The following is a 57,671-nucleotide window of genomic DNA, read 5'->3' as shown; positions in this document are numbered from 1 at the left end:
TTTTAAATCGTGATTAACTTCTTCTAAAATTTGAGGAATCAATAAACGACCTAATTTTTTACGCTCGTGATAAATATCTGGATCTGAACCTCTAGAGAAATAAATTCGCTCAAATGAACATGACTTTTGTTCTAATTGCTCTATGAATTGGACTTCATCCACTGCCCCTTCCTGATCGATGATCAAGGCATGGCCTGGTGTTACTTCTTTTATCTCGTCATACGCACAATTAAAACTCGTTTTAATGGCCTGTTTTTCAGAGGCTACAACCACGACCTCCTCATCTACATAATAAAATGCGGGACGAATACCAGCAGGATCTCTCGCAACAAAAGAGGCACCATAACCCGTCATACCCACCATGGCATATCCACCATCAAAATCTTTGCATGAACGCTCCAAAACACGTTTAAGGTTAATTTTACTGGCTAATACATCCGATAATTCTGGATTGGTATATTGATCTTTGTATTTTAAAAATTGTCTTTGATTTTCTTCATCCAAAAAGTGTCCGATCTTTTCCATTACGGTAACGGTATCTACTTTCTCCTTTGGATGCTGACCCAATGAAACTAATTTATCAAATAAATCATCCACATTGGTCATATTGAAATTACCCGCCATCACTAAATTTCTACTTCTCCAATTATTCTGACGCAACATTGGATGACAGTTTTCTATCTCATTTTGCCCATGTGTGCCATATCTCAAGTGACCCAACAAAACCTCACCTGTAAAAGCAAAATTGTCTTGCCACCAAGAAGCATCCATGGAAGGATCTACACCCGTTTCCTTTTTATGATCTTTGGCCAACTTTTGAGCTTTACGAAATTTCTTGTTGATTTTCCCGAAGATATCGGCCACAGCTTGTGGTTCTACTGATCTGTAGCGACTAATATACCTGCTACCTGGCTTGACATTGATTTTGATATTAGCAACCCCAGCTCCATCTTGGCCCCGATTCACTTGTTTCTCCATCATTAAATACAACTTTTTGAGGCCGTAACTTGGAGTTTTATATTTGTCAAGATAATACTGGAATGGCTTTCTTAATCGAATTAATGCAATTCCGCATTCATGCTTAATAGAATCAGACATTTTCTGGTTGTTTCTCTAGGATTGTAGTTCAAATGAAATGGGAATCAAAATTAATAAATAAAATGACCTAAAAACGGAAAAGTTCAATTTTTTTCGCCACTTATTTCCAAATTGTTAAAAACATATTTGGCAAAATAAACATCAAGATAATTATGCCACTCAAGATAGCATAAAGCCATAAATACGATCCATTTTCTGATGCTGATTGAATATTATTTTCTTCTGATTTTTTAAAATAAATCCGATATGGAATCTTTAAATAATAAAATATAGAAACTGCTGTAGTAAAAACAGAAACTAGTAATAAAATCATGACCAAACGTATTCCACTATCTTGGTACTTTTGCCATAACAAAGTAAAATAAGTCAATTTTGCTAGAAAAGTTCCTGCCGGAGGTAAACCCACCAAAGAAACAAATCCAATCAACACGAATAAAGCCCAAAATGGTTTCGATTGAGAAAGTCCACTCCATCGACTCAAATCATCTTTTTGATACTTAATTTCCTCTCGTTCATCCAAAGCATAAAAGACTAAAATCGTACTTAATCCATAAATCAATGAATAAAACCACAAAGCTTGCATTGCTTCAGCAATAGGAAATATCCACACCATTGCCATAAAACCACCATGCGCTATACTCGAATAGGCCAATAACCTTTTCGTATTCGTTTGTAGAAGCGCTCCAAAATTACCTACTAACAAAGTGATGATGGCTAAAAGACTAATTGCCTCCACCATAGAAATGGGTACAACCTGAATCAAACGTAAACCCAACCAAGCAATGGCCATTTTAGGAGCTGTGGAAATCCAAACCATCCATGAAGCGGGTAATGTTTCGAGTACGTCTGGACTCCAAGGTTGAAAAGGCGCCCATGACATTTTGAATAAAAATCCAGCACCAACCATAGAAAGTGCTGTAATGACTAAAAAGGGATTTGCCTCACTTAACCCTCTCGTAAATGTAGCATCCGATAATGACAATGTTCCAGTTAGTCCGTAAACCAATGAAATTCCATACAATAAAATGGCTGAAGTGGCTAAGCCAAAAAGTACATAAGGGATAGATGCTCTCGTACCTTCTACATCTTTACGAATTCCAACTAGTAAATATGTCCCTAAAGACATCAATTCGATACTTAAATAGATAGATAACCAATGTGCGCTAATACAAGTAAACAATGCACCACTAAGTATTGAAAAAAAGCCTATTTTCTCTTCCAATTGAAAGCGTTTTTGTTGCAGCTGATTAATGAATAAAATCAAAAATGCAAAAAACAAAATCAAGGTATTCATGGCATTAGAGCCTGAATTAATGGAAAATAAACGGAAAGAAGCCCACGCATTCACTCCTAATTCCATTCGCTGAATAGACAGAACAAAGGCCAATAATATCCCGATTTGAGCAACAAAATAACGCCAAGAAGTAGCAAATTTTTCCGATTTACCATGCAAAAACAGCTCAGCAAATAGACATACTACCATCCAAAAACAGATGAGTAGTTCCGGAATCATGGCATTTAACCCATCAGTGATTAGATGAAGCTTTGAATCTAAAGAAGCGAGAATTTCGGAAGAAAACATCTACAAACTTAAGGGTTTTTAACAATTAATTTTTCTTTCAAGTAATCGGCAGTAAAATTATCTTTCAATTTTACCATTTCTTCTGGCGTTCCCTCAAAAGTTATATAACCTCCATTCTCTCCACCTTCGGGCCCCAAATCAATGATATGATCTGCACATTTGATAACCTCCATATTATGCTCAATGATGACAACGCTATCGCCCTGCTCTACCAAATCATTCATGGCCTTCAATAATTTTTTAATATCATGAAAGTGCAATCCCGTTGTTGGTTCATCAAATATAAAAAGCGTTTTACCTTTATTGGGATTCCCCTTACCTAAGAAACTGGCTAATTTGACACGCTGAGCTTCTCCTCCAGAAAGTGAATTAGATGATTGCCCTAATTTGATATAGCCTAATCCCACCTGAAACAAAGGGTCAATTTTGTCTGCAATTCTAGGATGTTTTTGTCTGAAAAATTCAACAGACTCCTCTACGGTCATATCTAAAATTTCAGAAATGTTTTTTTCTTGGAATTTAACATCCAATATTTCTTGTTTAAATCGACTTCCACCACATGATTCACAGGTTAATCGAATATCCGCCATAAACTGCATTTCGATCGTTGTTTCTCCTTCTCCTTGGCAGGTTTCACAACGCCCACCCTCTACATTAAATGAAAAATGAGCCGGTTTATATCCCCTTGCTTTGGCAACAGGCAATTCAGAGTAAAGCAATCGAATGGCATCGTAGGCTTTGATATAAGTCACAGGATTAGAACGAGAAGATTTTCCAATGGGTTGCTGGTCCACCATCTCTATACCCGCAATTTTATTTAAACTTCCTCCTAATTCCCTAAATCGGCCCGTTTCTTCTGTACCTAATTGTAAATTTCTTAATACAGCAGGATATAAAATTTTGCGTATCAACGTTGATTTTCCTGAACCACTAACACCTGTTACAACACTCAAAACGCCCAATGGAATTTGAGCATTTACATTTTTCAAATTATTTTCAGCAGCGCCCTTGATTTCAATATATGCCAAAGGTTTTCTACGAAATTTAGGTACTTCAATTTGATCTTCGCCACTCAAAAAACGTAAAGTATGGCTTGTTTTATTTTTTTCTATTAATGCTTGCTTCAAACTTCCTTGGAACATCAAATTACCTCCCAATCTTCCTGCCTCTGGTCCAATATCGATGATTTGATCCGCAGCGCGCATAATTTCCTCCTCATGTTCTACCACAATCACCGTATTTCCCATGGCTTTTAGCATGAGTAATACAGAAATCAAACGAGTCGTATCTCTAGGATGTAATCCAATACTAGGTTCATCCAAAATATACATGGAACCAACCAAGGCGCTACCCAAAGATGTTGCCAATTTTATCCGTTGAAATTCTCCACCTGATAACGTGGAGCTTAAACGATTAAGTGTCAAATAACCTAATCCAACTCGATCCATGTATTCCAAACGATTGTTAATCTCAATTAAAATACGTTTGGATAAAGCTTGATCGTGAACATCTAGCTGTAAATTTTCAAAGAAGCTTTTCACTTTAGTAAGTGGCCAAAGAACTAAATCGATGATAGAAACTCCACCAATTTTGACATAAGCTGCATCTTTTCTTAACCGCGAACCCTTGCATTCTGGGCAATCTGTTTTGCCTCTATACCTAGACAATAATACTCTGTATTGAATTTTATAAGTCTCTTTTTCTAAATGATCAAAAAATTGATTTAATCCAGCAAAATATTTATTGCCTTTCCATAATAACTCCTTTTCCTTTTCTGTCAAATCTTTATAAGGCCGATGAATTGGAAAATCGAAATTGACACCATTTCTTAACAATGGATAAAGCCATTCACTCATTCTTTCGCTTCTCCATGGAGCAATGGCTCCTTCATAAACAGATAATTCATGATCTGGAATAACCAAATTTGGATCTAAGCCCAACACTTTACCATAACCTTCACAGTTACGACAAGCACCATAAGGATTATTAAATGAAAATAAATTCAAACTAGGCTCCTCAAAAACGATGGAATCTAATTCAAACTTGTTGGAAAACACTCTCCGCTCTTCCCCTTCGACTTCTATCCAACACACACCATCACCCTCAAAATAAGCCGTTTGAACAGAATCCCCTAGTCGGAATAAAGTTTCTTCATCATCTGCCTTACTAAGCAAACGATCAATTAAAATCGCAACAGAATCTGATTTTTTTTGAAATTGGGCTAATTGTTCTTTATCCTCAAGCAATTCTTCCAAGTCCAATGTTTTACCTTCAAACATTAATCGAGAATAGCCTTTTTGAACCAGCAATTGACATTCATACTCGAAGCTTCGATCATCATGACGTAAAAATGGAGCTAATATCAAAACTCTTTTTTGATCGTATGTTAAAATCCAGTCAACAATCACAGAAACTGAATCTTTCTTAACTTCTTCACCTGAAATAGGTGAATAGGTTTTACCAATTCGGGCAAAAAGTAGCTTTAAATAATCGTAGATTTCAGTTGTAGTTCCTACAGTAGAACGTGGATTTTTCGTATTTACTTTTTGTTCAATAGCTATCGCCGGCGAAACCCCTCGAATATAATCCACCGCAGGCTTTTCCATTCGTCCCAAAAACTGCCTTGCATAGCTATTTAAACTTTCCACATACATTCTTTGCCCCTCGGCAAACAAAGTGTCAAAAGCTAAAGAGGATTTGCCTGAACCAGACAAACCTGTTATCACAACCAATTGATTTCGGGGTATCGCAACATCTATATTTTTCAAATTATGGACGCGCGCGCCTTTGATAATTATATGCGACTTAGGATCTAAATTTTCAATCCCCGAATTTGTAACAGAACTAGAAACAACATCATTCATAAAACAAAATTATCCTTTAATTTTGTTAATCTTGCGGGACAAATCATAAACCTTCAAAAAAAACGTTGATTGCTTACATAAATTGAAAAAAAAATGAAAAAACTACTACTTATCATTGGACTACTAAGTTTTGGTAGTTCGCTATCCACTTTCGCACAAGATGCAGTTGTCATCAAAGAAGAGGGAGCAGAAGGCGACTTAGATGTAGAAAAAGATGTAAGTGAATTAAGTTTCAAAGAAAGAGTCCATTTTGGTGGCGGTATTTCGGGATTAAGTTTTGGAAATCCAACAAGTATTGGCCTCTCTCCCATGGCTGGATATCAATTGACTAACAATACGGTGATTGGCCTTGGAGTAACCTATCAATATTATTCCATTAATTATGGAGGTTCCATTGGTAAATTAACTTCAAATTTATTAGGTGAAAGAATTTTTGCAAGGCATTATGTCCCTGCTTTATCTCAAATTGTTGGGCAAAGTTATCTAACAGCCCAAGTTGAAAACTATTCAAATCTTTCAGGTAACACTGGGCTCAGTTATTCCAATCCAGTTTTAGTCGGTATCGGAATAGGTTCCAAAATTGGACTCAATTTGACTTTGATGTATGACCTAAATTATTCATCGGGATATGGTGCCAAAAGCTCACCGTATGGGTCAGCATTTGTGGTTCAAGTAGGAGGATTTTTCTTTTAAATTTCATAAAACAAATTGACCTAACGGTGAGTTTATTTATTTGAAATTTAATTGACCATTGCCTCTTAAATTAGTTTTAAAATTATTAAATTCGAATTCAATTTTTCTAAATACATGTCAAAAGCACTTTTATCGGAACCCTTATTAGTTGAAGATCCTAACAGATTCGTTTTATTCCCCATTAAACATGATGATATTTGGCAGTTTTACAAAAAAGCAGAAGCTTCTTTTTGGACAGCCGAAGAAATTGATTTGTCGCAAGACATCAATGACTGGAAAAAAATGAACGACGGTGAACGTCATTTCATCTCCCATGTCTTAGCATTTTTTGCTGCTTCAGATGGCATTGTGAATGAAAACTTAGCGAACAACTTTTTAAGAGAAGTGCAATATGCGGAGGCCAAATGCTTTTATGGTTTTCAAGTAATGATGGAAAATATCCATTCGGAAACCTATTCTCTTTTAATTGATTCTTATATACAAGAACCTAAAGAAAAGGATCGTTTATTGCGTGCCATTGAAACCATCGATTGTGTTAAGAAAAAAGCCGATTGGGCATTAAAATGGATTGAGAGTGACAACTTCGTAGAGCGATTAATTTCATTTGCAGCGGTAGAAGGTATTTTCTTTTCAGGATCATTCTGTTCAATATTTTGGTTAAAGAAAAGAGGCTTGATGCCAGGCTTGTCCTTCTCTAATGAGTTAATTTCTAGAGATGAAGGATTGCACTGCGATTTCGCTTGTTTATTGTATTCTGATCATATAAAAAATAAACTATCTCAAGATCGAGTATATGAAATCATTTTAAATGCCGTTGAAATTGAGAAAGAATTCGTTACAGTTGCTTTGCCAGTTTCATTGATTGGAATGAATGCGGAATTAATGTGCCAATACATCGAATTCGTAGCTGACCGATTGTTAGTTTCATTAAATTGTAAAAAATACTACAATGCAACTAATCCATTTGATTTCATGGAGATGATTTCTTTGCAAGGAAAAACCAATTTCTTTGAGAAAAGAGTTGCAGAGTATCAAAAATCAGGAGTTATGTCCGATAAAGAATCGATGGGATTCTCCTTAGATGAGGATTTTTAAAATAGATTTATCGTATTATCAAAAAAAGGAGGCTAATTAAATTAGCCTCCTTTTTTTTATTTTAATCGAAAGATTTGATCCAATACACGTAAACCTTCAGGTGTTATGGTATAATTCACGAATCTCTTGTCATGTTCTGAAGAAATTCTTCCAATAGCTTCTGGCACTTGAAATTCAATTTCAATCCAAAGATTCAAAGTAGAAATAAATTTGGATCGAATTTGCCTTTGATTTTCGATGGATTTATCACTACAATTTAATATAGCATTCAATTCTTCAGTGGAACAAATATGATTTTCTCGGTCAAACATAAATCTTAAAAACTCTTGACTATACTCAGGAAATTCTATGGATTTCACTAAACCTTGATGGAAGCTTTGAATCAATTTATTTTTACGAATTTTGAAAAATTGAATGATTAATATAAAAACCAAAAACACAATTCCAACTAAATAATAATTGATACCATCTAAAAAAGAAACTGGTTGGTAAAAAGTACCTAATACAGCGCTATCCTTCAACAAGGATTTTACAGAAATGGAATCAACTAATATTTTATCTTGGTTTTTATTGTTCAATTGTAAAAATGAATACAAATAGGCTCCTTTTGATTCTAAGTGGACAGACAATGAGAAAAAGGACTTTTTATTGCCCATGTATTTGTAGTGCTTATTTGCCACAGGATCAATAAAATGAGGTGAGGTAAAATCATGTGAGAAAAAGAATTGCCCCGTCCAAAGTAAATCTAAATGATCGTATTGCATATAGGAAGTGGGCAAAGATTTAATAGTCCCTAATTTCAACCAAATCCTTTTTTTGAAATCAAATTGAAAAAATGGAATTGGTAATAATTCTTTTTCCGAATAAGGATCTTTTATTTCTGCCGCAAAAATTTTGTCTTCCATTGGATGATATCCACCAAATTTTGAAACAATACGTTCGGGGGCATCGTCTGTGAATTTATGTTGAAGTAATTCCCATTCATTCAGTTTTTTATCATAATAAGTCAAAATATTATTGATATGCCAAAATCCATAACCACCCATTGAATAAATTGAATCCTTTCTTGCTATTGGAATTGCGAAAAAATTATATCCACGATAAAAAGTTTTATCTAGTCTTTTAAAAAGATGATTACTAGGATTGAAGGTGTAAATTTGCCCCGTTCCAGCGATTGAAAGATAAAACTCACCGGCAGATTTATTCAAACAATTTACATGAATATTTTGATCGATATCCTCTATTTTGACATTTTCGAAATTCAATTTAAAAGGTCCAATTCTGGTGTCTTGATTCATCACATAAAATATCTGATGTTCCAGATCAATGTTAAAAATCGACTTTGAAGCTAAATCATAAATAACAAACTTTCTTCTTTCTAAAACTTCTTGAGAATATGTAACGATGCCTATAAACTGAAAAAAAATAAGCAATAGGTAGAAATATTTTCTTTGAAACATAAGATCGAAAAAGATTTTTGGAAAATCCATGAAACCAACAAATATCAACCACAAACGGAAGAATTAATAAATTCAAATTGTAAATGCTTATATATGTTGATTGTAGAAAAAGAGTCTGATAAAACTTAAAATCAAAATTAACAGATTTCAAGAATTTAGAAATGTATTTGAAACTTAATATCCCCTAAATTTATTTAACGGTACTATTACTTTCAAATAATTATGCACACTTGCCTAAATATGAAAATTGAAATTAAAATTGACAGAAAACTATTTCATAAATTTTTCCTTAATTGCATAAAATAAACCTATCAAACAATGACAATTTCAGAAAATCAATTAAATCCATCTAGTTCAAAAAGACTCTATTCGCTTGATGCCCTTAGAGGTTTCGACATGTTTTGGATTATGGGAGGTGAGGAAGTAATTCATTTATTAGCCAAAGCATCAGGCTCAACATTTTGGGAAACAGCAGCCTATCAATTGAGTCACCCTGAATGGCATGGTTTCAGAATGTATGACCTAATTTTCCCTATGTTTTTATTCATGGCAGGTGTTTCTACTCCTTATGCCTTAGGCCGACAATTAGAACAAGGAAAAACGAGAGAGCAATTACTCATCAAAGTAATCAAACGAGGATTAATTTTAGTTGCCCTAGGCATTATCTACAACAATGGACTTGAATTCAAACCCATAGAAGAAATAAGATTTGGTAGCGTATTAGGCAGAATTGGATTGGGCTATTTATTTGCGAATATCATCTTCTTGTACACCAAAAAGAATGTTTTTCAAATTTTATGGTTCGGAGGAATCTTGATTTTCTATTACGCTCTATTAAAATTCAATGCAGCACCTGGTTTTCCGATAGGCGACTTAACACAAGAAGGTAATTTTGCATCCTATTTGGATAGAATTTTAATGCCAGGTCGTCTATACAAAGGCAATCACGACCCTGAAGGATTAACTTCTACAATTCCAGCAATCGCAACAGGTTTACTAGGTATTATCACAGGAAATTTCTTAAAAAACAACGAAAAAAGTGGAAAAGAAAAAAGCCTTTATTTATTAATTGCAGGCATTTCATCGATCATTTTGGCACAAATTTGGAATTTAGACTTCCCAATCAATAAAAATATCTGGTCAAGTTCTTTTGTCTTACAAGCAGGAGGTATCAGTTTAGTTTTCTTATCAATTTTTTACTACGTCATTGATGTTTTAGAGTATAGAAAATGGGCCTTCTTTTTCAAAGTCATAGGAATGAATTCTATTTTAATCTACTTATCCAACGCATTTATCGATTGGGAATTCACTGCTGATCGATTGTTTCATTGGTTAGGACAATTATTTACTGAATCTTATAGCGCAGTGGTAATAGCCATCTGTTATTTAGGAATCAAATGGGCATTTTTATATTTCTGTTATCAGAAAAAAATGTTTTTTAGTGTGTAGGGATAAGAGGTAAGAGGTAAGAGGTAAGAGGTAAGAGGTGTTTTCTCTTTTCTCTTTTCTCTTTTCTCTTTTCTCTTTTCTCTTTTCTCTAATTCCTATTTCCAGATATTTTTTGCAAATACTTTCCTATAATATCAAACTCTAAATTAACACGATCACCAATTTTTAATTGATGAAATATGGTGTTTTCGTAGGTATAAGGGATAATCGCCACAGAAAATGAATGATCCCCTGATTGTACCACAGTTAGGCTTGTTCCATTTACACAAATGGACCCTTTTTCAACCGTTATTTGACCACTCGCTGCAGGGTATTCAAAAAAATATTCCCAAGAACCATCTTTCACTTGAATGTCGGTGCAAATTCCCGTTAAATCGACATGTCCTTGAACAATATGACCGTCGAAGCGCGCATTGGCTAGCATACAACGCTCTAAATTGACTTTTTGTCCAAGAGTCAAATCACCTAAATTTGTTTTTTTAAGTGTTTCGTCAATAGCCGTTACTCTGTATTGGTTATTTTTAATTTCAACGACTGTTAAACAGACTCCATTGTGAGCTAGTGATTGATCAATCTTTAATTGATCTGTAAAAGGACAAGAAAACCAAAAATCATAATTACTACCTTTTATTTCTTTTTTTTCCAAAAGCCCCATGGCCTCAACTATTCCTGTAAACATCCGCAATATTTTTTATTTTTGTAAATACCTTTCAAAATTACATCCAATCCTATGAAATTCAAGCCTTGGTTTTTAATTATCTTTTCTCTAATCGCTTTCATTATTTATATCAGTATTCCCGATAATTCAAAAGTGGAAAAGCTAAAAAGCAATCAAGACTCCATTGCCACCATTAATTCAAGAGCTCAGAAAGTTGAATCATTTCGAACCTTGGACGATTCTCCGATAAAGGATAAGGCGAATTTTAAAGGGTTAACATACTATCCTTATCAATCTGCCTGGAAACTTGATTTTCAAATAAAAAAATTAGACGAAATAAAGGAGATTGAAGTTAAAATGACAGATGGTAGTGTTGAGAAAATGGTGTTATTCGCTGTCATAAGTACCGAAAAGAACGGAAAGCAACTTTCATTGGATTTATATCAGCACAGTAATGGAAATTTCTTTTTAGCTTTCAAAGATTTAACAGCACCCATCGAAACCTATGGCGGGGGACGTTACATTGACATCCCAGCTGATCAATTGAATGGAAATAAAATCACCGTCGATTTTAATCAAGCATATTTTCCTTATTGCGCCTATAATGAAACCTATGCTTGTCCAGTACCACCCCAAAGAAACTCCATACCTCTAAAAATTCAAGCGGGAGAAAGGAGGTAAGAGGTAAGAGGTAAGAGGTAAGAGGTAAGAGGTAAGAGGTAAGAGCATCAGTCATTTACTCGAACCACCGAAGAAGCCCCAGAGACATCCTTACTCACATTTGGACTCCCTTTGTAACTTACTTTTGAGGCTCCAGAGGCATTTACTCGCAAGGTTTTTTGAACTTGAACCAAGGCATGGGAAGCGCCAGATAATTCAAGATCCACATCTCGAATAAATGTTTCTGCGGCATCCAATTTACTAGCACCTGAACAGTCAAGATTTAATTTAATGATATGGCCTGTTAATTTAACATGACCAGCGCCTGAGATTTCTAAAGACAATTTATCTGCATTAAAATCCATTAAATTCAACTTTGAAGCCCCAGAAACAGTCATATTACAATTTTCCTCATCGGTAAATCCTCTCACTTCCACTTTCGTAGCTCCTGAAAAATCGGCTGAAGTGATTTTTGGCATTGAAATTTGCAAGACAATTTTTTTTCTATTTTTCCCCCAATTCCACGAGAACCAATTAGAATTTTCTTTGAAATGGACTTCCAAGGTATTACCATTAATATCCACCTCTAAGGCATTCACATCCTCAGGATGACCTGTTGCTACTAAGGAAAAAGTAGATGATTGTTTTACTTGTACTTCGAAGGCACTTCCAATTTCTAAAGCAGAAAAACCAGCAACCTTAAACGCTTTTCTAATCGTTTCATTATCGGCCAAAAGAGATTGACTAATGAACAAAAAAGCCAATAAAAGAATGGGTTTTTGAAGATGTAATTTCATAAGATAAAATTTAAATATGAAAAGAAGATGCTCTTAGCTGACATTAAGTTGCATGGAGTATATCAATTATTTTTTCTTTTGATTCAATAGTACTTTTAAAGATTTTTGAGCTGGATAATTAATCACAGCACTTTCTTCCTTCTTTCCTTTAATAGACTCACTTACATTTAATTCCATTTTAGACTCATTTTGGGCAAATACTAAAGCATTTTTGGTCGTCCAATTATTAGCGATTAATTCCGATTGATCAAAAGTCGAAGCTATTAATTTATCAGAAGATCCATTTAAAGTAAGGCTATGTTCATTTTTTAATATAAGCTCTAAATTAGTCAACTTAAAGCCGCTTAATTCAGTCCGCGCACTTCCACTTAATTCCAATTTCTTCAAATTTGGCGTTTGAATCACCACTTCTATCCCCGATTGAATTTGATCAAATTTTAAAACTCCTGCATTTACTTTTGCATCAGAATCAAAATCAGAAGAAGCGAAATCACCCTTAAAGGAAACTTTGTATTCTTTTCCCTGCTCAATTTTAATCAAAGAAGCATCTGAATTATTCACTTCAATGGTTGAAAAAGGCTCATAAGTTTTAGAGATCGAAAATTGGCTTTGTTCTGATTCACCATCTTGAGAAGAATTATTCCCAAAATTGGAACCAAACTCGATTGGCTCACGATTATTACAAACCAAATTATCTACTGAAGTAAAAGTCCATAAAGAACCCGCGAACAAATCTCCTTTTTCCTCATTGAAATACCCACCATCAATCACATTATCTACATAGCTTGCAAAATCGCGACTCATACTAAATTCCATTCCATAAGGAATTAATATTTTTACACGAGCCCTTTGATTTCTAAATTTTTGATTTAAAATACCAAAATGCGTATCAAAAAGCAGTTTTTCGCCTACTTGACTGAATCCATAATTGATACTTTTTGCATTTTTTTCAGCATCTGAACGGTCAAATCCATTCGATTTAGAAAATTGTATGATTTGTACATTCTTACCTGAATATCCTTCTAAACTAATTCTCACTCGACTAAATCCTCCATTATTGTATTCATGAATATCTTCGTCTTCTACAAATTCATCCACCAAAGCTTTATTCCCCAACATTTTTTCAAAAATCGATTCTTGTGATTCTTTTTTCACATCTAAAAGGTAAGGTGCTTTATTGATTGGTAAATCTTTTACTTGATTAACAGATGCTGTTCTCGCAAAATTCTTACCTAGGGTAGATGCTGCAAAAAATAGTGCGATCCAACCTATTAAAATGACTGCAAATGACACATAGGAAAACATTTTATTAAATACTTTTCGATTGATCAAAAGTGACACTCCGGTCATACAGATGGAAACAATGATAGGTAAAAAAGCAGCCAAAAATGCCCAAAAAGTCCATGAGGGCAAATCTTTAGCTAATAAAAAGATTGGTAATTGTGCCTCGCCTAATGAAATATTTAATAAGCCATGATCAAAACCTGAGGCACCTGACACCGCAAAAACAAACAAGACAACTAAAAGCGCTAATCCCAAAACTGTCAGAACAAATCCCGCGGCAATTTGAAAAAACCAACGTATCCCAATCAATACTCCACTTAAAGATTTGAAAACTATGGCTAATGCTCTAAAAGGGAACAATAAAATTTTTGACAAAGTGCTTTCTGGGCCATTTTCATTATCAATGGATTTTTTAATGTTATTTTCAATGTTTTCCAAAGTAATCGGCTCACCTTGCATCTCCATTTTATCCGTCAATGTTTTTGCTTGTGGAGAAATCGCCATGATAACGATGTAGGTTAAAATACCAGCACCAAAAAATAAAGCTGAAATCACTGCCAAAACTCTTAATAAACCTAAATCCCAACCCGTATAGGCGGCAATACCCGCCATCACTCCACCAATTACTTTCTTTTCAGGGTCTCTATAAAACTTTCTATATTGACGATCATCTTCCGTGTAATTCTCTCCTGGGATAGCAATCCAACAAAGGATATAAGCCCAAAAAATCACATTCCCAACGTGTAACAAAGGGATTAAACCAAAAAATCCCACCAACAAGATAATTCTAACCCAAATTGGATCAATATCGAAATATCGACCTAAACCTGCAGCAACTCCACCCAATTGTTTTCTTAAAATATCTCTTCTAAAAATCTTGGCATTTTTTGGTGTAGAATCTGTTTTTGTTTGACCTGAATTGGTCGCTTCTTTACGGTATTCCTCATTTTCAATCTCTTGAAAATCAGCAACAGTACCAAGCGCAGCAATTAGATTATTCACATGCTCTAAGGAGATGGCTTCGGTTTTTTCCTCTTCCCGAATAGTCCAAAATTTTTCAGCAATTCGCCCCTCAATATCGGCTATGATTTCCTTTGAACCTTCAAAATTTTCAAAATATGCTTGAATCGATGATAAGTAAGCATCTAATATTCCGAATGCATCCTCTTCTATATGGAATACAACTCCGGCGATGTTGATTGATAAAGTCTTTTTCATTTTTTATGAATTTGAAGATGATGGATCGATGATTTGATGAACTGAATTTTCCAAATCAGTCCAAGTTTCTTTTAATTCGGCCAAAAAGGTTTGGCCCATTTCTGTTAACACATAATATTTGCGAGGTGGACCTGAACTAGATTCAACCCATTTGTAATCCAATAACCCAGCATTTTTTAAACGAGTCAGCAAAGGATACAATGTCCCCTCCACTACCATGATTTTTGCAGAAGTTAATTCTTGCAACATCGTCGAAGCATAAACTTCTCCTCTTGAAATAATTTGCAGAATACAGAATTCTAAAATCCCTTTTCGCATCTGCACCTTGGTATTCTCAATATCCATTGGTTTGTGTTTTAAATTAACAATGCAAATATAGGCAAGGTACTTTGCAATACATAGTACCTTAGAAACTTTTTTTTTGATTTGTGGATAAACGGTAGGTAATTTGTGATGAATGTAAGATTTTCATAGTTGAAAATAATTCTATGTTGAGAGATTTATCAATACCATTAGCATTTTACAACCGAGACACTTGGTTAAAAGTGGCGTTTATAGCTGTTTGTATAGTCATGGCTAGCTTTTCGCTTTATTTTACAGACGGGTTAGTCTCTAAACTGGAAGAAAGGGAAAAGCAGCAGATTGAGTTATACGCCGAAACGATTCGCTATGTAATGACAAGTGATGAAAATGCGGATATCAATTTCTTTTTCGAAAGAATTAAGAAAATCAATGAAAACAATACAATTCCTGTTATTTGGAAAGATGGAAGTGGTCATTTAAACTCGATCAATATTCCCATGTCAGACCAATTATCCACAGAAGCAAAGCAAACTTTATTAAAAACAAAATTGGCAGAAATACTTTTGGAAAATAACAAACCCATCGAGATGGACATGGGATTTCAAAAGGAATATATTTACTATGGAAATTCGCAGTTACTAAAATTATTGAGATATTATCCATTGTCTCAATTGGTTGTTGTTCTAATTCTAGTAGGTCTAGGCTACATCTTTTTCTCTTATTCGAGAAGAGCGGAACAAAACAGGGTTTGGGTAGGACTTGCCAAAGAAACGGCACATCAATTGGGCACTCCCCTATCCTCTTTAACAGCGTGGGTAGAGATTCTCAGAAATGAACCCCACATTAATCCAGAAATTGTAGAGGAATTGACCAAAGATATTCAACGATTAGACACCATCACCACTCGGTTTTCAAATATTGGCTCATTACCCATATTAAAAGAAGAAGATATCGAAGAATTAATTTCAAGTTTTTTGAAATACTTGAAAATTCGAATTTCTTCCAAAGTAACCGTAGATATTCAATCGCATTTAAATCCCAATCAAACGGCTAATGTGAACCGCTATTTATTCGAATGGGTAATAGAAAATATTTGTAAAAATGCAGTAGATGCGATGAGTGGTACGGGTTTAATTAGTATTATTTTGACGGAAGGAAAAAACAATGTTATCAACATTGATATCACAGATACAGGCAAAGGAATATCTCCAAAAAATACAGGAAAAGTATTTTCACCCGGATTTAGTACCAAAAAACGTGGTTGGGGCTTAGGACTAACTTTAGCAAAACGAATCGTAGAGAATTACCACAAAGGAAAATTAATCCTAAAATCGACAGAATTAAACAAGGGGACAACTTTTAGAATTATTCTTCCGATGCCGGATTGAATAATAGGTAAAAGGTAATAGGTAAGTAGTCTTAATGACTCTTAATTTCTTAATGTTAAAAAAACAAAAAGATGATAAAAGATAACAGGCATTTAGTTAAATAATTCTTTAAGGTTAATAGTTTTCAACAAAACGCTTACCGCTGAGACGAATATTCCAAAGAAGAGAAAACCTATAGTAATTAAAGCTCTTTTAGGGCTATTTTTCTTAATAGGCACTTGAGCTGGCTCTAATACCTTAATGACAGGTGTTTCTCTATGTGTTTTGATTTGAGCATCAGCCAGTTGATTATTTAAACTTGAATAAAGATTATAGGCTAAATCAACTTCATATTGTAATTTCTTTTCTTGATCCTTGGCAACATTTAGAAAAAGGTTTCTATTTTGATCTCTGTAATTGGACAAAGTATGTAAAGCTTGGTCATATCTATCTTTAGCTTCTTGTTGGCGCTTCTTTAAGAATATCACTTCTTTGACAGATTTTTCAGTACGATATTTAGTTACATAATCAGTCAAATATTGTTGTGCAAAATAACTCACACTTGCCGCAGCAACAGGATCCGGTAATTTAACTGAAATGGTAATTACCCCCGTTTTTTTATCTATTTCAGCTGTAATTCTATTTTTCAAATTCAACAAAATTGCACTACTTTTCTTATCTAAATTGACTAATCCATTAGCCAAAGCACCTTGAGGAATGATGAATTGATCCCCCTCTTCCATCTGTTCTTCCTCTTCATCATCTGACAATGAAAGAGGAGCTTTTATTCTTTCTTTCGAAAGAAGATCTCTAAGAATAATCCACTTTCGTTTCTTAGATACATAGATTTTTTTATCCAAAATAGATTGTAAAAAAGGTGTACTCTGCAAAATATTTGGATATAAATCAGGACGTATAGCCTCAGTGCTTGTTGTTGAATTTAAATCAATCCCAGCCAATCCAGCTAAAGATCGTAATCCACCCATTCCTCCAACAGATTTGGAATCAATTTCAGGCAATAATTTTACAGTAGAAACATACTCATTGGGGCTTGTCAAAGAGTACAATGCACCTAGAATCGCAAAGACAAAGGCAAATATTAATATCCTCCATTTATGAGCAATTAAATTATGAAACAATTGAAGTAAATCAATTGAAATTTCATCTTTTCCTGATGCAGGTAATTCATTATTATTTTTTATAGAAGAAGACATATCTGTTAATTCAAAAGTCTGATTAAAGTGATTAGTGCAATAGTAACCGAAGCGAGAGAACTACTCAATCCAATTACCTCAGCAGATGTCAACCCTTTTTGTTTATCAGCAGGATAAGATGGAATGATAATTTCTGAACCAATTTCAACTCTAGGATAAATATTCCAAAGGATGAATCTTTTAGTTCTTGTTGAAATTCCATTCAACCGTTTCACATAAATATGTCTTTTAATCGCCGCATCTGTCAAACCTCCTGCTTCTGAAATATAATCTCTCACTCTGAATTTATTTTTATAACTCAAAGCAATGGGGTTTTGAACTGCACCTGAGATTTTAACAGTTTCAACAATTCTGGGTATATCGATACGATCACCTGACATTAACAATAAATTTTGAGCTGAATTTTTATTTGAGATGACGGATTTAATGTCAACCCCTACAATGGTACTATCTCGGTACAATTTTGCACCCTCAATAAAGCCTTCTTGCTTTAAACCGCCAGCTAAATCAATTAAATCGGAAAGTTTATATTCATTCTTCTTAAGTGCATAACCACCTGGATAATTTACCTGTCCAGTAATACTAACCATTCTTTGACTCTCATAATTGGGAGCTGACCGGATTGAAATTATGTCAAATGGCTCTAAAAGAAATTGACTGGCCTCATTATCTAACTTCAAACTGCCATCAAGATCAAAAGATTTTATGATAACACTTTGATCAGATTTATTAACACCATGATCAATTACTCTTCTGGCTAATTCTAATTTCGAGAAACTAGCAGACTCCTTAAAGCCATTGGCTAATAAGATCAAATCCCCTAATTTCATACTTTCATAGAAGGAAAATTGTCCTGTTTTATTTACTTCACCATTAATTGTAACATATCTCAACTCCTTTAAATCACTTTGAGAGAAAATTGCTAAACTATCTTCTCTTTTTAATGGAATATCACTTATTTCACCTTTCAATAATTTGGATAAATCAAAAGACAAAAGTTCAGATTCTAATTGATCATTTTTTCGACTCAACAATGCTCTATTTAAAAAGGCATTTTCTCTTAGACCTTCCGCTTTTTTAATCAATTCTTTTACAGTAGCTACTCCGTTTTCTAAAGCATAAATTCCAGGCCTAAATACAGCACCTCCTATTCGTACTCGATTCTCATAGCGATTTAAAATTTCCCCCACTTGAAATCTATCTCCGTTTTGAGGCAAAAATGCATTGACTTCATCTTGGGTAATGTTCAACAATTTCAATTCTCTAGATGTATTTCTTGTCAGGCTAATCGTGTAAGTATATGCCTTTTCTGTAAACCCACCTGCAAAACGCAACACATCTTTCAAGGTTTCATTTTTTTGAACCTCAAAAATCATTGGACGCTTTACTTCTCCCATTAAAATAACTCTATTTTCATAATCCGCTACACGAATAATATCTTGGTCTTGCAAATGGATATTATCGCTCTGATCAGCTTTCAAAAGAAAATCATATAAGTCGAGTACACGAACCACTTTATTACCTCTTATGACACGTATATTACGATAAGAACCATATTGACTTGGTCCACCAGAGGAATATAAAGCATTAAATACAGTAGCTAATGAAGAAACAGTGTATGTACCCGGCGACTTAACTTCACCGGTAATTGTCACTTTGATACTGCGAACATTTCCTAAAGTAACCTGCCCAGAAACTCCACTACCGGGGCGGTTGATGCCTTGGTACAATTGACGTAATCTACTCATGATACGTTCAGAAGCTGCATCAATCGTTAAGCCATTAATGTATATAGGACTTAGATTTAATATTTTAATCGTTCCTTCAGGACTCACTTTTACTTTGAAATTGTCCAATACTTCTCCAAAAATATCAATGTTAAGTTCATCATCAGGTCCTAATTGATAATTTTTAGGAGTTGCAATCCTTAAATCAGGCTCAAATGATAACTTAGCATTAGAAAACAAAGATTCTCCAAAAAGTAAGCTATTGGAAGTTGTACTATTTTTCATCCCAGTTTCTGAAGAAGAAGGCAATAAAGTTTTTCGACTATTATCGCTAACAGTCAAGCTTGAGGAGCTCATTGATGAATTTGAGACAAGTTGGGCAATTCTTTCTCTAACTTTGGCAATATCAGCGGGGGTATAACCTTGAGATAAGGCTGCTTTTTCAATTTGCACTTCAGACATACCACTACTCTGAGCTTTTCTATAAAAAGCTGTGATTTGATCGTCGCTGACTTCATCAATATTCTTTTTGGTTGATTGAGAATAAGAAACAAAAGTGAATCCTATTAAAAATATCGAAAAAACAATTCGAAATAATGAATTATTCGAAAAAGATGAAAGCATATAATTGGAGGTATGAATAAATTTAAAACGAATTTAAGAATTTTTTTGCATGAAAAGCTACATAGCTAATCATAAATGCTCCTGCTATCCTTCAAAAAAAATTCGATGATGAAATAAACATCAAAAGCCTAACTGCATCACTCTTTCAAATATCATTGGCAAACAAAGTCCAATAATCATCCCTGAAACAACTAAAACTAAACTTTTATGTTTAATTTTTAAAACATTTACAACAATGGAGGAAACAAGTAATATGAAAGATAGAGCTACAATTTGCCCAATTTCAAGACCAACATTAAAAGAAAATAACGCTTTAAATATAGACTGTTCTTGACCCAATAAACTTTGCAAATAATTAGAAAAACCTAATCCATGAATGAGTCCAAAAAATGTGATACTCACATATTTGAACAAAGACAATTTCTCTTTAGAAGGAGCTACTTTTTCAAAAGAGAAATTCGCCAGAGCTGACAAAAGAATGGTACAAGGGATCAAAAATTCAATCCAGTTTTGGGATAAATTCACCAATTTAAAAGTTGCCAAAGCCAAGGTGATGGAATGACCTAAGGTAAATGCAGTTACTAGATAAAAAGTATGTTTTAAATTGGCAAAGGTATAAACACAAACAAATGATAAAATAAATAATAAATGGTCCACGGCCATTATATTTAAAATATGCTGCAATCCAAGTAAAAAATAAGTATATAATTCTTGCATATAGTGATATATTTTTCAGTAAAAATATAGAAATTTATTAAAATTATACAAAATACTCATTAAGCTATTTCAATATGCAATTTGATTACATCATTGTGGGCGCTGGTACTGCGGGTTGTGTTTTAGCCAATCGCTTAAGTGAAAATCCTCAAAATCAAATACTAATCATAGAAGCGGGGATGGATAATAGAGATCCAAGGATTGAAATGCCTTCTGCTTATTCAACCTTAAATCATTCTTACTTAAATTGGAATTTTTATACCGAACCACAAAAGCATGTCAATCATAGAAGGCTGTATCAGCCTAGAGGTAAGGCAATTGGAGGAAGCGGAATGATCAATTGCATGGCTTATATCCGAGGGAATAAAGAAGATTATAATCATTGGGCAAAAATGGGTTGCGATGGGTGGGATTATGAAAATATGTTACCCTATTTCATTAAATCAGAAAACAATCAAACTTGGAATAACAAATACCATGGCCAAAATGGTCCCATGACAATTTCTCATTCTCAAAATGAAAGCCTATTTGGGAATGCCTTTTTAGCGGCTTGTGTAGAAAATGGAATACCTCTTAATGAAGATTTCAATGGCGAAAAACAAAATGGTGCAGGTTTTTTCCAATTCAATATAGAAAATGGCGTCCGTTGTTCTACGGCCAAAGCATTTATTCAACCCATTTTAAACCGTAAAAATTTACATATTTTAACCCAATTTCATGTATCAAAAATAAATTTCAATAACAACCAAGCTATTGGTATTGATGGGTTTAAACATGGTAGCAAGGTGGTTCAATCTTTTGAATGTGAAAAAGAAATCATTCTGAGCGCAGGAGCATTTCAAAGTCCACAATTATTACTACTATCAGGTATTGGTGATAAAAATTATTTGAAAGGGCTTTCAATCGATTCTCGAATAGATTTACCAGGTGTTGGACAAAACTTATCAGATCATGTATTTGTCAATATGAATACAGAGGCTTCTACGAAAGGGTTATCCTATAATACGGTCATAAATGCACCTAATTTCATTGAATATCTATTCAAAAAATCAGGAATATTAGCTTCTAGTCCATTGGAAGGATGCGCATTTTTAGATACTTTAAACCATTCTGATGAACCTGATATTCAATTCCATTTCTCGTCCGCGTGGGCACAAGACATACATCATTTTAACAAACGACCTTTGAGTGATGGCTACACCATCTTGCCTACCTTACTAAAACCAAAAAGTAGAGGCTCAGTCGGATTGAAAAGTTCAAATTATTTCGATTCACCAATAATTGATCCGCAATATTTATCTGATGCAAAAGACGAAGATTTAGCTACCTTAATTCGTGGGGTAAGAAAAGCACAAGAGGTATTAAATGCACATGCATTTGATCCTTATCGAAAAAGGAAAAATTATCCTTCCAAAGAATTAGTATCAGATGATGAAATTGCGGAACACATCAGAGAATCATTGGAATGTGTTTATCACCCAGTAGGTACTTGCCAAATGGGAATAGGTAAAGATGCAGTCACAGACCCCAAAACCTTAAAAGTTTATGGAACGGAGGGCTTACGCGTGGCGGACGCTTCCATCATGCCCGATTTAACCTCAGGCAATATCAATGCGACAGTAGTTGCTATTGCGGAGAAACTAGCGGATGAGGTGAGAGGTAAAAGGTAAGAGGTAAGAGGTAAGAGGTAAGAGGTAAGAGGTAAAAGGTAAGAGGTAAGAGGTAAGAGGTAAGAGGTAAGAGGTAGAGGTAAGAGGTGGCTGAGGTTCTCGAAGCCACGATGTTTCTCTCTTCTCTTTTCTCTCCTCCAATACGAGTATATTCAACAACAATTTGTATTTAATAAGAAAAATCAAAAACTATGAAAAAAATCATTTCAACATTCATCATTTGTTTAACCTCCTTTTTAGCTATGGCTCAAGAAAAATCAGCTGCATCCTTGAAAGAAGCAGATTTAAATCGATTTAAAATCATGATTGCCCAAGACCAAGCTGGTCTAGAGAAAGTATTACACAATGATTTGGTGTATATCCATTCATCAGGAACAAAGGATAATAAAGCAAGTTATATTCAATCCATTGTTTCGAAGAAAACGATTTATCACAAAATAGATGTGGTAGAAATTTCTCAAAGAATTTATGGAAATATTGGAATTAATAATGGCGTAGCGCATATTACCAACTTAAAAGATGGAGTTGAGCTGCCAGTTAATAAATTAACATTTACAGACGTCTTTATTTTCGAAAATGGCCGTTGGCAAATGATTTCTTGGCAATCGACAAAGTTGCCTAATTAAGAAGAGAGAAGAGAGGAAAGAGAAGAGAGGAAAGAGAAGAGAGGAAAGAGAAGAGAGGAAAGAGAAGAGAGGAAAGAGAAAAATCTTAATGATTCTTAATGACTTAATGTTTAAAAGAAAAGAGAAAAGACCGTGACCTTGGTGTTATCAACACAAAGATCACGGTCTTTTTTAATCAAAAATTTCTTTCTCCAGCTTCTCTTTTACCTAACATGACAGCTCCTACCATTGCTACGAAAAACAAGATAGAGACTAATTCAAAAGGCAATAAATATTCCGAATATAAGACTTTTCCTAAGTTCTCCACCATTCCATTTTGAGAGGAATAGGTTTGTACATTGGGTGAAGGAATATTTGTATTACGATAAACAGCGATTAAAATAACCAATAAACTACCAGCCACTACTGATCCTGCCAATTTAGTCAAAGGTGTCTTTGATTCAGGTTTGTTTTTTCGCAAATCAAACATCATGATTACAAATAAAAATAATACCATGATGGCTCCTGCGTATACAATGATATTCACTGCCATTAAAAATTGTGCATTCAATAAAACATAATGCCCAGAAATACAGAAAAACGTGAAGACAAGATAAAGTACACTATGTATAGGATTTTTAGCCAAAACCACCATCAATGCACTTAATAAAGTCAATCCTGAAAGAAAATACCAAATATTAGAAATTTCCATGTTATTATTATTTCCAACCCTCGCGTAAATAGCGCTGATCCATTTTTTCAACTAATTTATCTTTTCCGTAAATAACTTCATCTCTACTGTTAAATACGGGAACCATTTTATCGTGACGTAAATAAATGGCTTGTTTTGGACAAGCTTCTTCACATAATCCACAAAAAATACAACGAAGCATATTAATTTCATATACTTTGGCATATTTCTCTTCTCGATACAATTTCTCTTCTCCTGGTTTTCTTTCCTCAGCTACCATAGAAATTGCCTCCGCTGGACAAGCTACTGCACAAAGTCCACAAGCAGTACAACGCTCCGCTCCTTCCTCATCCTTTTTAAGGATATGGTGCCCACGATAAATTGGCCCCAAATATCTTTGTTGCTCAGGATAACGAATCGTTACAGGTTTTGAAAAAAAGTGTTTTAAAGTCGTAGCCATACCTCCTACAATTGCAGGAAGATACATACGCTCTGCCAAGGTCATTTCACCTTGTTCTAATACTTTTGTTTTATTGCTTAATTTCATCATTAGGCTATTTTTTTCTTAACTAACAATTGATCATATACAACCAATCCAACAATCAACAACACAACGCCGGCAATACCCGTTAAAATCGGTTGATCTAATAAAATACCCAAGCCTGTTACCACTACATTGAAAATGGAAATTGGAATTAATCCGGTCCATCCCAAACCCATCAACTGATCATAACGGAAACGAGGTAAAGTCCAGCGAACCCACATAAATAAAAATACGAATCCCAATGCCTTGCCTATCAATGCTCCAGCACCTAACAAAGTCGCTACCGTTGAACCAAATTGATCCGTGATAAACCCAACTCCTGGATAATCGTACCCACCAAAAAACAATGTAGCCATTACAGCACCAGAAATAAACATATTGATGTATTCAGCAAACAAATAAAATCCCAATTTCATGGAAGAATATTCCGTATGGTAACCACCAATTAATTCCGTTTCACATTCGGGTAAATCGAAAGGGGTTCTATTACATTCTGCGAAAGCACAAATCAAGAACACAATAAATCCAATAGGTTGATACAAGATATTCCAATGCCCTGCTTGTTGTGCTTCTACGATGGCCTTGGTTGATAATGAACCTGTAAACATCAAAATTGCGATAATAGATAATCCCATCGCTAATTCATAAGAAATGTTTTGAGAAGCAGCACGAATAGCACCCAACAAAGCAAACTTATTATTAGATGCCCAACCCCCAATTAAGATACCATATACGCCTAAGGATACAATTCCAAAAACCCATAAAATACCAATATTTACATCTATACCTTGTAAATCAAACGTTACTCCGGCAATGGTAACTGTGTCCCCAAAAGGAATAACTGCTGATGTCATCAAAGCCGTAAACATGGAAATACAAGGGCCTAAAATAAACAACCATTTGTTCGATTTAGCAGGAATAAAATCCTCTTTCATGAACATTTTGACAGCATCTGCCAAAGGCTGTAAAATTCCGAAAGGGCCCGCACGATCAGGACCAATTCTATCTTGCATAAAAGCAGCAATTTTTCTTTCAAAATAGGTTGAATAAGCAGCCACACCTAAAGTAATAGCAAAGACAATACCTACAAAAATGGCCTTTGCTGTAAAAAGAGCATTGAATATGTCCATTATTTTTTCTCGTTTAATAAGTTAGCTGAATTCGTTAAAAAACTACGATCACGATCATCATCAATCAATTTATAATCACGTGCAGCTTGTTTTATAGGGAAAGCCGGTTTAATTAAATTCGCGCCATATTTGTTGGCAGAAATAACGGAATGTCGAGCAACCTTCGTCGGTCCCTCTATCGTCCAATCAGATGTTTTTTTCTTATCGAAGCGACAAGTATTACAAATAAAATCAGTTACCTCACCCCATTCATTTTTTCTACCTGTTACACGAATAACCTCTTCACCTTTGTACCAAAGCGTCACTTTTCCGGAACATTTCTCACATTCACAATGCGCATCAAACGGTTTTGAGAACCAAACTCTACTTTTAAAACGATAAGTTTTATCAGTTAAAGCTCCTACTGGACAAACATCTATCACGTTTCCTGAAAAATCATTGTCAATTGCTTTTTCAATATAGGTACTGATTTCAGCATGATCTCCACGGTGCATTACACCATGAACACGTCCGTCTGTGATTTGATCAGCTGTGTAAACACAACGATAACATAATACACAGCGATTCATATTCAATTGAATATTCGGGCCTAAATCAGTTGGTTCAAAGGTATTTCTTTCTTCTACTGTACGTGTAGATGAAACTCCATGCTCAAATGAGAAATCTTGTAAATGGCATTCTCCCGCTTGATCACAAACAGGGCAATCCAAAGGGTGATTCAACAATAAAAACTCAACAATCCCTTTTCTTGTTTCCAAGACTTGTTCGCTTACCGTATTTTCTACTACCATTCCATCTTGAACGGCCGTAATACAAGCAGGCACTAATTTAGGCATTGGTCGAGGATCTTTTTCAGAGCCTTGAGTTACTTTTACTAAACAGGCACGACATTTTCCTCCAGAACCTTTTAAAGGTTCATAGTAACACATCGCAGGAGGTGCTATTTCAGGACCAATTTGTCGCGCTGCCTGCATGATAGTGGTGCCAGGTTCCACATCAAGTGTGATATTGTCAATCGTTACTTTCATTTTCTTTATTTTAAGAAATCAAAATCAATTAAAAGAAGCATTTAAGCTACTCCATCTATCAATAAAAGCCATTGGAAAATAGTTCAATGCTCTTCTTTTCATTTCCTCTTTAACTTGTTGTAAACTTTCAAAATCTTTATTTAACCAATATATTATAAGTTGACTCATTTGATTTTCATCTAAATAATCAGCTAACATTTTATTTAACCCTTTATTAAAATCACTAACTCCACCGCACTTTTTGAACCCTAAAACAGGTAATCCCATAAAAGCTGCTTCAATCATCACCAAAGGAAATGGATCCTCTCTGGATGATAAGAAAAACAAATCCGACGACATATAAAAGGACGATGGATCTTCAACAACTGGAATAAAATGAACTTGACTTTCCAAATTCAGCTCTTTTCGTTTTGTTAAAAGCTCATTCCCAAATTCATTTTCTTGAAAACCAAGCCAAATAAAATGCACATTCGGAATATTTTTTAAAACTAAACTCGCAACATTTAAAAACAAATCAGTTCCTTTTCTCCATTCACTTAATCCACAGCTCAAAATAACTTTGGCATCTTCAGGAATCAATAATTGACGTCTCAAGTCAGATACACTATTCCCTATTTTCGATTCAGGAACATAAGTAACTGGTGGAAGTAAATAAATTCGTTCTTTGGGAATATCAAATTTTTCTTCCAACATAGAACAAACTTCTTCTGAAACTCCAATAACTCTATCTACTTTTTCTTTCAAAAAAGATCTTTCCTTCGGACTTGAATACATTTCCATGGAATAATTTAATTCATGGATATATATACCTAGTTTGATCTTCAATTCAGTTAATTTTTGCATTAAACTTATACTTGCAATGGTATTCCCAAGTATAAAATCAAATTGATGAAATGACAAAATCTTCAACAATTTGAAAATCCCAAACTTTCCAGGCTCTGCGACTTTATTATTTTTCTCTCTTTTGAAAAAAAATTTTCGATTTAAAAGTGAATGATATTCTATTTTAGGTTTCTTCCAAACCCAAACTTTCGATACTTTTTTATACTCTTCTAGTAAAACTCCTCCTTCCTCTAGCAATAAAAAATTTTCTATACCATTTCTTTTGTTTTCTCTCAACCAATGCAATAATACAAGTTGGGCTCCAGCCCTATTTGCATCATGTCCTAGGAAAAGAATTTTACTCGCCATTCTACAAAGTCCAACTAGCACCAGGGCGCATAAACACAGCTCCTTCTTTTGTTGCCTCCTCAGGATGCTCAATATGCCACTCAAATTCATCTCTAAAATGACGAATAGCAGCTGCCACTGGCCATGAAGCGGCATCACCTAATGGACAAATGGTATTTCCTTCAATTTTCTTAGCAACATCTACCAATAAATCGATATCCTCTTTTCTACCTTGTCCATGCTCTATGCGCTTCAATACTTTATCCATCCAGCCTGTTCCTTCTCTACAAGGTGAACATTGTCCACAAGATTCATGATGATAAAAACGAGCAAATGTTAAAGTATTATGAACTATACAAGCCGTTTCATCCATTACCACAAATCCTCCAGAACCTAACATAGTTCCTGTAGCAAACCCACCATCAGAAAGCGATTCATAAGTCATCAAACGCTTTTCTCCGGCTGCAGTTGTTAATATTAATTCAGCTGGCAAAATAGGAACAGAAGAACCTCCGGCAACTACTGCCTTCAACTTATGTCCATCACGAATTCCTCCACACCATTCATCCGAATAGATAAAATCTTCTACTGTAATTCCCAAAGGAATCTCGTAAACACCTGGTTTACGTATATGACCTGAAGCTGAAATCAATTTAGTTCCCGTACTTCTGCCTACCCCTATGGCCGCATAAGCATCTCCTCCATTATTCACAATCCATGAAGTTGCAGAGATCGACTCGACATTATTTACAACGGTTGGACATTGCCATAAACCTTTTACTGCTGGAAAGGGAGGTTTGTTACGAGGGTTTCCTCTTTTTCCTTCCAATGATTCCAACAAAGCTGTTTCTTCTCCACAAATATAGGCTCCACCACCTGGCTGAACGAACAGATCCAAATCGTAACCTGAACCCAATATATTTTTACCTAAATACCCTTTATCATAAGCCTCTTGAATGGCTTTTTCTAAGATTTGAATGACATACATCAATTCCCCTCTCACATAGATATAAGAAGTATTGGCACCTAAAGCAAAACTGGAAACAATCATACCTTCAATCAAAGTATGTGGCGATTTCCACATCAAATAATGATCTTTGAAGGTACCAGGCTCAGATTCATCTGCATTACAAACCAAATAACGAGGGACACCCTCAGGTTTAGCTAAAAATGACCATTTCATACCTACAGGAAATCCTGCGCCTCCTCTTCCTCTCAATCCCGACTTTTTTACCTCTTCGGTTACTTCGTCCGGAGTCATTTTTTTCAAGGCCTTTTCTACCGCTTTATATCCACCATTTTTGATAAAAACATCTATGGTTTCAATTCCTGGTACGTCAATATGTTCGGTTAATATTTTCATCCTCGCTTATTTTCCAAGTTCATCAATAATTTGATCAACTTTTTCCTTCGTTAAATTCATGTAATATTTTTCTCTGATTTGAAACACAGGGCCCCATCCACAAGCAGCCAAACACTCGACTTCTTTGATCGTAAATTTACCATCTTTGGTTGTTTCACCAGTTTCAATTCCTAGGCGCTTCTTTAAGTGGTCGTAAACTTCTACCCCACCCATCAAACAACATGGACCTGTTCTGCAATATTCGATCACATGATCACCTACGGGTTCCAAATGAAACATGGTGTAAAAAGTGGCTACTTCATAAACCTCAATTGGTGAGATTGACAATAAAGAAGCTACATAATCCATCACTTCAGGACTGCACCATTTAAACTCAGCTTGTGCTAAATGAAGAATAGGCAATAATGCCGATTTCTGTTTTCCTTCTGGATAACGTGCAATAATTCTTTTAACCAATTCCAACGTTTCAGCTGGGAATACTATGTTATTCTTAACTTCCATGTAAGTCTTTAATATTATGTATCTAACTCGCCTGCTATCACGTTCATTGATGACATCGTCACAATAGCATCGGATAGATTGGAACCTTTAATCATTTCAGGGAATGCCTGGTAATAAATAAATCCAGGACGTCTAAATTTCAAACGGTAAGGAGTTCTTCCTCCATCTGAAACTAAGTAAAAACCTAACTCGCCATTTCCACCTTCTACAGAGTGATAAACTTCGCCTACTGGAGCATCAATTTCTCCCATCACAATTTTAAAATGGTAAATTAAGGCTTCCATGTTTTGGTAAACATCTTTTTTATCTGGCAAATAATAATGAGGTGCATCAGCATGATAAGCTCCCTCTGGCAAATTCTCCAAAGCTTGCTTAATGATTCTCATACTTTGCCACATCTCCTCCTCACGTACTAAGAAACGATCATACGTATCTCCTTTTGTTCCTACAGGCACATCAAATTCAAAATCTTCATAAGAAGAATAAGGATTCAAAGCACGAACATCATAATCAACTCCAGTTGCTCTTAAATTGGGACCCGTAAATCCGTAATTCAAGGCTCTTTCAGCAGAAATAGCTCCCACATTTTGAGTACGATCCATAAAAATCCTGTTACGCATCACAAGACCTTCAAATTCTTTCAAAGCTTTGGGTAAACCTTCTAATAAAATGTTGATTTTTTCAATAGCCACTGGAGTGAAATCTCTTTCCATGCCACCAAATCGACCCATATTTGTCGTCAAACGAGCACCGCACAATTCTTCGTATATTTCGTAAATATGCTCTCTCCATTGATAAACGTACAAAAAGCCCGTTAAAGCTCCTGTGTCTACCGCAAGAACTGAATTACAAACAATATGGTCGGCCAAACGAGCTAATTCCATCATGATCACACGCATGTACTGCGCGCGCTTCGGAACTTCAATGCCCAATAGTTTTTCAACCGTCATGTGCCATCCCATATTATTGATTGGGGATGAACAATAGTTCATACGATCCGTTAAGGTCGTTATTTGATAAAAAGGTCTTCTTTCAGCAATTTTTTCAAAGGCACGGTGAATGTAACCTACTGTTTGTTCAGCATCTACAATCGTTTCTCCATCCATGGTCAGAATATTCTGGAAAATTCCATGGGTAGCAGGGTGCGTGGGACCTAAATTCAACGTGGACAAATCATTCACATAAGGACCTCCTTTTTGCGATTTATCTAATCCGACGTTAGGGTTTGTTACTAAGGCTACTTCAGACATATTAGCTATTTTCAAGTAGTTTATCTACCAAATAATTCATCAATTTTATCATGACGCGTGGCGTCTTCCAAAGGATATTCTTTACGCATTGGATGATAATCCATATCATCTACGTTCAAAATTCTTGTCAAATTAGGATGACCTTCAAAAATAATTCCATAAAAATCAAAGGCCTCTCTTTCCATCCAATTAGCTGTCGCATAGAGCCCAGTAATCGTTGGGAAATTGGGATTTTCTATCGGCGCATAGGCCTTTATCCACAATCGAACATTATTTTCTAAACTATGCAAATGATAGATAACTCCCAATTCTTGACCTTTCGCATCGGGAAAATGTATCCCAGCCAAATCTGTCAAAAATTGAAATTTCAATACCGGATGTTGATATAAAAAATGCAACATAGGAACAATTAAATCCACTGAAGTAGTTAATTGTAAGGTTCCATGTGATTCTCCTAATCCATAAATCGAATCTTCCCCAAACTGAGTTTGAAGTGCATCGATGATTTGTTGATTATTCACTTTTTCCATGCTTCTATTACTTATTCTATCCCGTATGATGCCAACAAAGCTTTGTATTCAGGCTCATTTCTACGGCGTATTGATTCTGTTTTTGCCAATTCTTGAATTTGCATAAAACCATCTAAAATTTGCTCGGGTCTTGGCGGACAACCTGGTACATAAACATCAACAGGAATAATGCGATCAATACCTTGTAAAACTGAATAAGTATCAAAAATACCTCCTGAACAAGCACATGCTCCTACCGAAATCACCCATCTTGGTTCAGCCATTTGTAAATAAACTTGTTTTACAACGGGAGCCATTTTTTTAGCGATTGTACCCATCACCATCAAAACATCTGCTTGACGAGCCGAAAAACTTAATCGCTCAGCTCCAAAACGACCAATGTCATAATGAGATGCCATCGTCGACATAAATTCAATACCACAGCATGAAGTTGCAAAGGGCAAAGGCCAAAGCGAGTTAGCTCTTGCCATTCCCACCAATGAATCTAAGCTAGTAGCAAAGAATCCTTGTCCTTCTATCCCTGCGGGAGCTTCCACAATATTGACAGTTGAATTGCTCATATTTTATTTTTTCTGAAGTATATAGATAAAAAAAAGTGGAAGAGATTACTTCTCCCACTTTAATATTCCTTTTTTGATTACGTAAATAAATCCTACCAATAATAAACCCATAAACACAAGCATATCCCAAAAACCAGTCCAAGACAATGCCTTAAAATTTACGGCCCAAGGGTACATAAACACAATTTCAATATCAAATAGCACAAACAAAATGGCTACTAAAAAATATTTAATTGAAATAGGTGTTCTTGCGTCACCAACAGATTCAATTCCGCACTCAAAAGAATCGTCTTTCTTTTCAGAGTGTCGCTTTGGTCCCAATGCGTGAGTCACGACCATGGTCAAAACGATGAATGCTAAAGCTGCTGCTATTTGCACAAAAATGGGTAAGAAATCTTGAGGCTGGTAATTCATATTATTAGGCATGAAAAATTAAGCCGCAATTTACTCACTAAAATCTAAATTTGAAGCGTTTTTCTTAAAAATACTTTGTTTTTCCTGGGACTGCCACTGGATACAATCCATTCTCATCTGGATTCAATGGCATTTCCGCATCCCAAGCAAAGTTTTTAGGCGCTATGCTTAGTCCAGAATTAATCGCTTTATCCCATTCAATCACTTGTCCAGAATATGTAGCCATTCGCCCTAAAATAGACGTCATGGTCGAATATGCCCCATTTTCTGCATCTGCAAACTTATAATTTCCTGCAGCTACTTCAGCCCACAATTCATCATGCTCTGTTTGATATGGATTATTTTCTAGGGTCTTTTTATCATAGCCAAATTTCACATTGCCCTTGTAATCAGAAATTTTTGCTGCATCAAATTCTACCTTTCCTTTGGTTCCCACTAATAACTCATCCACTTTGGTCCAAGTTCCTGGAATGTGACGACATTGACTGTTCAAAATAGTACCATCTGCATACTCAAATTCAACAATATGGTGATCAAAAATCTCTCCATAATTTTTCCCTTTCCTCACTTCTCTACCACCTGTTCCTCTGGCTTTTACTGGATATCCATTTTTAGCCCAGTTAATTACATCAATATTATGAATATGTTGCTCTGTAATATGGTCTCCGCAAATCCAATTGAAATAATACCAGTTTCTTAATTGGTATTCCATTTCTGTTTGTCCTGCCGTTCTTGGTTTTACCCAAACCCCATCATTATTCCACCAACATGAAGCTGAAACGATATCACCAATTTGGCCATCTTGAACTCGCTTCATCAATTCTCTGTATGAATTTTGATAATGACGCTGTAAACCTACTACGACATTTAACTTCTTTTGCTTAGCAATTTTTGCTGCAGCCAATACACGTTGAATTCCAGCCGGATCAGTTGCAACAGGCTTCTCCATAAAAATTTGCTTACCCTGATTTACTGCCTCCTCAAAATGATAAGGTCTAAATCCTGGAGGAGTAGTCAAAATAACAACATCAGCCAATTCCATAGCTTTTTTGTATGCATCAAAACCCACAAATTTATGATCTTCAGGTACATTTACCTTTTGACTAACTGGTGTAGCTTTCAATGATTTATCCTTTTCTCTGGAATTCATAATGCTTTTGTAGCAACCATCCAATCGGTCTCTAAAAACATCTGCCATCGCAACCAATTGAATATTTTCTTTGGTTGAAAGTGCTTGAACGATAGCCCCTGTACCTCTACCTCCACATCCAATTAATGCTACTTTAATCGTATCATTCACATTACTTTGCGAAAAGCTTACGTTGGATAACCAAGGAGCCAAGGTTAAGCCTCCCGTAATTAATCCTGATTTTTTAACAAATTCTCTTCTTGAATTTTTCATAATTATATTAAAAAGGTTTAAAATTATTCATCTAAATATTTGGCAAAAAATGCCCTAACTTCTGTTTCAGAAGGCTGTTTGGAAGGCCTGACAATTCGAAATCCCACAAAAGGAGCATCCGCATTCCACCATTTACTCTTAGGTATTTGAGGATCTCTTCGATTCCATATTGGATCAGCAGGGATACGATATGCCCACGTTAAATCTTTTTTCTCTGAATGAAAATTACCTCCTTTAACCACTGCATCAGCATATTTATCAATAAATACCGCCTCATTAGGTTTTAAATTGCTTCGCTTTTCTTGATAATGATCAAGCACCCATTCCGATACATTTCCCAACATATCGTAGATACCCAAAGCATTAGGCTTTTTCAAAGCAACTTTCGCATATTTCTTGCCAGAATTCTCCGCATACCATGCCACTTCCTCCAAATTTGTCATTGATGCATTTTTAGCACCTAACTGAAAAGCATACTCCCATTCTGCCTCTGTTGGCAATCGATAAAATACGTTCGTTTTGGCATATAACCATTTGCAATACATCAATGCAGCAAACTGTTGCATGGAATTGGCAGGAAATCCACCTACCTTTCCCATTCCTAAGGTAAAATCGATGTATGGTGGACTAGGTCGTGTGACAGCATCAGGCCCTTCCACAGGTGGTTTAGGGGCAGGATCTCTCTCCTCCTCAAAAAACAATTGATACTCGTCATAAGTCACTTCTGTTTTTCCAATCCAAAATCCTTCAATGGCTTGACGATTCATTTCTCCTGCTGGAATGGCAACCATATCGAATTTAACGTCCGTTTTGGGTATTTCCTGTGTATATGAGCTCAATTTTTGCGCCAACAAGGAAGTCGCAAAAAGCATAAAACTGATCAAAAAAAAGATTTTTTTTATTTTACAATTCATTGTTTATAAAATTCATAGTTAAAAATAATTTCCAATTTACCTGATTTGTTTTGCCAAACCAAAATTTTCACATCTTTAAAATAACTTATTATTTCTTTTAAATTTTCTATTTCTAAAATGGTGGCAGCCGTAGCTAACCAATCTGAAAGAGCACCGTTTTGGGTAATTACTGTAGCCGATCGAGCGTGTGTCAATGCCCACCCAGTAGTAGGATTCAGCACATGCGAATATTCTTTTCCATTCACCTCCACAAATTGGTAGGTTTTACCAGAAGTTGCTAAAGAGGTATTTTTCACTTTCAAATAATCTGTAGCCAATTCTTTACTCTGAGGCAATTCCAATCCCACTTTCCAATCGTCTCCTTTTTCATTGACTTGCGTACAAACAATTTTGCCACCAGCATCGACCAAAACATATGTTAAACCTTTTTGAACTAAAAAATCCAAGACTTTTTGCGCAACAAAACCTTTCCCGATCGAACCAAAATCCAATTGACACATAGCATTTGTCAAATAAATAGCAGTGCTATCTTTTGAAAACACGACGCATTCACCCGAAATGGCTTTACTAATGGTTTGTAAAAGCAATGAATCAGGTAAAATTTTGGTTGAACGAGTCCTCCGCCATTCTTTGACCATTTGTCCAGCAAAAACATTAAGTGCACCATGGGTTATTTTTTTAGCGCGTATAGACTCCAAAAGAATTTCTTTAAATTCTGGTTGAATGAAAAAAAAAACACCTTTTCCAGCTAATCGATTCACTTGACTAACATCTGAATTTGCCCGATAATCACTTAATTGATTTTCCAAATCCTCAGCGCGTTCAAAAGCCTTTTTAATGATTTGACTTAATCCAGTACTATCTTGGGTGGATACAATAATCCGAAATGGCGACCCCATTTTACCTGTTTCGAAGGTATATTTCTGGGATTGAGCCTGCACCGTATAAAAATGCAAAAGAAGAATGCCAAATAGAATTGTATAATTTTTCAACATATTCGAAATATTACATTTTTTTTTCGTAATTTTGTCCGGCAAATAAGGGTATGATTCCCTGACATCAACATTGATCCTATTACCCATTCAAATTATTTGCCATGCTAGATTCCAACAAATTCCTTTTTGAAGCTCTGACATACGATGATGTATTGTTACTTCCAGCCTATTCTGAGGTTTTACCAAGAGAAGTAAGTACTAAATCACGACTCACAAAAAACATTACATTGAATATCCCAATTGTATCAGCAGCGATGGATACAGTTACAGAAGCTGACTTGGCAATTGCTTTGGCACAAGAAGGTGCTATCGGAATCATTCATAAAAACATGAGCATCGAGCAACAAGCTGCTCAAGTGAGAAAAGTGAAACGTTCAGAGTCAGGCATGATCATTGACCCTGTTACTTTGTTGGATCATCAAACTTTAGGCGATGCACAAAGAATCATGCGTGAGTTTAAAATTGGAGGCATTCCTGTTATAGATGGCGAGGGAAAGTTAGTTGGCATTTTAACCAATAGAGATCTTCGTTTCCAAAAACAAACGACTCGTCCAGTTGCGGAGATAATGACTAAATCCAACTTGATTACTGCCAAAGAAGGAATCAGCATGGAAGAAGCAGAAAGTATCTTGCAGGAACATAAAATTGAAAAACTTCCTATTATTGATAAAAACGGGAAATTAATTGGATTAATTACCTACAAAGATATTTTAAAAAGAAAAAGTCACCCAAATGCTTCTAAAGATCCATTAGGACGCTTACGCGTTGGGGCGGCGGTTGGAGTTACTCCAGATTTATTAGACCGAGTAGCTGCTTTGGTAAAAGTAGGTGTAGATGTGGTAAGTATTGATACTGCCCATGGACACTCGAAAGGAGTAATCGATGCATTAAAATCAGTCAAAAAATCTTTCCCGAATTTAGATGTGATTGTTGGTAACATCGCCACAGGTGAAGCAGCAAAGGCATTGGCTGAAGCGGGTGCAGATGCGGTTAAAGTCGGTGTTGGACCAGGTAGTATTTGTACTACCCGAATCATTGCAGGTGTTGGTATGCCACAATTGACCGCTGTTTACGAAGCTGCCAAAGCTTTGGAAGGTTATGATGTACCAGTTATTGCCGATGGTGGAATTCGTTTTTCAGGCGATATTGCTAAAGCCATTGCTGGTGGAGCTAGTACAGTGATGATTGGTTCTTTATTAGCTGGAACGGATGAGGCACCTGGTGAAATGATTATTTTAGAAGGAAGAAAATTCAAATCTTACCGCGGTATGGGTTCATTAGAAGCCATGGAAGATGGTTCCAAAGACCGTTATTTCCAAGATGCGGAAGATGATATCAAAAAATTAGTCCCAGAAGGAATCGTAGGTCGTGTACCATTCAAAGGATCTGTTACCGAAATCATTTATCAAATGGTGGGTGGTTTAAAAGCTGGTATGGGCTATTGCGGTGCTGCTAGCATTGAGATGATGCAACAAGCCAAATTTGTAAAAATAACTTCCGCTGGTGTAAAAGAAAGTCACCCTCACGATGTAAGTATTTCTAAAGAAGCTCCGAATTATAGCGTTAAATAAGTTGTTAGTGTTTAGTTATTAGTTATTAGTGTTTAGTTAAGAGGCATAAAATTTTTAATACTAATAACTAAATACTAATAACTAAACACTATTAACTAATACCTAATACCTAAAAAGAATGCACCGTATCAACAAAGCACTGAACTTTATCAGGATCAATATCAGGATAAACTCCATGGCCAAGATTGGCAATGTATCTTTGTTTACCAAATTGCTCTAGCATTTTAATGGTCTCTCTTTTAACTGTAGCAAAATCGCCATAAAGGGTGCAAGGATCTAAATTTCCTTGCAAGGTTTTATGAGGTCCCACTAAATTTCTCGACTCCTTAATGTCCATGTTCCAATCCAAACCAATGGTCGCGCAATTTAATTGAGCCATTTCTTCTCTGGCAAAAAACGCTCCTTTGGCGAATAAAGTAACAGGAACTTCCAAAATCGCATCACAAATTTGCTTTAAATAGGGAGTGGAAAATTCACTGTATTGTTGAGGCGATAAAATACCTGCCCAAGAATCAAATATCTGCACAAGATTGGCACCAGCAGCAATTTGTGCTTTCAAATAAGAAATCGTTGAATCTGTTATTTTTTGCAATAATTGATGAGCCAATTGAGGTTCGGCATATAACATTTTCTTTGCTTGCGAAAATGTCTTGGAACCCTTCCCTTCTACCATATAACAATAAATAGTAAAAGGTGCTCCAGCAAAACCAATCAAAGGCACTCGACCTGCTAATTCCTTTTTAACAATTTTAATCGCATCCAAGACATATTTTAAATCCTCCTCTGGATTAGCATCTTTTAATGCATCTAAATCTTTGAGCGAACGAATAACCTTAGGAAATACAGGACCTTTTTGCTCTTCCATCAAATAAGGCAAACCCATTGCCTCAGGAACAACTAAAATATCAGAAAAAATAATGGCAGCATCTACTCCAAAACGATCCACAGGTTGTAAAGTAACTTCAGCAGCTAATTCCGGATTAGTTGCCAAACCAATAAATGACCCTGCTTTTGCTCGCACTTCCCGATATTCAGGCAAAATACGACCTGCTTGTCGCATCACCCAAACGGGAACTTGATCCACTTCTAATCCTTTCGCTGCACGAAGCAATCGATCATTTTTTAGTACTTCCATATTTTTTTCAAAGTACAAAAATACCAAAGAAAGCTGAAGCAAACAAAAATTCTATTTCTCCATCTTGCATAAATATTCCTTATCTTTGCATTTCAAATTTCATCCAAGCTATGCAGGTTAAAAGTGCCAAATTCATTACAAGTAATACGGATTATCTAAAATGTCCACCTGCCAATATGCCCGAGTTTGCCTTTATTGGAAGATCAAATGTGGGAAAATCATCCTTGATCAACTCCATTACTTTCCAAAAAGGATTAGCTAAAACTTCTCAAACACCTGGTAAAACCCAATTAATCAATCATTTTTTGATCAACGACAATTGGTATTTAGTAGATTTACCTGGGTATGGATATGCCAAAGTAAGCAAGGAAAAAAGGAGAGAATTTGAAAAAATGATTTTTGATTATCTATTTAAAAGAGAAAATCTTACCTGCTTATTTTTATTGGTGGATATCCGTTTAAAACCGCAAGAAGTAGATATCGCATTCATGAACCGAATGGTGGAAGAACAAGTACCTTTTTATATTGTATTCACCAAATCCGATAAATTATCTCAAAAGCAAATTGATGAAAATGTTCATTTCTATCAATCTTTCTTGTTAGAATCTTGGGAAAGTTTGCCAGAAATTTTCATCACCTCTGCTGAAAAACACAAAGGAAGAGAAGAAATTTTGGAAAGTATTTCACAATTAATTCAAACTTCTCCCTTTAAATCAGGTAAATAATAATATTTTTGCATCCGAAACATTAAAATAATATGGAATTATTAAACGAAATCGCCCATATTTCTGGGAAAAGTGGATTATACAAGGTGTTAAAACCAACAAGAACTGGTGTTATTGTTGAAACATTAGATCAATTAAAGCAACGCTCGGTTGTAAGTGGACAAACAAGAATCTCGGTTTTAAAAGATATTTCACTTTATTTAGATGATCATCAAGATAGCACTTTACCATTGGCTGATCTTTTCAATTCTTTGCATGAGAAATTCAATGGAAAATTGACTATTGAACCGAAGAAAGCAACAGACATGGAACTTTTCGCTACGATAGCTGAGGTTGTTCCTAATTATGATGCCGACAGAGTTTATGCTTCTGATATCAAGAAAATTTTATCTTGGTACTTGATTTTGGTGAGCAATACTCCAGAAATTTTTAAAGCAGTTGAAGCAGCTCCTGCAGAAAAAGCAGAAAAACAAGTGAAAGAAAAAGCGCCAAAAGCAGAGAAAGTGGCAAAGGAAAAAGCGCCTGCAAAGAAGAAATAATTTTCAATCAATTGACATAAAAAAAGCCCTTGAATTTCAAGGGCTTTTTTATTGGTTAACAATTCTTATTTCAAAGAGTTAATAAATTTCGCAATTTTAACTGCATCCGCCTTTGGTACTGTCATCGGTGCCATTGGTGGGTAACCTGGCCAGTTAGATGGCTGAGGTTTTGCTATTAAAGCAATGATTTTATCTACGCTATATTTCTTTTTTGCTACGTCTTTATAAGCAGGCCCTACTAAACGAGCATCAACTTTATGACAAGCAAAACAAGTATATTTTTGCATCAATGGTTTAATATCTTCTGGAAAATCCTCCGCTTTTGCTTGAAATCCAAAAGCAAAAATTCCTAAAGAAACAGCTACAATAAGTTTAGATATCTTTTTCATGAATAATAAATGTTAAAATTTGACACAATTTAAAGCATTTAAACCTATTTACAGTCCTTTAATGCCTAAATATTTAAAAAATCCCTATTTATTTGACTGAAAGGCATCCACCGCTGCCCTTACACTCCCATACTTTTCTAATAAATCCGCAGCATGCTCATCAGATACACCAATGGATTCTTTCACCATTCGAATGGCGCGTAAAACCAATTTATGGTTACTCAATTGCATATCCACCATTTTATTTCCTTTAACTCTACCTAATTGAATCATGATGGAGGTTGAGATCATATTCAAAACCAATTTTTGCGCAGTTCCAGATTTCATTCTGGTACTTCCTGTTACAAATTCAGGCCCAACCACCACTTCAATTGGAAATTTAGATTCTTTGGCGACCAAACTGCCTTCATTACAAACGATACTTCCAGTCAGAATATTATTTTCATTCGCTCTATTTAATCCTCCAATCACATAAGGAGTTCTTCCTGAAGCCGCAATTCCAATCACAGTATCCAATTCATTGATATCAAAAGCTTGTAAATCCTTCCAAGCTTGCTCAATATCATCCTCTGCGTTCTCTACCGCTTTTCTAATGGCAGTATCGCCACCTGCAATGATACCAATCACTAAATCGAAAGGTACCCCATACGTAGGTGGGCATTCTGAAGCATCTAAAATCCCTAAACGACCGCTTGTTCCAGCTCCAATGTAAAAAAGTCTTCCTCCTTTTTTCATTCTAGGTACAATGAGTTCGACTAAATTAGCAATGCTAGGAATAACTTTTTCTACAGCATGGGCAACTGTTTTATCTTCTTGATTGATATTCGTTAATAATTCAATGATAGATTGTTGTTCCAAATTCTCATATTTAGAACTGGACTCAGTTGCCAAAAGTGTTAAATTTTCGGTGGCCATTAGGATTGTGACAAATGTTTGAAATTTTGAAAAAATACGGGAATTGTATCAATTCCCTTATAAAAATTAAATAAACCGAAGTGCTCATTGGGCGAATGAATAGCATCTGAATCCAACCCAAAACCCATTAAAATAGATTTTATGCCTAATTCTTTCTCAAATAATGCAACAATCGGTATACTTCCTCCACCACGCGTAGGTATGGGTTCTTTACCAAAGGTTTCAGTCATTGCCTCACTTGCTGCTTGGTAAGCAATGCTATCCGTTGGCATTAAATAGGCTTCTCCACCGTGATGTGGAGTAACTGTCACTTTTACTCCTTTGGGAGCTATGGATAAAAAGTGATCCGTAAACAATTGAGTAATTTTTTCAGACGATTGATTCGGTACTAAACGCATAGAGATTTTAGCATAAGCCATAGAAGGCAATACTGTCTTTGCGCCTTCTCCTGTATAGCCACCCCAGATACCGTTGACATCTAATGTTGGACGAATAGAGGCTCTTTCAATCGTAGAAAATCCTTTTTCACCATGAACAGATTGAATTCCTAAATCTTGTTGATAGGCTTCCAAATCAAAAGGTGTTTGTGCCATCGCTGCACGATCTGCAGCACTAAGATCCAATACATCTTCGTAAAATGCTGGTATATTAATTTGATTGAACTCATCATGTAAAGAGGCAATCATTTCACATAAAATATTAATTGGATTAGCTACTGCACCGCCATAAACACCAGAATGTAAATCTCTGTTAGGACCTTGAACACTCACCTCTAAATAGCTTAATCCACGCAAGCCAACATCAATGGATGGAATATCATTGGCCACAATGGCCGTATCCGAAATAAGAATAACATCTGCTTGTAATAATTCTTTGTGATTTTCGACGAACGTAGATAAGTTGTTGGAACCTATTTCTTCTTCTCCTTCAATCATAAACTTAACATTGCAAGCCAGTGAATTGGTGGCTAACATTGCTTCAAAAGCTTTGATATGCATAAACATTTGGCCTTTGTCGTCGCATGCACCTCTGGCATAAATAATGTCATCTTTAATTACTGGCTCAAATGGTGGGCTATCCCATAAATTCAAAGGGTCTGCTGGTTGAACATCATAATGCCCATATACCAAAACCGTTGGAGCATTGGGATCTACCATCTTCTCACCATAAACAATCGGGAAGCCTGCTGTTTCTTCCAAACGAACGTGATCAGCACCTGCTTGTTTTAAATTATTCGCTACCCATTCCGCTGTTTGACGAACAGCAGGAGCATAAGATGGGTCAGCAGAAATGGATGGAATTTTTAACAAATCTAATAATTCAGATAAAAAACGATCTTTATTAGATTGAATATATGATTGCGTAAGATTCATTTGAGCGAAAATTTGATAACTACCGCACAAATATAAGGGTTTTAACTAGGATTTTGTCCCTTTCTAGGGATTAGATACATACGATTTTCTGTACCTTCAATAATTCTTTGAATGTTTTTTCTATGTGTGAAAATGACTAAAAAAGAAACAAAAAAACCAAAGTAGATTAAGAGTGGAATTTCTTCGCCAAATACCTTCATCATCATTAAAAAAGGGAAGGATAAAGAAGCAATCATTGAACCCAAGGACACATAATGAGAAAAGTGAAAGACGATTAAAAAAATGATGATACTTACAAATGCGGCTTGCGGATGTAAAGCAAGCACCATACCTAAAAGTGTAGCAACACCCTTTCCACCTTTAAAATCACAAAATATAGGAAGCAAATGCCCGATAATGGCCAAGAAACCAAATAAAATTTTTAGAGTTACACACATTTGCCAGTCGATGTATTGAAAATGATACAATACCGCTGCCATGGCAGTTGCAACAAAACCTTTCAATGCGTCAAAAAACAAAACAATGGAACCAGCTTTTTTCCCTAAGACCCTAAAAGTATTAGTTGCGCCAGCATTTCCACTACCCATCGTGCGGATGTCTATTCCATGATAAGTTTCACCATATAAAATAGCAGTAGGAATGGAACCTAATAAATAACTGATAAGTGATAGAACAACAATAAGTACAATAAAAAGCATAATTCTGAATTAGACCCATTCCTTTTGTGAGCAATGGAAGTCAAATATAGTTTGTGAAAAATCTAAAATCAAGAAGTTGAAAAATATTCTTGAAATCGTTAAATTTTCATCTTAATAATATACTAATTTGGCTCTAAAATGAGAAATTAACGGAAGCCATGATGCGAAAAGCATTCGCTTTTTCATGGTCTAAATATGTTAATCGATGAAAAGCTTGAACCCTTAAAATTTTGAAAATATTATCAATCCCATAACCTACTTCAACAAAAGGCTTATTGGGATCTAATGAATCAAATGCATATCGGTCTAAAAACTTGGAACGTAAAGGACTGTTCACATCTTTCATTAAATCATGATTTTCTTTGCGCTCACTTCCTAATAAAATATTTGAGCTAGCAATAAAACGCCAATTCAATTTATTGATTAAAGGGATTCTATTGAACAATAAGCCTTCGAAATTATGATTGTATTGCAAACTTGCATACCTGTCACTGACAAATTCAAAATAATTCATGGTTGAATAAGCACTTCTTACAAAGAAAAATGTTTCATTTCCTAAGTGTGGGAAAAGTAATGGTGCTGGTAGATTTGAGGGAGTATAACCCGCAGAAAGCGTATAATCGGATCTTCCCAAAGTTCCTAATCGAAAGGTCTGATAGGCTTTAAGTGTTATTTTTTCATAATCAAAATTTCCACCTAAAAAGCCTTTTATACCTCTTTGATATTTCAAGGTAATTACCGGAATACGCTTAGTAGCCAAAGTAATCCTTTCATTACCATTTAATATAAAGGTTTCATTTTTAGCAAATCTAGCCTCAAGCGTCACAAAAGATTCTTGAAAATAATCTTGTACAGGAGATTCCATTCCCATTTTAGGATTTAAACGATATTGAAAACGAAATAAGGGGTCAAAAGAACGTGTATTAACTGAAGAAGACAAAGTCAAACCTTTCGTTACTTCTGTTGAAAAGAAAGCCTCACTTTCTCTTCTAAAAAAGGCCCCTGAAAATGCCCCAAAACGGGTAAAAGCATAAAACAAGCGGTTATCACCAATCAATTCTGGAGTTAAACCAACTCTCTCAATGTCATAGCTATGTCGAAGACCAGCCACCGTCCATTTCTTTTTGGAAAACAAATAATTGACCTCCATGGAATACTTAGGCACCAAATCTTTCGTACCAAAACCTACATTTCCACGCAAAATCCAATGCTTATCAAAGTTTGCATTGGTCCTAAAACCTAATCTAAATCGAGCACCTTCAATGGCATTAACAGCAAAACTGCTGATATAAGGTCCAACCTCTATGTCATTGAATTTTTTATAGCCACTTAATACCAATTCAGCAATTTCCACATAGGTTTTCACTGTAGGTAAATTTTTAACAGAATCAATTAAGGAAGAAGCTAATAAATCTTGTCTACTGAGTGATTCATGCCTAGCATACTTCCAATATTCAGGATTTGGCTCTTTGGCATCTTCCGCTACCTCAGAAGTAATGTCATAAAATTCAGTAGGATGCGGTTGATTGGTAATGAAGTCTTTGTTCGAAATGTACATTTTCAACAACATTCCAGCTGAACCTTTGGTTATTTCTTCAATATCAATCAAAAAACGCGTTTTGGCGGGTAACCAGGCGCCACTTTTAGTTTGTTCTAATTCTTGAGAAATTTTGATTTTATCAATGAAATTCAAATTGGCTGTTTTATCTACGGTCGCATCAATTTGAACCAAAGCAAAACTTGTTGTATCTATCCACATCTGCCCATTAAACACCAAATCCTTGGCATTTCTAGGTTCAAAATCTATTTGATAGCAAATCTTGCCATCTAAATTCGTTGTATCGTTCAGGTAAAACTTGTAGCTTCCTTTCCAGTTTTCACCAATTGGACTCGCAAAATCTTTCCCAAAAAAGGGCACATAATTTTGGTAAAAATTATAATTGGCAAATAAGTTACCGCCTACTAATTGAGAAATAAAACTACCATCCGTAACCCCTACTCCTTTAATATTCGTTTTTAAAATCTTCTCTTTCTTTCTTTGTGGAGATTCTTTGTAATAAAACTTGCTAATGGTTTCTGATATGTAAGTCGGAATAACAGGTTTTCCATCTTCGCCAGCTATTTTTTCAAATTTTTTAATCGCTGATTCTATCTCCTTCATGAATTTCTTCTCCCGCATTTTCTCGGAAATATTATCTACATCCAATTCCATTTTAGTGTAGGAATCATATTCATAGGCAGTCAGCTTACTCCGATCATTGATTTCTTTGTTTTTAATGACATTCCTTAAAATCTTAAAAGCAGGGTTCTCTCCAGAATATACGACAACCTCTTGCAGGGAACGATTCGTAGGTTCCAATTGAAAATCTACCTCTTGACTATTTAATTTTCGGTCGATTTTTTTAGTTCTTTTTTTGTACCCAACAAAAGAAACATACAAAGAATCAGCAAGGAACTTCGAGTTTAAGGTGTATTCTCCTTGAAAATTGGTTGCTGTACCAGCATTCACGCCCTTTAATCCTACGGAGGCAAAAGGTATTGGATCTCCATTGCTTGCATCTGTAACTCGTCCTTTAATAACAAATTGTGCGTAGACATTTGGCACAAAAAAAAGTGCGATGAAAAGAATGGAAAATGAATTTCTAAAGGATTTCAATGACAAATTGGGTTAATATTTTATATAAAGCGCTCAGCTCTAATTAAGTGGTTATTATTTTTTATGTCTCAACAAACAAATGTTTCGTCGACAAATTTAGCAAATTTTTTAAAAGCTCTTGCACGATGTGCAAATAAATTCTTTGTTAACAAATCCATCTCCGCGAAGGTTCTATGGTCATTTTCTGGCACAAAAATAGGGTCATAACCGAAACCTTCCGTCCCTCTTGCCTCTTTACATATAATCCCTTCCACCATACCTTCAAATTGCACAAATTCACCTTTTGAATAATAGGTCAAAACGGTTACAAATCTTGCCTTTCGATTGCCCTGGCCTTCCATATTTTTCAAAAGTAATTCCAAATTGGCTTGATCATTTTTAGGAATACCTGCATACCTTGCCGAATAAACACCGGGCGCACCATTTAAAGCCTCCACCTCCAAACCTGAATCATCGGCCAAACAGGTTACACCAAATCGATCAGCAATATACTTTGCTTTTTGCATCGAATTTTCTGCTAAAGTTGAACCTGTTTCTGGAATTTCTTCTTCAATTGGTAATTCAGCAATACTCTTAATAAAAAATTGCTCACCAAACATGGAGAGCAATTCTTTTACTTTATGCTGATTTTGCGTAGCTAAATAGATAATTGGTTTGTCCATTCTTTATCTATTGAGCGGCAGTTAATGTAACTTCAAAATACAAAGGAGCATAGCCAGGGATTGCTCCGCTACTACTTCCATTAGCACCATATCCGATACTTGAAGGAATGATAAATTGAGCTTTTTCTCCAACGCGCATACGCTGTAATGCCTCATCAAAACCTTTGATAAAACTACCTGTACCTACAGAACCCGACAAAATACCTGAATCAAATTTTGAATCATAAATAATGGCCGTACTTGATGCAGATTCACGTTGCAAATAAGCATAAGCTAATCTACCCAAATAGGTAATACTGAATGTCATTCCTGTTTTAAGCTCCGCACCCGTTGGATTTTCAATCATTTTTTTAAATACCAAACCACTTGATGTTTTAATCGCATCTGTCATTTTATTTTTAACCGTCATTGAGTCGATTTGTTGTTGCTCAGACATAGCAGATTCCATTTCAATATCCAAACGAATAACTGAATAAGCAGGAAGTCCATCAAAAGAAGTTCCTTGAAAAGCTAGATTGGAAGGCAAAATAAAATAACCTTTTTCACCCACCTTTAAATTACTTAACGGCAAATTAAAAATACTATTTCCAACACCATACATAAAACCTTTCGGTTGTTTCAAAACTTTACTTGTGGAATCTAAAATAGAGCCACTTAACAAAGACATTTTATAATACATTTTGACTAAATCACCTGCCGCTGGCACTTTCCCTGATGTATTTTTTGAAGTAACTTCATAATACATCCCTTCAGGCGATTTCATGGGTGATAAGTTTTTGAACTTAATATAATTTTGTATTTCGGCTTCATTATTAGCTGAAATTTTCTCTGCTTCATTGGATAAACAACTACTTAAAGTAAGGATAAAACAAAATCCCAAAAGAGCAAAAACATTCAATTTCTTCATTTTATTATTTAATTTTGGCGACATACAATTCAAAAACCAAAGGGGTAAATCCAGGAATACTACTAGATCCCTTTTCTCCATACCCTAAGGTAGATGGAAAAACGACTACCGCTTTTTCACCTGTTCGCATTTTCTCAATGCCTCTTTGAAAACCTTGAACAGTTTGAGTTCCACCAAACGTAACACTGAAAGTGTCTGTTTTGGCCATGTTGCCATCAAAGGCAACACCGTTCAAAAATCTTCCTGTATACTTCATCATCATTATTTTTCCACTTACCCCAAGATCACCTGTTCCAACAGCAGTTCGAATGAAACGCAAACCATCTGTAGATTTCTCAGTCACCACCCAGCCTTTTGAGGCAATAAATTCATCAATTTTATCACTTTGACTTCTTACTTTGTATTGTTTAATGACACATTTCAAAGGCGTGTAGGCAGGCAACCCATCAAATGCTTGTGATGTACCTGGCATAATCATTGTAGCTTGTTCTCCTTCTTTTAGAAATCCCATTAATTTCGCAAAGACCGGATTTGTCAAACCGTAGCGATAAATATATGGAGCATTTATTTGACGATTGGTGCTATCTAAAACTTTACCTGTATTCAAATTTGACAATTCATAATGCACAAATAATGAATCACCTCTAGAAGCAATTTCACCAGTTGAATTCGTCTTAGTAACAGTGAAAAATGCACCGTTATCGAGTGCGACAGGAATAACTCCTAATTTGGTGAAATAATCCAAAATTTGAGTTTGATTTTCTTTGGCTTTTACTTCATCTTGTAATTCGACATTACTCAAACAAGAAGTCAAAAAAAGAATACTACCAAAGAAGATAAGGGCTTTGAAAAAACTACTTTTACTCATATTTTTTAGACAATTTTCCATTCACAAACGATATAAATCGATGTTTATTATAAAAAAGGGGACAAAAAGCCCCCTCTAAAATTATTTTTTAGAAATTAACTCAATTTCAAAAACCAATACTGAATTAGCTTCAATTGGGCCTCTAGCTTGATCACCATAAGCAATCGATGATGGGATTACAAAAGTACCCTTTCCTCCAGCTTTCAACAAGGTCAAAGCTTCATTAAAACCAGGGATCATTTGTCCCACTGGCATTTCTGCTGCTTTCCCTTCATCGAATACTTTACCATTCATGAAAGCTCCTTTGTAATTCACAGACCAAGTTTCACCTAATTTAGGAGAAGCACCTGTACCTGGTTTTTCAATAAAATAACGAAGCCCTGAAGCTGATTTTTGGAATGCTTTTCCAGTTTTGGCTGTGTAAGCATCAATCGAAGCAGGTTCTCCAGCTAATCTTTTAGAAGCCTCTGCTTTTGAAACTTCCGCTTCTTTTGCCATCTCCTTTTCAAATTCAGCACGTGTCTGAACTTTCTTAATTTTAACGGTATATTTCAAATCGGTACCTGGCTTCAAGAACGGAGGCAAAGGCGCCTGAACCGATTTAATTAAACTATCAATCGGAACTAAAATAGTAGCACTATCTCCTAAAGACAATACGCGCAATCCATTTTCAAATGTTCCCTTAAATGCTCCTGGACCTCCATTAGGTGCTTGAATCATTCCTTTACCTGGCTTGCCATCTTTTCTTGTGTCTTGTAATACAGAATCGGCACCATTTTTGATCACTAAATCAAACGTAACGATATCGCCATCTTTTAATTTTTTTGCCTTATCATCGTGACTGTGAATTTGAATCTTCACTCCATCGATCACTTCTACTTTATTTTGGTTACATGCAGCCAATAAAAGTGCTGATGATAAAATTAACCCTAGTTGTTTACGCATGATTTTTAAGTTTTGACCTTCGTCAGTTTAATTAAATTGTTTAGTTTATTTTTTATAAATTTTTTACTCGATTGATCTCTTCAATTTGCAAAGGTAACACTTCATTTAGTTTTTTCCTTGCTTGTTCCAAAGTCCCTTTAGAAAGTCGACCACCTGATGCATTTTTATGACCACCTCCTTCAAAATAACTAGCTGCAAATTTATTAACGGCAAATGGCTCTATGGACCTAAATGAAAATTTAATCCCGTCGGGTCTTTCAATCATTAAAATCGACCAAACGGCCCCTCCAAGCTGTAAACCGTAATTGACAATCCCTTCTGTATCGCCTGCTTGAGAATTAAATTGTTGCTGATCTTCTGCCGTAATCCACATCAAAGCCAAATGATAATCTGGCAGATATTCCAATCGATTGGCTAAAATATGTCCCAAAAATTTTAATCGATCAATGCTCGCCGAATCAAAAACTTTACGATGCACTTGGTTCGTATTTACACCAATCTTTATCAATTCTGCCACCACTTCATGCACATGCGCAGTTGTATTTGGATGCCTAAATGAACCTGTATCAGTCATAATACCAGAATATAAGCACTCTCCAATCGCTGTATCAATCAATGAATGGTCTCCCCATTCTACGATCAAATCATAAATCAACTCACAAGTGGAAGCCGCAATGGTTCGATGATAATAAAAATCCGCAAAATCCTCAGGATCTAAATGATGATCAATGACGATTTTTTTAGCATTTGCTTTCAAAATCATTTGACTGAATCCATGCAAACGTTGAAGTCCAGAAAAATCCAAACAAAAAATCCAATCGGCATTTTTTACCAAAGCATCAATGGTTATTTTATCTAGCGTTTCCTCAAAATTTAAAATTGAAGAAGCACCATTCATCCAAGTCAAATTGGAGGACACCGCTGATGGAACAACCACTCGCACGTCTAAACCCTTTTTTAATAAATACTGTTGCCAAGCTAAACTTGAACCGATAGCATCTGAATCTGGATTAAAATGGGTAATAATTAGTACTTTTTGACCAGGATGTAATTGAGCCTTTAAGGCGGAAATGGAATTCATAAAAAAAATTGTCGCCGATTAAAATTTGGGCATTCACAAAGTTAAAGATAAATTGCAGAAAAAATTAATTATGCCTACAAATAGAACATTCACCATGATTAAGCCAGATGCTGTCGCTGACGGCTTTACTGGACCAATTATCCAACAAATAGAAGAAGCTGGTTTTCGAATCGTGGCTATAAAGAAAGTTAAATTGAGTAAAGAAGAAGCTGGAATGTTTTATCAAGTTCACAAAGAAAGACCTTTCTACCAAAGTCTTTGTGAATATATGTCTTCCAATTACATCATTCCCATGGTTCTTGAAAAAGAAAATGCAGTGGAAGATTTCCGCACCTTGATTGGATCCACCAATCCTGAGCAAGCTGCTGCAGGCACCATTAGAAAACGTTTTGCGAGATCCCTTGAATCCAATGCCATCCACGGTTCCGATTCAGATGAAAATGCTGGCATTGAAGGAGCGTTTTTCTTTTCGGAGAAGGAACTGAAGTAGTGGTAATAGGTAAGAGGTAATAGGTAAGAGGTTCTTCTCTCTTCTCTTTTCATTTAAACATTAAGCCGTTAAGAAACATTAAGTAATAGGTAATTAAAGGATTTCTATTACCTATTACCTTTTACCTCTTACCTCTTACCTTTTACCTTTTACCTCTTACCTTTTACCTCTTACCTCTTACCTCTTACCTCTTACCTCATCTATCTCTTTCTCTTATAAAACAAAAATCCATTCTCCTCTTTCATCAAAATCAAACGAGAATCATATTTGAATTGATCTTCAGCATCTGCTTTTAATACAAAAAAGATGGGGGAGCTTCCTGCTCCTTTTTCCAAAAGTTCTTGGGCACTTGGACCTTTGCCGGGCTTTTGAAAATACAATAAATGGGCGAAGGACTTGAATCCCATTGTTTCAATATAGACATTTTGACCAACTTTTGATTCGTAAAAATCAATGGGGGTTCTTTGAGTATAAGCTTCTATTTTGGGTAAGAGCACTGCGGATAAGGACATCACAACAGCTATTGACACGCCCATCAATCCATAAATTTTGCGAAGTGTCACCTCCCCTTTTTTGGCAAATAAATAAACAATTGATATTAAAAAGATTATTCCAATCAGATATTCAGCTCCTGACCAATAAACAGGTGCAGATAAATTCCCTTGAACAAATTGATCAGCAATTTTAGGAGCAATCCAGCTTGTATTTAATCCAATAAAAGGAATTAGCAATAAAATTAAGGCAAACAGGAGACCCACAAATAGCGCTACAAACGTGTAGGATTTTTTCCAAATCCAAAGATCCTTTTGCCACTCATATAATACCTCTGCTGATACAAAAGTGAGAGGAATCCAACACATGGAAGAATAATGAATGATTTTGGTTTTCACTAGACTGAACAAAATCAAAACTACCCAAAACAAAATTTTCATCCATTTCGAAAAGTCTTGTTGATTTTCTTCTAACAATAATACTGAATGATTTTTTCTGCGAAACAACCTCGCTCCTGCCCAAATTGAAACCGGAAAACAACCAATTAATAAGATGATAAAATGGTAATAAAAAGGTTGTCCATGTCCAGCATCTCCAGTAGTTAATAATCGTATTTGATAATTGAAAAAATCTTGAATGATACCAAACCCTAATTTAAAAGCAATTAATCCATACCAACCCGCGAACAAGCTCAATGAAATAATTCCAGCGATACATGCCCCTAAAAATAATCGCCCCAACTGATTTGCGACTTTTTTCCATTGAAATATGGCATAAGTAAGCAAAGTTAAACCCCACAAAAGCAGTGCAACAGGCCCTTTTGTCAACATCCCTAAACCGATGGACAAGCCTGAAAAAAGCACCCAAATAAATTGTTCTGGATGTTGTTTAAAACGAATGAAAAAATAGATCCCTAAAAAAATAAACAAGTTAAATAAGGGATCAATGATTCCTGAGCTAGCATATAAATGGGGGGTCATTGCTGCCAAATAGGAAAAAGCCCAGAAATGGCCAAAATTAGCAGAAAAATGTTTTTTCCCGATTAAAAACAAAGAAATTAAAGTAAGCAAACCCACCAAAGCATTGGGTAACCGCGCTGCAAACTCCATACTTACTAATGGATGATCCGTAAATATACCTAGGCATTGAAAGCTTAAAGCTTGCAACCACATGAATAAAGGTGGCTTTTCCCAAAAAGGTTGAAAATTGATTTGAACGGTTAAATAATCGCCAGAAACAATCATTTCTCTGGCAGATTCAGCAAAATTCACTTCATCCCAATCAAACAAATGGGTTGATCCCAAAAAAGGTAAATAGACCATTAAAGCGATCAGAGTCCAAGTTAAAATGGGGCGTTTTTGAGCAAATTGAATCATACATTTTTTGTGTTTGGTAAAAAAAGATAATAGGCTACCGAAGCACTCAAAAAGCCAATCAGTGCGCCTAGTGATGTATCAATCGGAAAATGTTGAAACAAATAAACTCGAGAATAAGCGACTCCAATGGCAGCAAAGACACAAAAAATGGCCCAAGCCTTGGAAGGTTTGAGCATGGCAATCCAGAAAAACAAAAACCAAGCGGCAGATGTATGTCCGGAAGGAAAACTATTGTATTCATTCATCAATATGCCATCCACAAAATGCCAAGTGTAATCGATCCCTTTAAAAAAAGCAAAAGGCCGTAATTCGTTTGCAAAAACTAAGTGTTTTAAGCCTTGTGTTATTAGAGTTGCTGTTAAATAGGATATTATATAAGGAAACACGAATTCCTTTCTCTTTTTCAAAAAATATAAAAGCAGGAAGATGGCTAGATAAATTTCAGCTAAAAAAGTAAATCCTTGAAAAATATAATCAAAAATAATGGAATGATTAGAGTTGATCAAACGCATCTGATCAAATCTAGAAAAGTTCAATGCGTAACTTAAACAAAGTATTTCAAAGCATATAAACCCTAGAAAATAGATTTTAAAAGAAACATTCAGTGCTTTCATCTTCCAAAGGTCGTAAGTTTTTATTAAAATCTTGAATACCTTACTTGCTGTTTCAAAAAAATTACCTAATTTTGCATTCTTTTTTACCCCAAGCTGGTACATGAAAGTTTTAGAGAATTATCAAATACCAATTATATCCCTAGAGGACAAAGTATACAAATATACTTTCGAAGGTTCAGATGATTTTTTTGAAGCCATCGACCAGGATTGGATTAAAAAAGGGAGTTTTACTGCAGAAGTTGAATTAGATAAATCAGCAGTAATGATTCAAGTTCGATTAAAGATAGAAGGCCATTTAAATTTAATTTGTGACCGTTCTTTGGAAGAATTTGAATACCCGATTCGAATCAATGAAAAGCTTATTTATAAGTTTTCTGACCATTCGGAGGATTTAGGTGACAATTTATTTTTGCTAGACAGAAAAGAGCCTAAATTAGATTTATCGCAGGATATTTACGATTTCATAGCCTTACAAGTACCTATGAAAAAGTTACATCCCAGGTACATCAACCCTACTGATGATTCTTTAGAAGATGAATTTTTATATTCAACGGAAACATTGGAAGAAAAAGTAAAAGATGAAGCTGAAATAGACCCAAGATGGGCAGCTTTACAAAAATTAAAAGAAAATAGTAAGAACTAATACAATTCAAATAATACAATGGCACATCCTAAAAGAAGACATTCTACAACTCGCCGTGATAAAAGACGTTCACATGATTTTGGAACTCCAAAGCAAATAGCGGTAGATAGCCAAACTGGCGAAACTCATTTATTTCACCGTGCACACGTTCACGAAGGAAATTTATTTTACAAAGGTAAAATGATCGTAGAAGGTTATTCTTCTCAATCATAATAAGTTCCAATCAAGATTTATACATCTTTTTTGACTTTTGTCGAAAATATCCCGTTAAAATGCTATTTTTTGACTAAATTTAATACTATTTTTGCGCACAGCTTTAGTAATTAAAAAGAAATTAGATGAATATAGCAATCGACGTGATGGGTGGGGATTATGCCCCAATAGCCGTGATTGACGGAATACTTTTAGCGATAGAAAGTCTTTCGAAAGATGTAACCATTCTTGCCATTGGCCCTGAAAATACGATAAAACAATTATTGACTGAGCGTAATTATTCTGGAAATCAAATTCAGATTGTTGCAGCAGATCAGGTAATTGAAATGGGAGAACATCCCACAAGAGCATTATCACAAAAACCCAATTCCAGCATCGGAGTTGGGTTTACGCTTTTAAAAGAAGGTAAAGCTGATGTTTTTGCTTCCGCTGGAAACACAGGAGCAATGATGGTGGGCTCCCTATTTTCTGTAAAAACAATCGAAGGAATTCAGCGCCCTGCCATTGCGGGATTTGTTCCTCAAATCAATGGGAAATATGCAGTAATGTTGGATATTGGTGCCAATGCTGATTGTAAGCCCGAAATGTTGGATCAATTTGCCCTTTTAGGCTCAGTCTATTACGAAGCAACAACTGGTTCCAGCCAACCGCGAGTTGGATTAATGAATATCGGAGAAGAAGAGCAAAAAGGCTCTATACTTTCTCAGGCAACTCATGCTTTATTAAAAGCCAATCCCAAAATCAATTTTATTGGAAATATTGAAGGAAAAGATTTTTTCCAAAACAAAGCAGATGTGATTGTAACAGATGGTTTTACGGGAAATATCATGTTAAAAATGGGGGAATCCATTTATAACATCATGAAAAGCCAAGGAATATCAACTGAATTTATCGAAAATACCAATTACGAAAATTATGGTGGTAGTCCCATCATTGGAATAAATGGAAATGTCATTATTGCACATGGAGCATCTAGTCCCAAAGCAATCCTAAATATGATTAAACTTTCCGTTTCAGTAGTGGAATCCAATGTTTGCCAAAAAATTAAGGCATCCATTGAAAATAAATAATTGAAATAAACGAGAGACATGACTCAAAAAATAAGTGCAGCCATTACAGGAGTACACGGTTACGTACCCGATTATGTGCTTACCAATCAAGAATTAGAAAAATTGGTTGATACCAATGATGAATGGATAACGAGTAGAACAGGTATCAAAGAAAGAAGAATATTAAAAGGAGAAGGCTTAGGCACCTCTTATTTAGGCGCGAAAGCAGTAGAAGGATTGTTGGAGAAAACAAACACAAAGCCTGAGGAAATTGATTTGTTAATTTGTGCAACAGTAACTCCTGATTATTTTTTCCCTAATTCAGCTAATTTAATTTGCAAATCCGTTGGGATTAGAGCTACAGCATCTTTTGATTTATCTGCGGCTTGTTCAGGCTTTTTGAATGCATTAGCAACAGGAACAGCCTTTATTGAATCAGGAAGATTTAAAAAAATTGTTATTGTTGGAGCAGATAAAATGTCTGCGATTGTAGATTATTCTGATCGTACAACCTGTATTTTGTTTGGAGATGGTGCAGGCGCTGTACTTTTGGAACCAAACACAGACGGTTTAGGTGTACAAGATTTTATCCTAAAATCAGACGGAGATGGCTGCGAGAGTTTAATGCAGAAAGGTGGCGGAAGCGCTTACCCTCCTACATACGAGACAATCGATCAAAAATTACACTATATCCGTCAGGAAGGTCAATCCGTTTTCAAATTTGCTGTAACTAGAATGGCTGATGTATCTGCAGAAATTATGGAAAGAAACCATTTAACTGGAGATGATATTGCCTTTTTAGTCCCTCATCAAGCGAATAAAAGAATCATTGATGCTACTGCCAGCCGAATGAATATTGGAGAAGAAAAAGTAATGTTGAACATTCAACGATATGGAAATACAACGGCAGCCACTATTCCTTTGTGTTTGTGGGATTACGAAAAACAATTGAAAAAAGGAGATAATTTAATTTTAGCCGCATTTGGTGGAGGTTTCACTTGGGGATCTACTTACCTGAAATGGGCTTATAATTCAAAATAAATTTAATTTTAAGAATGGCAACTACAGCAGATATTAAAAATGGAATGGTTATTAATTATAACAATGATCTATATTCCATCGTAGAATTTTTACACGTTAAACCAGGAAAAGGTCCAGCTTTTGTTCGTACAAAATTACGTTCATTGACATCTGGAAAAGTGATTGACAACACCTTCAATTCTGGAGTTGCAATTTATCCCGTACGTGTGGAGAGAAGAAAATTCCAATACTTATTTGGCGATGAGTACGGATTTAATTTCATGGATAACGAATCATTTGAGCAAATTCTACTGGATAAAAACATGGTAGAAATGGCTGATTTGATGAAGGAAGGTCAAGAAGTTGAAATTTTGATCAATACTGAAACTGATAAAGCTATTTCATGTGAACTACCTCCATTTGTGGAGTTAAAAGTAGTTTATACTGAACCAGGTGTACGTGGAGATACAGCCAATTCACCTAAAAAACCAGCTAAAGTAGAAACTGGAGCAACCATTACTGTTCCAATTTTTATTGAGCAAGATGAAATTATTAAAGTAGATACAAGAACTTATTCTTATGCAGAGCGTGTCAAATAGCTTGCATTTTTAATACATTTGCACAGACATTAAGCATTAGGTAAACACTCATACAAATATTACAAGGAATGGATACTAAAGAAATTCAGCGATTATTAGATTACATCGCAAAATCACCGCTTGCGGAGGTTAGTATTGAAACAGAAGACTTAAAAGTTTCAGTCAAAAAACACAGTGCAGTTGCTCCAACTGTTCAAGTTCAAACAGTTGCGGCTGCACCTGCTCCAGCGGCTCAAGCTCCCGTAGCGTCAGCACCAGCAGCACCTGTTGCTGCTCCAGTATCAGATAACCTTTACACGATCAAGTCACCAATGATTGGTACATTTTATCGTGCGCCGGGACCGGATAAAGACAACTACGTTGAAGTAGGAAGCTCCATTGAACCTGGAAAAACAGTTTGTATGATTGAAGCAATGAAATTATTCAATGACATTGATTCAGAAGTTTCAGGTAAAATTGTGAAGATTTTAGTTGAAAATGCAACTCCAGTAGAATTTGACCAACCGCTTTTCCTTGTTGAAAAAGCTTAATTGGCTAAATTAAATTTAATTTAGAACTTATGTTTAAAAAAATACTCATTGCAAATCGTGGAGAAATTGCTCTACGTATCATCAGAACTTGCAAAGAAATGGGCATCAAGACAGTTGCTGTATATTCAACTGCCGATAGAGAAAGCTTGCATGTTCGCTTTGCAGATGAAGCTGTTTGTATTGGACCTCCTCCAAGTAGACAATCCTATTTAAGTATGCAGGCTTTAATTTCCGCTGCGGAAGTTACAGGTGCAGATGCCATCCACCCTGGTTATGGCTTTTTATCAGAAAATGCTGAATTTTCAAGAATTTGTGCAGAACATGGAATTAAATTCATTGGTGCCTCTGCGGAGATGATCAATGCCATGGGAGATAAAGCGACGGCCAAAGATACGATGAAAAAAGCAGGAGTTCCTGTTATTCCTGGTTCTGATGGTTTGTTAGATACAGTAGAAGATGCTATTGAATTAGCTAAACAAATTAAATACCCTGTCATTATCAAAGCAACAGCTGGTGGTGGTGGTAAGGGAATGCGTATCATTCGCGAAGAATCTGAATTCAGAAAATTGTGGGATGATGCGAAGATGGAAGCAAGTGCTTCATT

General features: G+C 35.4%; 56 protein-coding genes (2 of these 56 running past the window's edge). 18 read left to right on the top strand and 38 right to left on the bottom strand.

Annotated elements, in window-relative coordinates; genetic code table 11:
* From V7S79_RS08145 to uvrA, 3 genes are all read right to left on the bottom strand, one after another.
* A protein-coding gene (locus V7S79_RS08145) for an amidophosphoribosyltransferase (RefSeq protein WP_459490083.1) crosses the window boundary here: on the bottom strand, nucleotides 1-1,098 show its 5' portion. Its footprint begins 819 nt before the window's first position; only the first 1,098 of its 1,917 coding nucleotides appear in the window; its start codon is at nucleotides 1,096-1,098; the stop codon falls past the left edge of the window.
* A 100-nt stretch (nucleotides 1,099-1,198) separates the two neighbouring features.
* The gene (locus V7S79_RS08140; RefSeq protein ID WP_459490082.1) at nucleotides 1,199-2,680 is read right to left on the bottom strand and encodes an NADH-quinone oxidoreductase subunit N; all 1,482 of its coding nucleotides are present in this window, start codon (nucleotides 2,678-2,680) and stop codon (nucleotides 1,199-1,201) included.
* 8 nt (nucleotides 2,681-2,688) lie between these two features.
* On the bottom strand, nucleotides 2,689-5,544 hold the full coding sequence (gene uvrA / locus V7S79_RS08135; RefSeq protein ID WP_459490081.1) for an excinuclease ABC subunit UvrA: 2,856 nt from the start codon (nucleotides 5,542-5,544) through the stop codon (nucleotides 2,689-2,691).
* A gap of 93 nt (nucleotides 5,545-5,637) precedes the next feature.
* Here uvrA and V7S79_RS08130 point away from each other — a divergent pair, with 93 nt between their 5' ends.
* Both V7S79_RS08130 and V7S79_RS08125 read left to right on the top strand, forming a co-directional pair.
* Entirely contained in the window at nucleotides 5,638-6,237 is a 600-nt protein-coding gene (locus V7S79_RS08130; protein ID WP_459490080.1) for a hypothetical protein, read from the top strand.
* 114 nt (nucleotides 6,238-6,351) lie between these two features.
* Entirely contained in the window at nucleotides 6,352-7,332 is a 981-nt protein-coding gene (locus tag V7S79_RS08125) for a ribonucleoside-diphosphate reductase small subunit (protein WP_459490079.1), read from the top strand.
* A 56-nt stretch (nucleotides 7,333-7,388) separates the two neighbouring features.
* Here the strand turns inward: V7S79_RS08125 and V7S79_RS08120 are convergent, their stop codons facing one another.
* Complete coding sequence (locus V7S79_RS08120; protein WP_459490078.1) at nucleotides 7,389-8,792, bottom strand: hypothetical protein; 1,404 nt, start codon at nucleotides 8,790-8,792, stop codon at nucleotides 7,389-7,391.
* A 318-nt stretch (nucleotides 8,793-9,110) separates the two neighbouring features.
* Between V7S79_RS08120 and V7S79_RS08115 the strand changes: the two genes are divergently transcribed.
* Nucleotides 9,111-10,241: an acyltransferase family protein gene (locus V7S79_RS08115; protein WP_459490077.1), complete on the top strand. Its 1,131-nt coding sequence runs from the start codon at nucleotides 9,111-9,113 to the stop codon at nucleotides 10,239-10,241.
* Nucleotides 10,242-10,329: 88 nt separating this feature from the next.
* Here V7S79_RS08115 and V7S79_RS08110 read toward each other — a convergent pair whose 3' ends face one another.
* Nucleotides 10,330-10,920, bottom strand: a complete 591-nt coding sequence (locus V7S79_RS08110; protein WP_459490076.1) for a riboflavin synthase — start codon at nucleotides 10,918-10,920, stop codon at nucleotides 10,330-10,332.
* Nucleotides 10,921-10,971: 51 nt separating this feature from the next.
* On the opposite strand from V7S79_RS08110, the gene V7S79_RS08105 reads away from it, so the two are divergent.
* A complete protein-coding gene (locus V7S79_RS08105; protein ID WP_459490075.1) occupies nucleotides 10,972-11,580 on the top strand; it encodes a DUF1684 domain-containing protein in 609 nt (202 codons plus the stop codon).
* Between the two features lie 47 nt (nucleotides 11,581-11,627).
* On the opposite strand, the gene V7S79_RS08100 is transcribed toward V7S79_RS08105, so the two are convergent.
* The 3 genes from V7S79_RS08100 to V7S79_RS08090 all read right to left on the bottom strand — a co-directional run bounded on the left by V7S79_RS08100 (nucleotide 11,628) and on the right by V7S79_RS08090 (nucleotide 15,203).
* On the bottom strand, nucleotides 11,628-12,356 hold the full coding sequence (locus V7S79_RS08100) for a head GIN domain-containing protein (RefSeq protein WP_459490074.1): 729 nt from the start codon (nucleotides 12,354-12,356) through the stop codon (nucleotides 11,628-11,630).
* A gap of 66 nt (nucleotides 12,357-12,422) precedes the next feature.
* A complete protein-coding gene (locus tag V7S79_RS08095) occupies nucleotides 12,423-14,858 on the bottom strand; it encodes a PspC domain-containing protein (protein WP_459490073.1) in 2,436 nt (811 codons plus the stop codon).
* 3 nt (nucleotides 14,859-14,861) lie between these two features.
* A complete protein-coding gene (locus V7S79_RS08090; RefSeq protein ID WP_459490072.1) occupies nucleotides 14,862-15,203 on the bottom strand; it encodes a PadR family transcriptional regulator in 342 nt (113 codons plus the stop codon).
* Between the two features lie 143 nt (nucleotides 15,204-15,346).
* Between V7S79_RS08090 and V7S79_RS08085 the strand changes: the two genes are divergently transcribed.
* The gene (locus V7S79_RS08085) at nucleotides 15,347-16,549 is read left to right on the top strand and encodes a sensor histidine kinase (protein ID WP_459490071.1); all 1,203 of its coding nucleotides are present in this window, start codon (nucleotides 15,347-15,349) and stop codon (nucleotides 16,547-16,549) included.
* 92 nt (nucleotides 16,550-16,641) lie between these two features.
* Here the strand turns inward: V7S79_RS08085 and V7S79_RS08080 are convergent, their stop codons facing one another.
* The 3 genes from V7S79_RS08080 to V7S79_RS08070 all read right to left on the bottom strand — a co-directional run bounded on the left by V7S79_RS08080 (nucleotide 16,642) and on the right by V7S79_RS08070 (nucleotide 20,810).
* On the bottom strand, nucleotides 16,642-17,742 hold the full coding sequence (locus V7S79_RS08080) for a Wzz/FepE/Etk N-terminal domain-containing protein (RefSeq protein WP_459490070.1): 1,101 nt from the start codon (nucleotides 17,740-17,742) through the stop codon (nucleotides 16,642-16,644).
* 5 nt (nucleotides 17,743-17,747) lie between these two features.
* Nucleotides 17,748-20,093, bottom strand: coding sequence for an SLBB domain-containing protein (locus V7S79_RS08075; protein ID WP_459490069.1), 2,346 nt, complete (start codon nucleotides 20,091-20,093; stop codon nucleotides 17,748-17,750).
* Between the two features lie 120 nt (nucleotides 20,094-20,213).
* Complete coding sequence (locus tag V7S79_RS08070) at nucleotides 20,214-20,810, bottom strand: HupE/UreJ family protein (protein ID WP_459490068.1); 597 nt, start codon at nucleotides 20,808-20,810, stop codon at nucleotides 20,214-20,216.
* A 74-nt stretch (nucleotides 20,811-20,884) separates the two neighbouring features.
* On the opposite strand from V7S79_RS08070, the gene V7S79_RS08065 reads away from it, so the two are divergent.
* Both V7S79_RS08065 and V7S79_RS08060 read left to right on the top strand, forming a co-directional pair.
* Nucleotides 20,885-22,480 (top strand): GMC family oxidoreductase, encoded by a 1,596-nt coding sequence (locus V7S79_RS08065; RefSeq protein ID WP_459490067.1) that lies wholly within the window; start codon nucleotides 20,885-20,887, stop codon nucleotides 22,478-22,480.
* Between the two features lie 191 nt (nucleotides 22,481-22,671).
* The gene (locus tag V7S79_RS08060; RefSeq protein ID WP_459490066.1) at nucleotides 22,672-23,106 is read left to right on the top strand and encodes a nuclear transport factor 2 family protein; all 435 of its coding nucleotides are present in this window, start codon (nucleotides 22,672-22,674) and stop codon (nucleotides 23,104-23,106) included.
* Nucleotides 23,107-23,281: 175 nt separating this feature from the next.
* Here V7S79_RS08060 and V7S79_RS08055 read toward each other — a convergent pair whose 3' ends face one another.
* The 14 genes from V7S79_RS08055 to V7S79_RS07990 form a co-directional block, all read right to left on the bottom strand.
* Entirely contained in the window at nucleotides 23,282-23,797 is a 516-nt protein-coding gene (locus tag V7S79_RS08055) for an NADH-quinone oxidoreductase subunit J family protein (RefSeq protein ID WP_459490065.1), read from the bottom strand.
* 7 nt (nucleotides 23,798-23,804) lie between these two features.
* Nucleotides 23,805-24,323 (bottom strand): NuoI/complex I 23 kDa subunit family protein, encoded by a 519-nt coding sequence (locus V7S79_RS08050; protein ID WP_459490412.1) that lies wholly within the window; start codon nucleotides 24,321-24,323, stop codon nucleotides 23,805-23,807.
* A gap of 2 nt (nucleotides 24,324-24,325) precedes the next feature.
* Nucleotides 24,326-25,450 carry an NADH-quinone oxidoreductase subunit NuoH gene (gene nuoH, locus V7S79_RS08045; protein WP_459490064.1) on the bottom strand — a complete coding sequence of 375 codons (1,125 nt, stop codon included), beginning with the start codon at nucleotides 25,448-25,450 and terminating at the stop codon, nucleotides 24,326-24,328.
* Nucleotides 25,450-26,478, bottom strand: coding sequence for an NADH-quinone oxidoreductase subunit G (locus V7S79_RS08040; protein ID WP_459490063.1), 1,029 nt, complete (start codon nucleotides 26,476-26,478; stop codon nucleotides 25,450-25,452). Before V7S79_RS08040 ends, nuoH begins: the two co-directional genes overlap by 1 nt.
* 24 nt (nucleotides 26,479-26,502) lie before the next feature.
* The gene (locus tag V7S79_RS08035) at nucleotides 26,503-27,669 is read right to left on the bottom strand and encodes a glycosyltransferase family 4 protein (RefSeq protein WP_459490062.1); all 1,167 of its coding nucleotides are present in this window, start codon (nucleotides 27,667-27,669) and stop codon (nucleotides 26,503-26,505) included.
* Nucleotide 27,670: 1 nt separating this feature from the next.
* Nucleotides 27,671-29,011, bottom strand: a complete 1,341-nt coding sequence (nuoF, locus tag V7S79_RS08030; protein ID WP_459490061.1) for an NADH-quinone oxidoreductase subunit NuoF — start codon at nucleotides 29,009-29,011, stop codon at nucleotides 27,671-27,673.
* A gap of 6 nt (nucleotides 29,012-29,017) precedes the next feature.
* Nucleotides 29,018-29,512 (bottom strand): NADH-quinone oxidoreductase subunit NuoE family protein, encoded by a 495-nt coding sequence (locus V7S79_RS08025; protein WP_459490060.1) that lies wholly within the window; start codon nucleotides 29,510-29,512, stop codon nucleotides 29,018-29,020.
* A gap of 14 nt (nucleotides 29,513-29,526) precedes the next feature.
* Nucleotides 29,527-30,762, bottom strand: coding sequence for an NADH dehydrogenase (quinone) subunit D (gene nuoD / locus V7S79_RS08020; RefSeq protein WP_459490059.1), 1,236 nt, complete (start codon nucleotides 30,760-30,762; stop codon nucleotides 29,527-29,529).
* Between the two features lie 20 nt (nucleotides 30,763-30,782).
* Nucleotides 30,783-31,292 carry an NADH-quinone oxidoreductase subunit C gene (locus tag V7S79_RS08015; RefSeq protein ID WP_459490058.1) on the bottom strand — a complete coding sequence of 170 codons (510 nt, stop codon included), beginning with the start codon at nucleotides 31,290-31,292 and terminating at the stop codon, nucleotides 30,783-30,785.
* Between the two features lie 11 nt (nucleotides 31,293-31,303).
* Nucleotides 31,304-31,852: an NADH-quinone oxidoreductase subunit B gene (locus tag V7S79_RS08010; protein ID WP_459490057.1), complete on the bottom strand. Its 549-nt coding sequence runs from the start codon at nucleotides 31,850-31,852 to the stop codon at nucleotides 31,304-31,306.
* A gap of 45 nt (nucleotides 31,853-31,897) precedes the next feature.
* On the bottom strand, nucleotides 31,898-32,266 hold the full coding sequence (locus tag V7S79_RS08005; protein WP_459490056.1) for an NADH-quinone oxidoreductase subunit A: 369 nt from the start codon (nucleotides 32,264-32,266) through the stop codon (nucleotides 31,898-31,900).
* Between the two features lie 64 nt (nucleotides 32,267-32,330).
* Nucleotides 32,331-33,668 (bottom strand): Gfo/Idh/MocA family protein, encoded by a 1,338-nt coding sequence (locus V7S79_RS08000; protein WP_459490055.1) that lies wholly within the window; start codon nucleotides 33,666-33,668, stop codon nucleotides 32,331-32,333.
* A gap of 23 nt (nucleotides 33,669-33,691) precedes the next feature.
* Nucleotides 33,692-34,582, bottom strand: coding sequence for a formylglycine-generating enzyme family protein (locus V7S79_RS07995; protein ID WP_459490054.1), 891 nt, complete (start codon nucleotides 34,580-34,582; stop codon nucleotides 33,692-33,694).
* Nucleotides 34,579-35,577, bottom strand: coding sequence for an FAD:protein FMN transferase (locus V7S79_RS07990; protein WP_459490053.1), 999 nt, complete (start codon nucleotides 35,575-35,577; stop codon nucleotides 34,579-34,581). Before V7S79_RS07990 ends, V7S79_RS07995 begins: the two co-directional genes overlap by 4 nt.
* Nucleotides 35,578-35,678: 101 nt before the next feature.
* On the opposite strand from V7S79_RS07990, the gene guaB reads away from it, so the two are divergent.
* Nucleotides 35,679-37,148, top strand: coding sequence for an IMP dehydrogenase (gene guaB, locus V7S79_RS07985; RefSeq protein WP_459490052.1), 1,470 nt, complete (start codon nucleotides 35,679-35,681; stop codon nucleotides 37,146-37,148).
* A 109-nt stretch (nucleotides 37,149-37,257) separates the two neighbouring features.
* On the opposite strand, the gene hemE is transcribed toward guaB, so the two are convergent.
* Nucleotides 37,258-38,283: a uroporphyrinogen decarboxylase gene (hemE, locus tag V7S79_RS07980; RefSeq protein WP_459490051.1), complete on the bottom strand. Its 1,026-nt coding sequence runs from the start codon at nucleotides 38,281-38,283 to the stop codon at nucleotides 37,258-37,260.
* 110 nt (nucleotides 38,284-38,393) lie between these two features.
* Here hemE and yihA point away from each other — a divergent pair, with 110 nt between their 5' ends.
* Both yihA and V7S79_RS07970 read left to right on the top strand, forming a co-directional pair.
* The gene (gene yihA, locus V7S79_RS07975; RefSeq protein ID WP_459490050.1) at nucleotides 38,394-39,008 is read left to right on the top strand and encodes a ribosome biogenesis GTP-binding protein YihA/YsxC; all 615 of its coding nucleotides are present in this window, start codon (nucleotides 38,394-38,396) and stop codon (nucleotides 39,006-39,008) included.
* 32 nt (nucleotides 39,009-39,040) lie between these two features.
* The gene (locus V7S79_RS07970; protein ID WP_459490049.1) at nucleotides 39,041-39,547 is read left to right on the top strand and encodes a DUF5606 family protein; all 507 of its coding nucleotides are present in this window, start codon (nucleotides 39,041-39,043) and stop codon (nucleotides 39,545-39,547) included.
* A 65-nt stretch (nucleotides 39,548-39,612) separates the two neighbouring features.
* Here the strand turns inward: V7S79_RS07970 and V7S79_RS07965 are convergent, their stop codons facing one another.
* The 10 genes from V7S79_RS07965 to V7S79_RS07920 all read right to left on the bottom strand — a co-directional run bounded on the left by V7S79_RS07965 (nucleotide 39,613) and on the right by V7S79_RS07920 (nucleotide 50,041).
* Nucleotides 39,613-39,936 (bottom strand): c-type cytochrome, encoded by a 324-nt coding sequence (locus V7S79_RS07965; RefSeq protein WP_459490048.1) that lies wholly within the window; start codon nucleotides 39,934-39,936, stop codon nucleotides 39,613-39,615.
* An 84-nt stretch (nucleotides 39,937-40,020) separates the two neighbouring features.
* Entirely contained in the window at nucleotides 40,021-40,851 is an 831-nt protein-coding gene (gene murQ / locus V7S79_RS07960) for an N-acetylmuramic acid 6-phosphate etherase (RefSeq protein WP_459490047.1), read from the bottom strand.
* Nucleotides 40,851-42,224, bottom strand: a complete 1,374-nt coding sequence (locus tag V7S79_RS07955; RefSeq protein WP_459490046.1) for a dipeptidase — start codon at nucleotides 42,222-42,224, stop codon at nucleotides 40,851-40,853. The genes murQ and V7S79_RS07955 overlap by 1 nt, the downstream gene beginning before the upstream one ends.
* A 41-nt stretch (nucleotides 42,225-42,265) precedes the next feature.
* Nucleotides 42,266-42,922: a glycerol-3-phosphate 1-O-acyltransferase PlsY gene (gene plsY / locus V7S79_RS07950; protein ID WP_459490045.1), complete on the bottom strand. Its 657-nt coding sequence runs from the start codon at nucleotides 42,920-42,922 to the stop codon at nucleotides 42,266-42,268.
* Between the two features lie 133 nt (nucleotides 42,923-43,055).
* Nucleotides 43,056-45,584, bottom strand: coding sequence for a DUF5686 and carboxypeptidase-like regulatory domain-containing protein (locus V7S79_RS07945; RefSeq protein WP_459490044.1), 2,529 nt, complete (start codon nucleotides 45,582-45,584; stop codon nucleotides 43,056-43,058).
* A 62-nt stretch (nucleotides 45,585-45,646) separates the two neighbouring features.
* Complete coding sequence (gene rdgB / locus V7S79_RS07940; protein WP_459490043.1) at nucleotides 45,647-46,240, bottom strand: RdgB/HAM1 family non-canonical purine NTP pyrophosphatase; 594 nt, start codon at nucleotides 46,238-46,240, stop codon at nucleotides 45,647-45,649.
* A gap of 7 nt (nucleotides 46,241-46,247) precedes the next feature.
* Entirely contained in the window at nucleotides 46,248-47,171 is a 924-nt protein-coding gene (locus V7S79_RS07935; RefSeq protein ID WP_459490042.1) for an FKBP-type peptidyl-prolyl cis-trans isomerase, read from the bottom strand.
* Complete coding sequence (locus V7S79_RS07930; RefSeq protein WP_459490040.1) at nucleotides 47,152-48,015, bottom strand: FKBP-type peptidyl-prolyl cis-trans isomerase; 864 nt, start codon at nucleotides 48,013-48,015, stop codon at nucleotides 47,152-47,154. The genes V7S79_RS07935 and V7S79_RS07930 overlap by 20 nt, the downstream gene beginning before the upstream one ends.
* An 81-nt stretch (nucleotides 48,016-48,096) precedes the next feature.
* Nucleotides 48,097-48,960, bottom strand: a complete 864-nt coding sequence (locus tag V7S79_RS07925) for an FKBP-type peptidyl-prolyl cis-trans isomerase (RefSeq protein ID WP_459490039.1) — start codon at nucleotides 48,958-48,960, stop codon at nucleotides 48,097-48,099.
* A 52-nt stretch (nucleotides 48,961-49,012) separates the two neighbouring features.
* On the bottom strand, nucleotides 49,013-50,041 hold the full coding sequence (locus V7S79_RS07920) for a DHH family phosphoesterase (protein WP_459490038.1): 1,029 nt from the start codon (nucleotides 50,039-50,041) through the stop codon (nucleotides 49,013-49,015).
* Between the two features lie 70 nt (nucleotides 50,042-50,111).
* On the opposite strand from V7S79_RS07920, the gene V7S79_RS07915 reads away from it, so the two are divergent.
* A complete protein-coding gene (locus V7S79_RS07915; protein WP_459490037.1) occupies nucleotides 50,112-50,531 on the top strand; it encodes a nucleoside-diphosphate kinase in 420 nt (139 codons plus the stop codon).
* 200 nt (nucleotides 50,532-50,731) lie between these two features.
* On the opposite strand, the gene V7S79_RS07910 is transcribed toward V7S79_RS07915, so the two are convergent.
* A complete protein-coding gene (locus tag V7S79_RS07910; RefSeq protein WP_459490035.1) occupies nucleotides 50,732-52,399 on the bottom strand; it encodes an ArnT family glycosyltransferase in 1,668 nt (555 codons plus the stop codon).
* Nucleotides 52,396-53,013 carry a phosphatase PAP2 family protein gene (locus tag V7S79_RS07905; RefSeq protein WP_459490034.1) on the bottom strand — a complete coding sequence of 206 codons (618 nt, stop codon included), beginning with the start codon at nucleotides 53,011-53,013 and terminating at the stop codon, nucleotides 52,396-52,398. The genes V7S79_RS07910 and V7S79_RS07905 overlap by 4 nt, the downstream gene beginning before the upstream one ends.
* A 100-nt stretch (nucleotides 53,014-53,113) precedes the next feature.
* Here V7S79_RS07905 and V7S79_RS07900 point away from each other — a divergent pair, with 100 nt between their 5' ends.
* The 7 genes from V7S79_RS07900 to accC form a co-directional block, all read left to right on the top strand.
* On the top strand, nucleotides 53,114-53,656 hold the full coding sequence (locus V7S79_RS07900; RefSeq protein WP_459490033.1) for a YceD family protein: 543 nt from the start codon (nucleotides 53,114-53,116) through the stop codon (nucleotides 53,654-53,656).
* Between the two features lie 18 nt (nucleotides 53,657-53,674).
* Nucleotides 53,675-53,869: a 50S ribosomal protein L32 gene (rpmF, locus tag V7S79_RS07895; protein WP_459490032.1), complete on the top strand. Its 195-nt coding sequence runs from the start codon at nucleotides 53,675-53,677 to the stop codon at nucleotides 53,867-53,869.
* A gap of 125 nt (nucleotides 53,870-53,994) precedes the next feature.
* On the top strand, nucleotides 53,995-54,939 hold the full coding sequence (gene plsX, locus V7S79_RS07890) for a phosphate acyltransferase PlsX (protein ID WP_459490031.1): 945 nt from the start codon (nucleotides 53,995-53,997) through the stop codon (nucleotides 54,937-54,939).
* 18 nt (nucleotides 54,940-54,957) lie between these two features.
* Nucleotides 54,958-55,959 carry a beta-ketoacyl-ACP synthase III gene (locus tag V7S79_RS07885; protein ID WP_459490030.1) on the top strand — a complete coding sequence of 334 codons (1,002 nt, stop codon included), beginning with the start codon at nucleotides 54,958-54,960 and terminating at the stop codon, nucleotides 55,957-55,959.
* Nucleotides 55,960-55,973: 14 nt separating this feature from the next.
* The gene (gene efp, locus V7S79_RS07880) at nucleotides 55,974-56,537 is read left to right on the top strand and encodes an elongation factor P (protein WP_459490029.1); all 564 of its coding nucleotides are present in this window, start codon (nucleotides 55,974-55,976) and stop codon (nucleotides 56,535-56,537) included.
* Between the two features lie 68 nt (nucleotides 56,538-56,605).
* Complete coding sequence (gene accB / locus V7S79_RS07875; protein WP_459490028.1) at nucleotides 56,606-57,067, top strand: acetyl-CoA carboxylase biotin carboxyl carrier protein; 462 nt, start codon at nucleotides 56,606-56,608, stop codon at nucleotides 57,065-57,067.
* 29 nt (nucleotides 57,068-57,096) lie between these two features.
* A protein-coding gene (gene accC, locus V7S79_RS07870; RefSeq protein WP_459490027.1) for an acetyl-CoA carboxylase biotin carboxylase subunit crosses the window boundary here: on the top strand, nucleotides 57,097-57,671 show its 5' portion. It continues 769 nt past the right edge of the window; only the first 575 of its 1,344 coding nucleotides appear in the window; it begins with the start codon at nucleotides 57,097-57,099; the stop codon falls past the right edge of the window.

The organism is Aquirufa sp. ROCK-SH2, from assembly GCF_054558315.1.
The sequence above is the reverse complement of the archived record's forward strand: the minus strand, read 5'-3'. Positions and strand labels throughout refer to the sequence as shown.

Excerpts from the sequence above, each read along its gene's own strand:
- nuoH (WP_459490064.1), bottom strand. The coding sequence starts at position 25,450 with ATGGACATATTCAATGCTCTTTTTACAGCAAAGGCCATTTTTGTAGGT.
- V7S79_RS08010 (WP_459490057.1), bottom strand. The coding sequence starts at position 31,852 with ATGAGCAATTCAACTGTCAATATTGTGGAAGCTCCCGCAGGGATAGAA.
- accB (WP_459490028.1), top strand. The coding sequence starts at position 56,606 with ATGGATACTAAAGAAATTCAGCGATTATTAGATTACATCGCAAAATCA.
- V7S79_RS08035 (WP_459490062.1), bottom strand. The coding sequence starts at position 27,669 with ATGGCGAGTAAAATTCTTTTCCTAGGACATGATGCAAATAGGGCTGGA.
- plsY (WP_459490045.1), bottom strand. The coding sequence starts at position 42,922 with ATGCTTTTTATTGTACTTATTGTTGTTCTATCACTTATCAGTTATTTA.
- V7S79_RS07995 (WP_459490054.1), bottom strand. The coding sequence starts at position 34,582 with ATGAATTGTAAAATAAAAAAAATCTTTTTTTTGATCAGTTTTATGCTT.
- V7S79_RS08120 (WP_459490078.1), bottom strand. The coding sequence starts at position 8,792 with ATGTTTCAAAGAAAATATTTCTACCTATTGCTTATTTTTTTTCAGTTT.
- V7S79_RS07885 (WP_459490030.1), top strand. The coding sequence starts at position 54,958 with ATGACTCAAAAAATAAGTGCAGCCATTACAGGAGTACACGGTTACGTA.
- V7S79_RS08025 (WP_459490060.1), bottom strand. The coding sequence starts at position 29,512 with ATGGAAGTTAAGAATAACATAGTATTCCCAGCTGAAACGTTGGAATTG.
- V7S79_RS08075 (WP_459490069.1), bottom strand. The coding sequence starts at position 20,093 with ATGCTTTCATCTTTTTCGAATAATTCATTATTTCGAATTGTTTTTTCG.
- V7S79_RS07900 (WP_459490033.1), top strand. The coding sequence starts at position 53,114 with ATGAAAGTTTTAGAGAATTATCAAATACCAATTATATCCCTAGAGGAC.
- V7S79_RS08085 (WP_459490071.1), top strand. The coding sequence starts at position 15,347 with ATGTTGAGAGATTTATCAATACCATTAGCATTTTACAACCGAGACACT.
- V7S79_RS08090 (WP_459490072.1), bottom strand. The coding sequence starts at position 15,203 with ATGGATATTGAGAATACCAAGGTGCAGATGCGAAAAGGGATTTTAGAA.
- V7S79_RS08055 (WP_459490065.1), bottom strand. The coding sequence starts at position 23,797 with ATGGAAATTTCTAATATTTGGTATTTTCTTTCAGGATTGACTTTATTA.
- V7S79_RS07930 (WP_459490040.1), bottom strand. The coding sequence starts at position 48,015 with ATGAGTAAAAGTAGTTTTTTCAAAGCCCTTATCTTCTTTGGTAGTATT.
- V7S79_RS07970 (WP_459490049.1), top strand. The coding sequence starts at position 39,041 with ATGGAATTATTAAACGAAATCGCCCATATTTCTGGGAAAAGTGGATTA.
- hemE (WP_459490051.1), bottom strand. The coding sequence starts at position 38,283 with ATGGAAGTACTAAAAAATGATCGATTGCTTCGTGCAGCGAAAGGATTA.
- V7S79_RS08080 (WP_459490070.1), bottom strand. The coding sequence starts at position 17,742 with ATGTCTTCTTCTATAAAAAATAATAATGAATTACCTGCATCAGGAAAA.
- V7S79_RS07925 (WP_459490039.1), bottom strand. The coding sequence starts at position 48,960 with ATGCGTAAACAACTAGGGTTAATTTTATCATCAGCACTTTTATTGGCT.
- efp (WP_459490029.1), top strand. The coding sequence starts at position 55,974 with ATGGCAACTACAGCAGATATTAAAAATGGAATGGTTATTAATTATAAC.
- plsX (WP_459490031.1), top strand. The coding sequence starts at position 53,995 with ATGAATATAGCAATCGACGTGATGGGTGGGGATTATGCCCCAATAGCC.
- V7S79_RS07990 (WP_459490053.1), bottom strand. The coding sequence starts at position 35,577 with ATGTTGAAAAATTATACAATTCTATTTGGCATTCTTCTTTTGCATTTT.
- V7S79_RS07915 (WP_459490037.1), top strand. The coding sequence starts at position 50,112 with ATGCCTACAAATAGAACATTCACCATGATTAAGCCAGATGCTGTCGCT.
- yihA (WP_459490050.1), top strand. The coding sequence starts at position 38,394 with ATGCAGGTTAAAAGTGCCAAATTCATTACAAGTAATACGGATTATCTA.
- nuoF (WP_459490061.1), bottom strand. The coding sequence starts at position 29,011 with ATGAAAATATTAACCGAACATATTGACGTACCAGGAATTGAAACCATA.
- V7S79_RS08040 (WP_459490063.1), bottom strand. The coding sequence starts at position 26,478 with ATGAAAGTAACGATTGACAATATCACACTTGATGTGGAACCTGGCACC.
- V7S79_RS07935 (WP_459490042.1), bottom strand. The coding sequence starts at position 47,171 with ATGTCGCCAAAATTAAATAATAAAATGAAGAAATTGAATGTTTTTGCT.
- V7S79_RS08100 (WP_459490074.1), bottom strand. The coding sequence starts at position 12,356 with ATGAAATTACATCTTCAAAAACCCATTCTTTTATTGGCTTTTTTGTTC.
- guaB (WP_459490052.1), top strand. The coding sequence starts at position 35,679 with ATGCTAGATTCCAACAAATTCCTTTTTGAAGCTCTGACATACGATGAT.
- V7S79_RS08060 (WP_459490066.1), top strand. The coding sequence starts at position 22,672 with ATGAAAAAAATCATTTCAACATTCATCATTTGTTTAACCTCCTTTTTA.
- V7S79_RS08005 (WP_459490056.1), bottom strand. The coding sequence starts at position 32,266 with ATGAATTACCAGCCTCAAGATTTCTTACCCATTTTTGTGCAAATAGCA.
- V7S79_RS07955 (WP_459490046.1), bottom strand. The coding sequence starts at position 42,224 with ATGAATCTTACGCAATCATATATTCAATCTAATAAAGATCGTTTTTTA.
- V7S79_RS08125 (WP_459490079.1), top strand. The coding sequence starts at position 6,352 with ATGTCAAAAGCACTTTTATCGGAACCCTTATTAGTTGAAGATCCTAAC.
- V7S79_RS07965 (WP_459490048.1), bottom strand. The coding sequence starts at position 39,936 with ATGAAAAAGATATCTAAACTTATTGTAGCTGTTTCTTTAGGAATTTTT.
- V7S79_RS07905 (WP_459490034.1), bottom strand. The coding sequence starts at position 53,013 with ATGAAAGCACTGAATGTTTCTTTTAAAATCTATTTTCTAGGGTTTATA.
- V7S79_RS07910 (WP_459490035.1), bottom strand. The coding sequence starts at position 52,399 with ATGATTCAATTTGCTCAAAAACGCCCCATTTTAACTTGGACTCTGATC.
- V7S79_RS08070 (WP_459490068.1), bottom strand. The coding sequence starts at position 20,810 with ATGCAAGAATTATATACTTATTTTTTACTTGGATTGCAGCATATTTTA.
- nuoD (WP_459490059.1), bottom strand. The coding sequence starts at position 30,762 with ATGTCTGAAGTAGCCTTAGTAACAAACCCTAACGTCGGATTAGATAAA.
- V7S79_RS07920 (WP_459490038.1), bottom strand. The coding sequence starts at position 50,041 with ATGAATTCCATTTCCGCCTTAAAGGCTCAATTACATCCTGGTCAAAAA.
- V7S79_RS08105 (WP_459490075.1), top strand. The coding sequence starts at position 10,972 with ATGAAATTCAAGCCTTGGTTTTTAATTATCTTTTCTCTAATCGCTTTC.
- V7S79_RS08110 (WP_459490076.1), bottom strand. The coding sequence starts at position 10,920 with ATGTTTACAGGAATAGTTGAGGCCATGGGGCTTTTGGAAAAAAAAGAA.
- V7S79_RS08065 (WP_459490067.1), top strand. The coding sequence starts at position 20,885 with ATGCAATTTGATTACATCATTGTGGGCGCTGGTACTGCGGGTTGTGTT.
- murQ (WP_459490047.1), bottom strand. The coding sequence starts at position 40,851 with ATGGCCACCGAAAATTTAACACTTTTGGCAACTGAGTCCAGTTCTAAA.
- V7S79_RS08140 (WP_459490082.1), bottom strand. The coding sequence starts at position 2,680 with ATGTTTTCTTCCGAAATTCTCGCTTCTTTAGATTCAAAGCTTCATCTA.
- V7S79_RS08095 (WP_459490073.1), bottom strand. The coding sequence starts at position 14,858 with ATGAAAAAGACTTTATCAATCAACATCGCCGGAGTTGTATTCCATATA.
- rpmF (WP_459490032.1), top strand. The coding sequence starts at position 53,675 with ATGGCACATCCTAAAAGAAGACATTCTACAACTCGCCGTGATAAAAGA.
- V7S79_RS08000 (WP_459490055.1), bottom strand. The coding sequence starts at position 33,668 with ATGAAAAATTCAAGAAGAGAATTTGTTAAAAAATCAGGATTAATTACG.
- V7S79_RS08050 (WP_459490412.1), bottom strand. The coding sequence starts at position 24,323 with ATGAAATTAAGCAATAAAACAAAAGTATTAGAACAAGGTGAAATGACC.
- V7S79_RS08115 (WP_459490077.1), top strand. The coding sequence starts at position 9,111 with ATGACAATTTCAGAAAATCAATTAAATCCATCTAGTTCAAAAAGACTC.
- V7S79_RS08130 (WP_459490080.1), top strand. The coding sequence starts at position 5,638 with ATGAAAAAACTACTACTTATCATTGGACTACTAAGTTTTGGTAGTTCG.
- V7S79_RS08015 (WP_459490058.1), bottom strand. The coding sequence starts at position 31,292 with ATGGAAAAAGTGAATAATCAACAAATCATCGATGCACTTCAAACTCAG.
- rdgB (WP_459490043.1), bottom strand. The coding sequence starts at position 46,240 with ATGGACAAACCAATTATCTATTTAGCTACGCAAAATCAGCATAAAGTA.
- uvrA (WP_459490081.1), bottom strand. The coding sequence starts at position 5,544 with ATGAATGATGTTGTTTCTAGTTCTGTTACAAATTCGGGGATTGAAAAT.